The sequence below is a fragment of the Citrobacter sp. Cm046 genome (genome assembly GCF_030333065.1).
GTDB lineage: Bacteria > Pseudomonadota > Gammaproteobacteria > Enterobacterales > Enterobacteriaceae > Citrobacter > Citrobacter murliniae.
Window position 1 is genome coordinate 1 of sequence record NZ_JAOWGP010000038.1, and the last position, 57,671, is coordinate 57,671.

At 49.4% G+C, this 57,671-nt stretch carries 52 protein-coding genes and 1 pseudogene (1 of these 53 running past the window's edge); 30 read left to right on the plus strand and 23 right to left on the minus strand.

The features are described from left to right. A partial coding sequence (locus tag OGX98_RS10700; protein WP_286595263.1) for an autotransporter outer membrane beta-barrel domain-containing protein occupies positions 1-3,101 on the minus strand: 3,101 nt, incomplete at its 3' end. Positions 3,102-4,232: 1,131 nt separating this feature from the next. Between OGX98_RS10700 and OGX98_RS10705 the strand changes: the two genes are divergently transcribed. Further along, a complete protein-coding gene (locus tag OGX98_RS10705; RefSeq protein WP_045442694.1) occupies positions 4,233-4,766 on the plus strand; it encodes a response regulator transcription factor in 534 nt (177 codons plus the stop codon). Positions 4,767-5,051: 285 nt separating this feature from the next. Here the strand turns inward: OGX98_RS10705 and dcp are convergent, their stop codons facing one another. Then, positions 5,052-7,094: a peptidyl-dipeptidase Dcp gene (gene dcp / locus OGX98_RS10710; RefSeq protein ID WP_286595290.1), complete on the minus strand. Its 2,043-nt coding sequence runs from the start codon at positions 7,092-7,094 to the stop codon at positions 5,052-5,054. A 140-nt stretch (positions 7,095-7,234) separates the two neighbouring features. Here dcp and ydfG point away from each other — a divergent pair, with 140 nt between their 5' ends. The 3 genes from ydfG (at position 7,235) to ydfZ (ending at position 9,148) form a co-directional block, all read left to right on the plus strand. Continuing rightward, complete coding sequence (ydfG, locus tag OGX98_RS10715; RefSeq protein WP_286595264.1) at positions 7,235-7,981, plus strand: bifunctional NADP-dependent 3-hydroxy acid dehydrogenase/3-hydroxypropionate dehydrogenase YdfG; 747 nt, start codon at positions 7,235-7,237, stop codon at positions 7,979-7,981. A gap of 86 nt (positions 7,982-8,067) precedes the next feature. Further along, positions 8,068-8,754: a DNA-binding transcriptional regulator rspR gene (gene rspR, locus OGX98_RS10720; RefSeq protein ID WP_045442691.1), complete on the plus strand. Its 687-nt coding sequence runs from the start codon at positions 8,068-8,070 to the stop codon at positions 8,752-8,754. Between the two features lie 190 nt (positions 8,755-8,944). After that, entirely contained in the window at positions 8,945-9,148 is a 204-nt protein-coding gene (ydfZ, locus tag OGX98_RS10725) for a putative selenium delivery protein YdfZ (RefSeq protein ID WP_045442690.1), read from the plus strand. A 76-nt stretch (positions 9,149-9,224) separates the two neighbouring features. Here the strand turns inward: ydfZ and OGX98_RS10730 are convergent, their stop codons facing one another. From OGX98_RS10730 to OGX98_RS10745, 4 genes are all read right to left on the minus strand, one after another. Beyond that, positions 9,225-10,691: a mannitol dehydrogenase family protein gene (locus OGX98_RS10730; RefSeq protein WP_286595265.1), complete on the minus strand. Its 1,467-nt coding sequence runs from the start codon at positions 10,689-10,691 to the stop codon at positions 9,225-9,227. A 161-nt stretch (positions 10,692-10,852) separates the two neighbouring features. Then, on the minus strand, positions 10,853-12,187 hold the full coding sequence (locus OGX98_RS10735; protein ID WP_286595266.1) for an MFS transporter: 1,335 nt from the start codon (positions 12,185-12,187) through the stop codon (positions 10,853-10,855). Between the two features lie 60 nt (positions 12,188-12,247). Continuing rightward, positions 12,248-13,462, minus strand: coding sequence for a starvation-sensing protein RspA (gene rspA, locus OGX98_RS10740; RefSeq protein ID WP_048221489.1), 1,215 nt, complete (start codon positions 13,460-13,462; stop codon positions 12,248-12,250). 107 nt (positions 13,463-13,569) lie between these two features. Then, positions 13,570-13,896 carry a YnfA family protein gene (locus tag OGX98_RS10745; protein WP_200013001.1) on the minus strand — a complete coding sequence of 109 codons (327 nt, stop codon included), beginning with the start codon at positions 13,894-13,896 and terminating at the stop codon, positions 13,570-13,572. A gap of 141 nt (positions 13,897-14,037) precedes the next feature. Here OGX98_RS10745 and OGX98_RS10750 point away from each other — a divergent pair, with 141 nt between their 5' ends. Then, complete coding sequence (locus OGX98_RS10750; RefSeq protein WP_045442681.1) at positions 14,038-14,379, plus strand: DUF1283 family protein; 342 nt, start codon at positions 14,038-14,040, stop codon at positions 14,377-14,379. Between the two features lie 36 nt (positions 14,380-14,415). Next, positions 14,416-14,976: a spermidine N1-acetyltransferase gene (speG, locus tag OGX98_RS10755; RefSeq protein ID WP_045442679.1), complete on the plus strand. Its 561-nt coding sequence runs from the start codon at positions 14,416-14,418 to the stop codon at positions 14,974-14,976. 6 nt (positions 14,977-14,982) lie between these two features. On the opposite strand, the gene OGX98_RS10760 is transcribed toward speG, so the two are convergent. Continuing rightward, positions 14,983-15,693: a YnfC family lipoprotein gene (locus tag OGX98_RS10760; RefSeq protein WP_081918235.1), complete on the minus strand. Its 711-nt coding sequence runs from the start codon at positions 15,691-15,693 to the stop codon at positions 14,983-14,985. A 106-nt stretch (positions 15,694-15,799) separates the two neighbouring features. Here OGX98_RS10760 and OGX98_RS10765 point away from each other — a divergent pair, with 106 nt between their 5' ends. The 6 genes and pseudogenes from OGX98_RS10765 to clcB all read left to right on the plus strand — a co-directional run bounded on the left by OGX98_RS10765 (position 15,800) and on the right by clcB (position 21,862). Next, complete coding sequence (locus OGX98_RS10765) at positions 15,800-16,105, plus strand: DUF1161 domain-containing protein (protein WP_045442674.1); 306 nt, start codon at positions 15,800-15,802, stop codon at positions 16,103-16,105. A 149-nt stretch (positions 16,106-16,254) separates the two neighbouring features. Further along, positions 16,255-18,693 (plus strand): annotated as a pseudogene (ynfE, locus tag OGX98_RS10770) (selenate/tellurate reductase subunit YnfE). Between the two features lie 10 nt (positions 18,694-18,703). Beyond that, positions 18,704-19,321: a DMSO/selenate family reductase complex B subunit gene (locus OGX98_RS10775; protein WP_045442670.1), complete on the plus strand. Its 618-nt coding sequence runs from the start codon at positions 18,704-18,706 to the stop codon at positions 19,319-19,321. Between the two features lies 1 nt (position 19,322). Then, on the plus strand, positions 19,323-20,177 hold the full coding sequence (locus OGX98_RS10780) for a dimethyl sulfoxide reductase anchor subunit family protein (protein ID WP_286595267.1): 855 nt from the start codon (positions 19,323-19,325) through the stop codon (positions 20,175-20,177). 42 nt (positions 20,178-20,219) lie between these two features. Next, positions 20,220-20,834, plus strand: a complete 615-nt coding sequence (gene dmsD, locus OGX98_RS10785; RefSeq protein ID WP_045442664.1) for a Tat proofreading chaperone DmsD — start codon at positions 20,220-20,222, stop codon at positions 20,832-20,834. Between the two features lie 119 nt (positions 20,835-20,953). Then, complete coding sequence (gene clcB, locus OGX98_RS10790) at positions 20,954-21,862, plus strand: voltage-gated ClC-type chloride channel ClcB (protein ID WP_286595268.1); 909 nt, start codon at positions 20,954-20,956, stop codon at positions 21,860-21,862. On the opposite strand, the gene bioD is transcribed toward clcB, so the two are convergent. The 3 genes from bioD to ynfL all read right to left on the minus strand — a co-directional run bounded on the left by bioD (position 21,818) and on the right by ynfL (position 24,886). Beyond that, a complete protein-coding gene (gene bioD, locus OGX98_RS10795; RefSeq protein ID WP_045442660.1) occupies positions 21,818-22,513 on the minus strand; it encodes a dethiobiotin synthase in 696 nt (231 codons plus the stop codon). The genes clcB and bioD overlap by 45 nt on opposite strands. Before the next feature lie 124 nt (positions 22,514-22,637). After that, entirely contained in the window at positions 22,638-23,858 is a 1,221-nt protein-coding gene (gene mlc, locus OGX98_RS10800; protein WP_045442657.1) for a sugar metabolism global transcriptional regulator Mlc, read from the minus strand. A 128-nt stretch (positions 23,859-23,986) separates the two neighbouring features. Then, positions 23,987-24,886: a multidrug efflux transcriptional activator YnfL/SxtR(Kp) gene (gene ynfL / locus OGX98_RS10805; RefSeq protein WP_048221494.1), complete on the minus strand. Its 900-nt coding sequence runs from the start codon at positions 24,884-24,886 to the stop codon at positions 23,987-23,989. Between the two features lie 106 nt (positions 24,887-24,992). On the opposite strand from ynfL, the gene ynfM reads away from it, so the two are divergent. Further along, positions 24,993-26,246: a multidrug efflux MFS transporter YnfM/SxtP(Kp) gene (gene ynfM / locus OGX98_RS10810; protein ID WP_286595270.1), complete on the plus strand. Its 1,254-nt coding sequence runs from the start codon at positions 24,993-24,995 to the stop codon at positions 26,244-26,246. A gap of 47 nt (positions 26,247-26,293) precedes the next feature. On the opposite strand, the gene OGX98_RS10815 is transcribed toward ynfM, so the two are convergent. Beyond that, a complete protein-coding gene (locus tag OGX98_RS10815) occupies positions 26,294-26,920 on the minus strand; it encodes a CPBP family intramembrane glutamic endopeptidase (protein WP_502873563.1) in 627 nt (208 codons plus the stop codon). Positions 26,921-27,159: 239 nt separating this feature from the next. Here OGX98_RS10815 and OGX98_RS10820 point away from each other — a divergent pair, with 239 nt between their 5' ends. From OGX98_RS10820 to OGX98_RS10830, 4 genes are all read left to right on the plus strand, one after another. Further along, positions 27,160-28,647 (plus strand): carboxypeptidase M32, encoded by a 1,488-nt coding sequence (locus OGX98_RS10820; RefSeq protein WP_225760892.1) that lies wholly within the window; start codon positions 27,160-27,162, stop codon positions 28,645-28,647. 137 nt (positions 28,648-28,784) lie between these two features. Further along, on the plus strand, positions 28,785-29,180 hold the full coding sequence (gene asr / locus OGX98_RS10825; protein WP_284097233.1) for an acid resistance repetitive basic protein Asr: 396 nt from the start codon (positions 28,785-28,787) through the stop codon (positions 29,178-29,180). Between the two features lie 86 nt (positions 29,181-29,266). Then, positions 29,267-29,350 carry a small membrane protein YdgU gene (gene ydgU, locus OGX98_RS24065; RefSeq protein WP_502873564.1) on the plus strand — a complete coding sequence of 28 codons (84 nt, stop codon included), beginning with the start codon at positions 29,267-29,269 and terminating at the stop codon, positions 29,348-29,350. Between the two features lie 100 nt (positions 29,351-29,450). Continuing rightward, positions 29,451-30,272 (plus strand): trypsin-like serine peptidase, encoded by an 822-nt coding sequence (locus OGX98_RS10830; RefSeq protein ID WP_048221497.1) that lies wholly within the window; start codon positions 29,451-29,453, stop codon positions 30,270-30,272. Between the two features lie 35 nt (positions 30,273-30,307). On the opposite strand, the gene mdtI is transcribed toward OGX98_RS10830, so the two are convergent. The 3 genes from mdtI to OGX98_RS24070 all read right to left on the minus strand — a co-directional run bounded on the left by mdtI (position 30,308) and on the right by OGX98_RS24070 (position 31,267). Continuing rightward, positions 30,308-30,637, minus strand: a complete 330-nt coding sequence (gene mdtI / locus OGX98_RS10835; RefSeq protein WP_045442642.1) for a multidrug/spermidine efflux SMR transporter subunit MdtI — start codon at positions 30,635-30,637, stop codon at positions 30,308-30,310. Continuing rightward, on the minus strand, positions 30,624-30,989 hold the full coding sequence (gene mdtJ, locus OGX98_RS10840) for a multidrug/spermidine efflux SMR transporter subunit MdtJ (RefSeq protein WP_190284577.1): 366 nt from the start codon (positions 30,987-30,989) through the stop codon (positions 30,624-30,626). Before mdtJ ends, mdtI begins: the two co-directional genes overlap by 14 nt. 107 nt (positions 30,990-31,096) lie before the next feature. After that, positions 31,097-31,267 (minus strand): protein YdgV, encoded by a 171-nt coding sequence (locus OGX98_RS24070; protein ID WP_136345589.1) that lies wholly within the window; start codon positions 31,265-31,267, stop codon positions 31,097-31,099. Between the two features lie 144 nt (positions 31,268-31,411). Between OGX98_RS24070 and OGX98_RS10845 the strand changes: the two genes are divergently transcribed. Then, positions 31,412-32,446 carry an AI-2E family transporter gene (locus tag OGX98_RS10845; RefSeq protein WP_045442636.1) on the plus strand — a complete coding sequence of 345 codons (1,035 nt, stop codon included), beginning with the start codon at positions 31,412-31,414 and terminating at the stop codon, positions 32,444-32,446. Positions 32,447-32,627: 181 nt separating this feature from the next. On the opposite strand, the gene pntB is transcribed toward OGX98_RS10845, so the two are convergent. Further along, positions 32,628-34,016 carry a Re/Si-specific NAD(P)(+) transhydrogenase subunit beta gene (gene pntB, locus OGX98_RS10850; RefSeq protein WP_048221498.1) on the minus strand — a complete coding sequence of 463 codons (1,389 nt, stop codon included), beginning with the start codon at positions 34,014-34,016 and terminating at the stop codon, positions 32,628-32,630. A 10-nt stretch (positions 34,017-34,026) separates the two neighbouring features. After that, a complete protein-coding gene (gene pntA / locus OGX98_RS10855; RefSeq protein WP_045449599.1) occupies positions 34,027-35,556 on the minus strand; it encodes a Re/Si-specific NAD(P)(+) transhydrogenase subunit alpha in 1,530 nt (509 codons plus the stop codon). Positions 35,557-36,081: 525 nt separating this feature from the next. Between pntA and ydgH the strand changes: the two genes are divergently transcribed. The 3 genes from ydgH (at position 36,082) to folM (ending at position 39,424) form a co-directional block, all read left to right on the plus strand. Further along, complete coding sequence (gene ydgH, locus OGX98_RS10860) at positions 36,082-37,026, plus strand: DUF1471 family protein YdgH (RefSeq protein ID WP_045442630.1); 945 nt, start codon at positions 36,082-36,084, stop codon at positions 37,024-37,026. Between the two features lie 255 nt (positions 37,027-37,281). Continuing rightward, positions 37,282-38,664: an amino acid permease gene (locus tag OGX98_RS10865; protein ID WP_045442628.1), complete on the plus strand. Its 1,383-nt coding sequence runs from the start codon at positions 37,282-37,284 to the stop codon at positions 38,662-38,664. Positions 38,665-38,701: 37 nt separating this feature from the next. After that, positions 38,702-39,424, plus strand: a complete 723-nt coding sequence (gene folM / locus OGX98_RS10870; protein WP_286595272.1) for a dihydromonapterin reductase — start codon at positions 38,702-38,704, stop codon at positions 39,422-39,424. On the opposite strand, the gene OGX98_RS10875 is transcribed toward folM, so the two are convergent. Then, positions 39,421-39,756, minus strand: a complete 336-nt coding sequence (locus tag OGX98_RS10875) for a GlpM family protein (RefSeq protein WP_045442622.1) — start codon at positions 39,754-39,756, stop codon at positions 39,421-39,423. The two genes, folM and OGX98_RS10875, sit on opposite strands and share 4 nt — an antisense overlap. A 126-nt stretch (positions 39,757-39,882) precedes the next feature. Between OGX98_RS10875 and rstA the strand changes: the two genes are divergently transcribed. Together rstA and OGX98_RS10885 are read left to right on the plus strand one after the other, a co-directional pair. Continuing rightward, positions 39,883-40,617, plus strand: coding sequence for a two-component system response regulator RstA (gene rstA / locus OGX98_RS10880; protein ID WP_167493968.1), 735 nt, complete (start codon positions 39,883-39,885; stop codon positions 40,615-40,617). 289 nt (positions 40,618-40,906) lie between these two features. Further along, positions 40,907-42,253 (plus strand): cation:dicarboxylate symporter family transporter, encoded by a 1,347-nt coding sequence (locus tag OGX98_RS10885; RefSeq protein ID WP_286595273.1) that lies wholly within the window; start codon positions 40,907-40,909, stop codon positions 42,251-42,253. 70 nt (positions 42,254-42,323) lie between these two features. Here OGX98_RS10885 and OGX98_RS10890 read toward each other — a convergent pair whose 3' ends face one another. Both OGX98_RS10890 and OGX98_RS10895 read right to left on the minus strand, forming a co-directional pair. Next, complete coding sequence (locus OGX98_RS10890; protein ID WP_286595274.1) at positions 42,324-43,352, minus strand: HoxN/HupN/NixA family nickel/cobalt transporter; 1,029 nt, start codon at positions 43,350-43,352, stop codon at positions 42,324-42,326. Between the two features lie 132 nt (positions 43,353-43,484). Then, positions 43,485-44,303 carry an aminoglycoside phosphotransferase family protein gene (locus tag OGX98_RS10895; protein WP_286595275.1) on the minus strand — a complete coding sequence of 273 codons (819 nt, stop codon included), beginning with the start codon at positions 44,301-44,303 and terminating at the stop codon, positions 43,485-43,487. A 181-nt stretch (positions 44,304-44,484) separates the two neighbouring features. On the opposite strand from OGX98_RS10895, the gene rstB reads away from it, so the two are divergent. Together rstB and tus are read left to right on the plus strand one after the other, a co-directional pair. Continuing rightward, positions 44,485-45,786: a two-component system sensor histidine kinase RstB gene (gene rstB / locus OGX98_RS10900; protein WP_045442610.1), complete on the plus strand. Its 1,302-nt coding sequence runs from the start codon at positions 44,485-44,487 to the stop codon at positions 45,784-45,786. Between the two features lie 73 nt (positions 45,787-45,859). Further along, complete coding sequence (gene tus, locus OGX98_RS10905) at positions 45,860-46,789, plus strand: DNA replication terminus site-binding protein (protein WP_045442608.1); 930 nt, start codon at positions 45,860-45,862, stop codon at positions 46,787-46,789. Here the strand turns inward: tus and fumC are convergent. Both fumC and fumB read right to left on the minus strand, forming a co-directional pair. After that, a complete protein-coding gene (gene fumC / locus OGX98_RS10910) occupies positions 46,786-48,189 on the minus strand; it encodes a class II fumarate hydratase (RefSeq protein WP_048221503.1) in 1,404 nt (467 codons plus the stop codon). The two genes, tus and fumC, sit on opposite strands and share 4 nt — an antisense overlap. Positions 48,190-48,331: 142 nt before the next feature. Next, entirely contained in the window at positions 48,332-49,978 is a 1,647-nt protein-coding gene (gene fumB, locus OGX98_RS10915; protein ID WP_286595276.1) for a class I fumarate hydratase, read from the minus strand. 264 nt (positions 49,979-50,242) lie between these two features. On the opposite strand from fumB, the gene manA reads away from it, so the two are divergent. After that, entirely contained in the window at positions 50,243-51,418 is a 1,176-nt protein-coding gene (gene manA / locus OGX98_RS10920; protein ID WP_045442602.1) for a mannose-6-phosphate isomerase, read from the plus strand. A gap of 107 nt (positions 51,419-51,525) precedes the next feature. Further along, entirely contained in the window at positions 51,526-53,034 is a 1,509-nt protein-coding gene (locus OGX98_RS10925) for a YdgA family protein (RefSeq protein WP_286595291.1), read from the plus strand. Positions 53,035-53,090: 56 nt separating this feature from the next. Here OGX98_RS10925 and OGX98_RS10930 read toward each other — a convergent pair whose 3' ends face one another. Continuing rightward, positions 53,091-54,116 (minus strand): Mal regulon transcriptional regulator MalI, encoded by a 1,026-nt coding sequence (locus tag OGX98_RS10930; RefSeq protein ID WP_045442599.1) that lies wholly within the window; start codon positions 54,114-54,116, stop codon positions 53,091-53,093. Positions 54,117-54,286: 170 nt separating this feature from the next. Here OGX98_RS10930 and malX point away from each other — a divergent pair, with 170 nt between their 5' ends. The 3 genes from malX to OGX98_RS10945 all read left to right on the plus strand — a co-directional run bounded on the left by malX (position 54,287) and on the right by OGX98_RS10945 (position 57,397). Then, the gene (gene malX, locus OGX98_RS10935) at positions 54,287-55,879 is read left to right on the plus strand and encodes a maltose/glucose-specific PTS transporter subunit IIBC (protein ID WP_045442589.1); all 1,593 of its coding nucleotides are present in this window, start codon (positions 54,287-54,289) and stop codon (positions 55,877-55,879) included. A gap of 10 nt (positions 55,880-55,889) precedes the next feature. Then, the gene (locus OGX98_RS10940) at positions 55,890-57,062 is read left to right on the plus strand and encodes a MalY/PatB family protein (protein WP_286595277.1); all 1,173 of its coding nucleotides are present in this window, start codon (positions 55,890-55,892) and stop codon (positions 57,060-57,062) included. 164 nt (positions 57,063-57,226) lie between these two features. Next, positions 57,227-57,397 (plus strand): YnfU family zinc-binding protein, encoded by a 171-nt coding sequence (locus OGX98_RS10945; protein WP_223306988.1) that lies wholly within the window; start codon positions 57,227-57,229, stop codon positions 57,395-57,397. Positions 57,398-57,591: 194 nt separating this feature from the next. Here the strand turns inward: OGX98_RS10945 and cspG are convergent, their stop codons facing one another. Next, positions 57,592-57,671, minus strand: partial view of a cold shock protein CspG gene (gene cspG / locus OGX98_RS10950; RefSeq protein ID WP_045442583.1) — the final stretch only. It continues 136 nt past the right edge of the window; 80 of the gene's 216 nt are visible here — the last part of the coding sequence; its start codon lies off the right edge, out of view — the gene reads right to left on this strand; the stop codon is at positions 57,592-57,594.

Consider the following 57,671-nt stretch of genomic DNA (forward strand, 5'->3'; position numbering starts at 1 on the left):
CCCATCTGAGCGCCGACATTGCCCCACAGATTGACCCGAGGGTTAATCTGTCCTTCAACACCCACTTTGACTTCGCCAATGTTGCGGGCGCCAGCCTGGTTGATGTGGACATTATCCATGTTCACGTTATAACTGCGCGTATTATGCAACCAGTTGGCTTCAATGAACGGCTCGAAAGTACGGTCTTTGTTGTCATCCATCGCATGATGGCTCTTCAGGTACGTACGAAGGCCCAGACGGGTTTGTACGTTACCGTCGCCACCGCTGCTAACGCGGGTTCCATTGGCTTCACGATGGTTGTCTGCTTTCACACCCATCCAGGTGGCCTGGGCTTGTGGCTGGATAAACCATTCATTAAGCGTCCCTTTGCTGCCAGCAAACTCGCCCAGTTTCTGGGTGTAACCCGTCTCCAGCGAGGCCGTAAAGCCTTTAGACTTGTAGGATTCGCTGGCCAGTTGCTGCCCGTTAACCTGGTTGTTGAACCAGCTGTACTGGAGCCAGCTGTCCACATACAACCCTGCTTTATCCGCATCGCTGGCAAACCAGGTGCCGTAAGCGCCAACGCTGTAACCGTTTATCGAACCTTTTGAACCATAACCCGTGACGGAAGAACGGGTAGAACTGTGGTTATTACCGTAACCCGCCATCAGACCCAGGTGGCCTCTGTTCAGACCATCGGTTGACCACTGCGCAACATCGCCACCCAACTGTGCGACATAACTGTTGCTCTGTGTTTTCAACTGACCACTGCCATCACGCCAGTTATTATGACTACCGACCTGGCGTAGCCACAGACTGGTAACTTTCTTCTCACCAGTCAGAGCATCAACGTACTGCGTTTCCCCCAGACGGTCGTGCAGACGGGTGTTGAATAACGTGTTCGCAGCCGCAATGTTTGCAAGATAGCTACCTGCTTCAGGGCGGTTAACATGTGTTTCATCAGAGGGGTCAACCGGCGGTGTTACAGGATCAACGGGAGGGTCGACAGGGTCCACTGGCGGCTCTACGGGATCGACAGGTGGATCCACGGGGTCAACGGGAGGATCAACAGGGTCAACCGGTGGCATTGTGTTGGTTAAATACCAGTTGCTGCTATTGTCGCCGGTACCGCGGACCAGTGAATAGTCATAAGCCCCGGCCACAATACGGCCCTTCTGAGTAAAGATACCGTCAGATTTACCGCCTACGCTGATAATCTCGATGCCATTTAGCGTGTAGTCACCATTACCCCCGGCATTGGTGACGCTAACATCGGTATTACCCGAGGTATTGCCAGTAACCACTAACTTATCAGTTACTGAACTGTCATTGCCCAGCACGGTATTAAGCAGCAGGTGCCCGCCATTTCCCGTGTAGTTGCCATTCACAGTCAGCGTGGTGCCTGCCACCGGTTTATATGCGGCGTCACGGTAACCTATCGTCACCGTACCGCTGTTGTTCATGGAGCCGGTATGATAGTCGGTGACAGCTGCATTAACGCCATCCTGGCCGAGTGTGATCCAACCACGGTTATCAACGTCGCCGCTGCCCAGGCCATCAGCAGATAACAACGTAATATTCCCGGAGTCATTGGTGGTGTTGGCGGTCATTCCCGCGCCACTACCGCTAATAATCACACGGGCACCTTTAGTCAGTATCAGTTGCCCATCACCCGTCAAATCACCAGCAATGGTTCTGCCCCCCCAACCGTCTGTCATGGTCAGGGTGCCCTGGTTAAAGTCCAGTACACTGCCGGCTTCTGTCACTATGTTTCGCAAGGACTGAGCATGGCCGTTCATGTCGAACTTGCTGCCGCTGTGAACGGTCAGCAAGTGAGTATCCCCCAGTACATTATCGTTGCCCATTTTCAGGGTACCGGCGACCACATCAGTATTACCTGTGTAGCTGTTAGCATTGTTAGATAAGCTCACGTCGGTGTCGGTGTCGATACGCAAATCCCCGGTACCGGTGATTTTAGCACTGAGATCGGCGGCGTTGCCGGTGTTGCCTTCCGCATTCAGCGTCAGCGAATTGTCGCCCCTATTCACCAGTTCAAGCTCGACTAAGCCATAGTTAACATACAAGCCATCGCTATTATCGCCACTGGTCAGACGGTAATCGTAGATAGCTTCAGCCGCGATATATCCGTTTCTTACAACAGTTGTGGTCACCTTATTTGAGATGACTTTACCGTCCTGGTCGATAAGGGTGAGATTGCCGCCATTCCCGATGACCTTCCCGTTAGCGCCGATCAGCTCAACCATTGTCCCTGTATTATCCTGCTGAAGCAGCGGTGCAACGGAGTTTGGCGTTTGCGGCTGGTTATCAAAGAATCCATCGTTGGTGATTTTGACCGTCCCACTACCGGTCAAATCGAGTTCATTATTGGTCTCAATAACACGATCGCTGGTGGTAGTACCCGGTGAAACATCGCCAAATACCAGAGTACCGCCTTCAAAAACTAGCCCGCCAATATTTTGTGTTCCGGTACCAACGGTGGTGATATTCCCACTTCCGATATGCAGCGTCGCATTGGTGAGCGCGGTGGTATTGGTACTTTCCAGGGCGAAGTGGTCGTTTTTGAGAGTCACATCCCCGGCAAATTGATCGCCCGCCGCTGCGGTAAAGTTGAAATTTCCATTGTTGTTGTCGGCGATAAGAGCACCATCACCAACCAGTTTGTTATCAAAATCAAATTTGCCTGTGGTTTGCGCGATCAGGGTGGCGCCGTTCGTAATATTGATTTCATCCGTACCGAAATCGTCGTGAGTTGACGATGCGTTTTTATCCGTCGTCACCGTACCGGTGATATTCCCGTTACTCCCCGCGTAGGGCTGGTTCGCACCCAGGATACGCGCTTTACCGGAAACGATAGCGTGCTCATCGCCTGAAAGTGAATTTGAGAAAGACGAACCGTCGGTATAGACAATACCACTTACGTCATGGGCGCTTACCCCGCCAGCAATAATCAGTAACGCCGGGGCAATAATTAATGTACTTTTAATTCCGTTATAACTGGTTCCTTTAGAGGAAGAGCTTTTTACCTTCCCTTTTCCTAATTCTGAAACAACAGTCCACGCCATAAGTGAATGGTTCCAGACAATATTATAAATAGTATTCATAAATTTCAGCCATACCCTTCAGGTAGTTAAGATTTTGGTATGAGATTTTTCCCAAACCTATATAAGGTCAAGCTCCGTAGATGATATCGCCTGCATATGTGCTTAGTTGCATAATGAAAAAGGTAGCGCAGCCACCTTATAGGTAATACTTTCATTTTTTACATTTACAGGAGGGATACCTTCATAGGTCAGAATTAGAAGTGAATCAGTTAAGCATGCTCATTCCTGCATAGACAGCGGCACATGTTCAGAATGAATAGATTTTTAATCTCCCCCCGCAATAATAACCAAGGGGTAGTAACTCAGAACTCTGATATATTTCACACAGAACATTCTTAAATGAAAGTCATTAAACTACAGATAACACTTTCACAACATACAAATGAATATCCTTACATTCTAATTCACGAAAAGTTAGCTAAACACAGGCACAAGTGCAGATTATGGCAAGCCATTTCTTGATTTATCGAATAATAACGCCGCTCCATAATTATTCAAAGTTTAATCGGGATGATAATGACAATTTAGGATCTTTCCATGCAAATGAAGCTTGACTCCTAAAATCACCATTAGCGCGTGGCGTTTTACAAATTAATAATATCCTACCTCTTGCACGCCAATTCAGACAGCGTTTTAACGGGCTATCAGTAATCAATACTTTTGAATCAATAGAATCAAACTATTAATAACTTTCGGATATTCAGCACAGCCAACCTTCAAATGAAACATTTAGTATTACTTTAGTTTTGATATTTGTTTTTTACATTAAAATCAAATAGATATCACAGTATGATTTGTGACACATTAATTTGTTCAAATTGCAATCAACACAATATAACCAATTAAAAATCATAAGGTTATGCAACACTGCTTTTGAAATTAAAACTATTCAATCGTTGTTTTTATGATATTAATTTGCATTATGTGTTTTTTTTGTTTTTTATATGCAGCGAAATTAACGAGAAGCGTGTCATTGTTACGCCCTGCTCAACACTTATTGTTTCATTAGTTATTGTTTGGTAGCAAACCATTTGCAAGAGATATGTGGTGAACTACTTAGCTCTTAAGGAACTCACAAAGTGATACAGTAATTTGGGGGGACTTAGGTAATTTACGACTGTGAGTGCTGTTATGCGCATCATTACTGAAAATTTATATCTTCATATAGGACTATCTTCGTTAGTTAAGAATGCATTCGATGAGAGCAAAACCAAGAGGCTTGTCTTTATAGATATCACATATCTGTCAGAGCTATCGGCTGCTGATTTTGACGGGTTTATTGTTTATATTACACCAAAAAAATATAACATTGGATGGAAGGAGTTGTTTTCAACTGAGGTTAAACAGGGAGAAACCATAGATATGACAATGTCAGTAAAAGACATCAGGAAAAAGATTAATGCCTTAACTTGTGGCAGTAATGATGTTATTAACAGCGTTCAACATCGATATAGGTTATCAGAAAAGGAAGTCGCCACCATTCATGCTCTTGCCTGCGGCATCACTCCCGACACCTGCAGTCTACTTACTGGCAATAGCATTAAAACCATTAGCTCCCATAAAAGGAGTGCAATGACAAAGCTTGGGCTAAAAACCCAACAGGATCTTATTAACACCTTAAATTTATTAATCAAATATATGAAAATCATCCATACGATTGAATAACCAGGCTTATCAGCACCAGGCAACGAACCTCAAATCCGCCCTGTTTATGCCTTCCCGTTCCTTTATCGCCTGATTTGTGCGGCAAACTCTGATGGCCATGTTTTCCTGATGGTCGATTTTGGCTGTTTTATATTCAGTCCCTGCGAGGGACTGAGTAATAAACTGGATGATGCGGCTCGCTAGTACGAATAACGACCGCTCTGTGAATCAGGTGAAGCTTTTGGGAACGAAATCCAGGACAAAACCGGGTTTTACACCCGGTTCTTCACTCTATTTGAACAAGCCTTACGCGCTTAACCCACGATGGGCCAGCATAGGCTCCATACGCGGATCACGACCACACCACTGACGATAAAGTTCAGCGAGATCAGAACTGTTACCACGCGATAAAATCGCCTCACGGAATTTTTGCCCATTCTCGCGGTTTAATCCCCCCTGCTCCACAAACCACTGATAACCATCGTCAGCCAGCATTTGCGTCCACAGATAGGCGTAATAGCCTGCGGCATAACCACCGCCGAAGATATGGGCAAAATAACTGCTGCGATAGCGTGGCGGAACAGCCTCGAGGTTTAACGCCTCCTCTTCAAGCGCCTGTTGCTCAAACTCGTCTACTGATGAAGATGATACGTTCCCGTCCAGACTGTGCCAGTGCATATCCAACAACGCTGCACTCAGCAGCTCAGTCATATCGTAACCCTTGTTAAACAGGCTGGCTCGTCGCATCTTGTCCTGCAACGTCTGGGGCATAGTTTCCCCCGTTTCAACATGGCGAGCAAAACGGGCAAAAACCTGCGGATGACTCGCCCAGTGCTCATTAATTTGCGATGGAAACTCAACGAAATCGCGTGGAGTATTGGTTCCTGACAGCGTTGCATATCGTTGTGTAGCGAACAATCCATGCAGGGTATGCCCAAACTCATGAAACAGTGTGATGACATCATCCCACAACAGCAACGCCGGCTGACCGTTCGCGGGTTTCTGATAGTTGCACACGTTGTAAATCACGGGTCTGGTTTCGTTAAGCACCGATTGCTCAACAAAATTCCCCATCCAGGCACCACCGCTTTTCGTTTCCCGTGCAAAGAAATCACCATAGAACAGTGCCAACCCCACACCGTCGTGATCGAAAATTTCCCACACTCGCACATCAGGGTGATAAACAGGAATGTCAAAACGCTCAATAAATTTAATGCCAAAGAGCTGATTTGCCGTCCAGAACACACCGTCACTGAGCACTGTCTCTAAAGCAAAATAGGGCTTGAGTTGAGCCTCATCAAGCGCATATTTTTCACGGCGTACCTGTTCGGCATAAAAGGCCCAGTCCCAGGCCTGGGCACTAAATCCAGCCTGTTCTTGATTAATCGCTTTCTGAATTTCGTTTTGTTCAGCTAACGCTCGCTGACGCGCTGCCGGAACGATAGCCCGCATAAAAGAAAGCGCCGCCTCCGGAGTTTTTGCCATCTGATCCGCAATTTTCCACGCAGCATAATTCGCGAAGCCGAGTAATCTGGCTTGCTGGGCACGGATTTCCACCAGCCGACGAATAATTGCGCGGGTATCATTTGCATCGTTTTTTTCAGCTCGAGTCCAGCCGTTGGTAAACAGATTTTCGCGAGTCTGACGATCGCGTAACACAGCAAGCGCAGGTTGTTGGGTGGTATTCAGTAATGGAATAACCCAGTGGGCAGTTAGCCCCCTCTCCTTTGCTGCCTGAGCGGCAATAACCAACTCATCCGCGCTTAAGCCATCCAGCAGTCGGACATCATCTACCACCAGACCGCCTGATTTATTTGCCGCGAGCAATCGCTGATTAAACTGGCTGGTTAAGGTGGCCGATTCTGTATTGAGTGCTTTCAGGCGAGTTTTATCGGCCTCATTAAGCTGCGCGCCTGCCAGAACAAAACGCTGGTGAACCACTTCCAACAAACGTAATGATTCGCTGTCCAGCTTCAGTGATCCACGTTGTTGCCAGACGGCATCTACACGCGCAAAAAGTGCGCTATCGAGATAAATATCATTCGCCAGCGCTGCAAGCTCGGCGGAAAATTCCTCATCAAGCCGCTGTAGTTCATCGTTCGTGTGCGCCGCGGTCATCGCAAAGAAAACACTGGTAACACGCGTTAACAATGCCCCGCTTTGTTCAAGCGCCAGCAGCGTATTCGCAAAATCAGGAACCTGTGGATTTTGCGCAATTGCAGCGATTTCAGCTCGTTTTTGCCGCACACCTTCATCAAAAGCGGGACGATAATGACACTCTTTAATTTGATCAAATTGTGGGGCCTGATAAGGCAAGGTGCTGCATTGCAAAAAAGGGTTCGTTAACAACATCTTTCACTCCTGAAAACGATTTGTTTATTAGAGTATGCCTCGCGGGAATCGACCGCAATCTCGTTAAGCAGCAATAGCCCTGAACAGAAATGACGTGCTATGGTAATAGCACATAAAAAGCGTTGAGGAACAGTGAGATGATCGTTTTAGTAACCGGAGCAACCGCAGGTTTTGGTGAGTGCATTACGCGTCGTTTTATTGAGAATGGGCATAAAGTTATTGCCACCGGACGCCGTCTGGAGCGCCTGCAGGAGCTGAAAGATGAGTTGGGCGACAACATCTACACCGCACAACTTGATGTCCGTAATCGCGCGGCTATTGAAGAGATGCTGGCATCCCTCCCTGCACAATGGCGCAACATTGACATTCTGGTCAACAATGCGGGCCTGGCGTTGGGTCTCGAACCTGCCCATAAGGCCAACGTCGATGACTGGGAAACGATGATAGATACCAACAACAAAGGTCTGATTTATATGACCCGTGCCGTCCTGCCCGGCATGGTCGAACGCAATCGCGGTCATATTATCAATATCGGCTCTACCGCCGGTAGCTGGCCGTATGCTGGTGGTAACGTGTATGGCGCGACAAAGGCATTTGTTCGCCAGTTCAGTCTGAATTTACGTACGGACTTACATGGAACAGCGGTGCGCGTTACCGATATTGAGCCGGGCCTGGTTGGAGGGACGGAGTTCTCTAATGTGCGTTTCAAAGGTGATGATGATAAAGCCGGAAAAACCTACGAAAACACCACAGCACTGACACCGGAAGATGTTACCGAGGCAGTTTGGTGGGTTGCTTCGTTACCTGCCCATGTCAACATTAACACCCTTGAAATGATGCCAGTCACACAGTCTTTTGCAGGTCTTAGCGTCCATCGGCGTTAATTTTTATACCCGGCCTCGTGCCGGGTATAGATAGCATCAAATAAGTGATAAAGTAGACAGGTTAACTCTCTAAAAAGTAAGAATGAATGACCGTAGAAACGCAGCTCAACCCTACACAGCCAGTAAATCAGCAGATTTACCGTATTCTTCGTCGCGACATCGTGCATTGCCTGATTGCACCTGGCACACCGCTTTCAGAGAAAGAGGTTTCCGTACGCTTTAATGTGTCACGCCAACCCGTTCGCGAAGCATTCATTAAACTGGCGGAGAACGGTCTGATTCAGATCCGTCCGCAGCGCGGCAGTTACGTTAATAAAATCTCAATGACCCAAGTACGCAACGGCAGTTTTATCCGCCAGGCCATTGAGTGTGCTGTGGCGCGTCGGGCTGCATCGATGATCACTGAAAGCCAGTGCTACCAACTGGAGCAAAATCTTCATCAGCAACGCATTGCCATTGAGCGCAAGCAACTTGATGACTTTTTTGAGCTTGATGATAACTTCCATCAACTTCTTACCGAGATTGCCGACTGTCAGTTAGCGTGGGACACCATTGAAAACCTGAAAGCAACCGTTGACCGGGTGCGCTATATGAGTTTTGACCATGTTTCACCACCGGAAATGTTGTTGCGCCAGCATATGAATATTTTTTCTGCACTACAAAAACACGATGGCGACGCAGTAGAACGCGCCATGACGTTGCATTTGCAAGAGATCAGCGAATCCGTGCAACAAATCCGCCAGGAAAATAGCGACTGGTTCAGCGAAGAATAACCCTTGTCTCACCTCGTACAGAGGTGAGCTTCCCCGTACTTTATCCCTGTCTGCATATCCACATAAAAAAAGCTGTGATTTTGATCGAAAACAAAAAAAATCCTTAACGATAAGCGTATTTATATTGCGCCCGTTACGTGGGAGTAAAAGCCCACGGGCTTTAACGGTAAGTTGGAAAGGAGAAAACACCATGAAAACATACGATCGTAACCGTAACGCAATTACTACTGGCAGCCGTGTCATGATTAGCGACACCGGAATCACTGGTCGAATCAAAACAATTGACACCGATGGTCTGACCGCTGAACAAATTCGTCGCGGTAAAACAGTGGAAATTGAAGGTTGTGAAGGCAAATATGCCCCCCTCGAACTGATTCGTCTGGGAATGAACTAATTGGTGTGAATGCCAGAAAATAACGCGCCATCTGGCTGTAGTAAAAGCCGGATGGCGACATATAAGTTTTACTGTGTTACTTCAATTTCGCGGCATACTTCGCAACCGTTGCCTTCGCTCCATTAGCCAGCAAAGCAAGATACGCTTCTGTGACTTTGGTTTTGAACCGTTCAACCTGAGGCAGTTCGCGGCCAAAAATCGCATCGATAGCCAGTAAAGCCTGCACACGATCTTCACCTTCATTACTGTTCTGCACCACATTCTGGATAATCGGTAATAGCGGATCGTTAACGTCAATCGCTTGTCCCTGTTCATCAACACCGCCGACATAGCGCATCCAGCCCGCTACGCCCAGTGCCAGCAGATCGAAACGACTGTCGTGCACAAGATGCCAACGGACGGAATCGAGCATACGCTGAGGCAGTTTTTGGCTACCGTCCATCGCAATTTGCCAGGTACGGTGACGCAATGCCGGGTTACTGTAACGGGCGATCAGGCGATCGGCATATCCTTGCAAATCCACGCCCTGCACTTTCAGAGTCGGTGCCTGTTCCTGCAACATTAGCTCACGCGCTGCCCGGAGGTAATTTTCATCTTCCATACAGTCATTGATATGCTGATAACCAGCCAGATACCCCAGATATGCGAGGAATGAATGGCTGCCGTTCAACATACGCAGTTTCATCTCTTCATAAGGAAGCACATTGCTGACCAGTTCAGCACCCGCTTTTTCCCATTCCGGGCGTCCGGCGACAAAGCTATCTTCTATGACCCATTGACGGAACGGCTCACAGGCTACGCCAGCCGGATCGCGCACACCAGTAAGTTGTTCAATTTTATCAAGCGTGTCGGCCGTCACCGCCGGTACAATACGGTCAACCATGGTCGAAGGGAAAGTGACGTTTTCAACAATCCATTTCTCCAGCTCGACATCAATTGCATGAGCATAACAAGTGACAACGTCACGAATAACTTGACCGTTTTCTGGCATGTTATCGCAAGACATCACAGTAAACGCTGGTAAGCCTGCGGCTTTACGGCGTGCCAGTGCCTCAATGATAACCCCCACTGCTGTTTTGGGCTGATGAGGATTTTGCAGGTCGGCGGCTATCATCGGACTTTCCAGCATCAGTTGCCCGGTTGCTGGAGAGTGGCAATATCCTTTCTCGGTAATGGTGAGGGAGACAATAGCCACCTGAGGTTCGCACAAAGCGGAAAAAACGGCCTCAAGACCATCAACCTGCGCATGCAGCGCGTTTTTAACTACGCCAACTACTCTCGCTGTCCAGGCACCTGCCGACATTTCCGCGACGGTATACAGATTATCCTGCTGTTTCAGATCGGCAATTTGTTGCTCACCACCAATCAAGTTAACTTCATAATAACCCCAGTCACTGCTGTGCTCAGCGGCCAGGATATCAGCGTAAACACCCTGATGCGCGCGGTGAAACGCACCAAATCCCAGATGAACAATACGCGGTACCAATTTGGAACGATCGTAGTCAGGAATTGCTGCCCTGGCTGCTAAGAGTTTGTTTTGCATGGTATGACCTACTTATCAATGAAATCAGGACCGTCTCAGAGTAACGCCTGTATGGTTGTATGTTTTGATATGCATTAAGCTTTTTAGTATTGGTATGACATCATTTGAAGATATATACCAAACTAGATGAGAGGGGGCGGCATTGAAGCCGCCAGCTCGTATTAGTGCTTTTGCCACTGCTGATATTCACGTTTAAGCCGCTGTGGTGCAGTTTCCGGCATCATCAGTAAACCTATTATGGAGATAACCCCCAAGACAATAACGTAAGTTGCAAGCCCATAATAATGCCCACCAGTGACCTGCAGAATCTTCACCGCGACTAAGCCAAGTATTCCACTACCAATCAGCGATCCCATCTGCCAAATCAAAGCGATACCGCTACAGCGAATATGCGTTGGAAACAGTTCTGGGAAATAAGAGGCCTGAGGTGCATAACACATGCTATGACCGACACTCAAAACCAGAATCATCACTAATTGAGTAAGCCAGAAACTATCCTGATTTATCGCAAGGAAGAATGGAATAATCATGATGACCTGAAGAAGTGCGCCAATAATATACACTGGCTTGCGCCCGATCCTGTCACACAACGATCCCATCATGGGTATTGCAATAATTTCTATTATTACTGCAACAATCATTGTCTCCATCAAAATATTAGCATCAAGATTGTTTGCCTTACCGTAGGCTAAAACAATCACTGTAAACATCGCAAATGTGCAAGCTTCAATCAGTTTTGCGCATACTCCCTTGACGACAATCCCAGGAAAATCGCGAACAACCTCAACTAATGGACGGGACTCTTCAGCTTTAGTCTCTCTAATTTGAGCAAACACTGGAGATTCATCTATTTTTAAGCGGATAAACAGACCAACAATAACCAATAATAAGCTAAGCAAGAATGGTATGCGCCATCCGTAGTCCATCATCGCCTTAGGCGAGAGCGTGGCATTCAAAAAGGCAAAAAGTGCTAATGGCAACAGGAAGCCAACAGGTGCACCGATTTGAACCCAGCTAGAGAAGAAACCACGGTGTTTGGGTTCAGAATATTCAGCAGTCATCAACACTGCGCCAGCCTGCTCTCCCCCAACCCCAAACCCTTGCAATACGCGAATGAATATAAGCAGGGTTGGAGCCCAAATACCAATTTTTTCATAGGTCGGTAGCAACCCAATACAAAACGTCCCTAAGCCAACAATTAAGATGGTAATGACCAGTGCTTTTTTACGTCCCACCTTATCGCCAATATGACCGAATACAATTCCGCCTAATGGCCTTGCCAAAAAACCGACTGCATAGGTTGCAAAAGCAGCAAGCGTACTAATTAATGGGTCGTCACTCGGGAAAAATAGATGACCAAAAAAGAGTACGGCTGCTGTTCCGTACGCAAAAAAATCATAGTATTCAGCAGCAGTACCAATTGCTGATGCAGAGGCAACTCGACGAATAATAGGTTTATTACCTGCGCCATTTTTAATATCGACTGAACTAACCATAGGTTTTACCTTTTATAGGGTATTGGGCTAATCAACATCTTTTGTACGTGAAATTTATATTTACCAGTTCCACAATGTGCCATCTTCCAGGCGTGCGACGGGCAGATAAGCCGGATCGTACGGATATTTCGCCGCGAGTTTTTCGTCGAACTCAATACCCAGACCCGGCTTGTCGCCTGGGTGCATGTAGCCGTTATCGAATGTCCAGTTATGCGGGAAGACTTCCAGCATCTGCTCGGAGTAACCCATATATTCCTGAACACCGAAGTTCGGAACCCACAAATCAAAATGCAGTGCGGCGGCCATACATACCGGAGACAGATCTGAAGGACCGTGAGAGCCGGTACGGACCTGGTATAAAGAGGCAAAATCAGCAATGCGACGCATACCAGTGATGCCACCGGCATGGGTAATGGTGGTACGAATGTAGTCGATCAGCTGTTCTTCAATCAGCTGTTTGCAATCCCAGATGCTGTTAAAGACTTCCCCTACCGCAATGGGTGTGACCGTATGCTGGCGTATCAGACGGAAGCACTCCTGGTTTTCAGCAGGTGTCGGATCTTCCATCCAGAACAGGCGGTATTGTTCAATGCTTTTGCCAAAACGAGCGGCCTCAATCGGCGTCAGACGATGGTGCATGTCGTGCAGAAGATGTTCGTTAAAACCAAATTTATTGCGTACGGCTTCAAACAGCTTAGGCGTGAAATCGAGGTATTTTTCCGTCGACCACAGTTGCTCTTCCGGCCACTGGCCTTTGGTAGCAGGTTCGTAGGCCAGACCTTTACCTTTAGACATCCCGTAGGTCGTTTTCATACCCGGTACGCCACACTGCACGCGAATCGCTTTGAAGCCCATCTCTTTATGACGGGCGTAATCTTCCAGCACGTCATCAACGGTATGGCCTGTTGTGTGGCAGTAAACCATCACGCCTTCGCGGGATGCGCCCCCGAGCAACTGATACAGCGGCATGTTCGCGGCCTTCGCTTTGATGTCCCACAGCGCCATATCGACAGCAGAAATTGCTGACATGGTTACCGGACCACGACGCCAGTAAGCGCCTTTGTAAAAGAATTGCCAGATGTCTTCAATGCGGTGCGCGTCACGCCCAATGAGCTGCGGACACACGTGATCTTTAAGGTAGGATGCAACGGATAACTCTCGTCCGTTCAGCGTGGCATCCCCCAGCCCGGTGATCCCGTCCTCCGTCGTGATTTTCAGTGTGACAAAATTACGTCCCGGACAGGTGACAAAAACTTCAGCCCCTACAATCTTCATTCTTTATTCCTTACATCTCTTCTTGTGATGCAGGAAATTTACTCAACTGAGCTACTACCATACAAGTATGATGATCAAAAAAACGCTAACCGGTCACAAAAAAGGCGCTATGCGCGCCCCCATCCCGCTACGATGATCAACATTCCGCATAGTGCGATCAGCGCACCAGACCAGTCATACAGACTGAGTTTTACGCCATCAACAATGCGAAGCCACAGAAGCGCAGTAACGACATAAACGCCACCATAAGCGGCATATACCCGCCCGCTCGCTGCCGGATGCAACGTCAGCAGCCAGACAAATGCGGCCAACGACACGCCAGCCGGGATCAGCAACCATGCTGTCGCACCGCGCTTTAGCCATAGCCAGGGCAAAAAACAGCCCATTATTTCGCACAACGCTGTTATGAAAAAAAGTAGTGTAGTCTTAAGCATTGAAGTTATTCAGTTACATTAGGTTTAAGCATGATACGACAGAATACTGATATCCGCCGACCGGGTATGCCCTACAGCCGGAATAGTGTAGAATTTAGCCCTGTTTTATCGTTTTTCTCGTTCTCATAAAAGGAATTCGCCATGAATAATACACTGAGCAAACGCCTGTGTCTGACGGCAATGCTGACGCTGGCGGCAGTTGTCTACACCTCTTCCTCATTTGCTGAAACCAGCAAACTGATCATTGAGTCCGGGGACAGTGCACAAAGCCGTCAACAAGCTGCAATGGAAAAGGAGCAATGGAACGATACGCGCAATTTGCGTCATAAGGTCAACACGCGTGTAGAGAAAGAGTGGGACAAAGCCGACGCGGCATTTGACAGCCGCGATAAGTGCGAACAGAGCGCTAATATCAATGCGTACTGGGAACCTAATACTCTGCGCTGCTTAGACCGCCGCACTGGCCGTACCGTTGCACCATAATAGTTGTACTCACCAAAGGAATTGTAAGGATACGATATGACAAGCGCCCTCAGTGTTAAGCTGCGCCCGCTGGAGCGTGAAGATTTGCGATTTGTTCATCAGCTTGATAATAACGCCAGCGTCATGCGTTACTGGTTCGAAGAACCATACGAAGCGTTCGTTGAGCTGTCAGATCTCTATGATAAGCACATCCACGACCAAAGCGAACGACGCTTTGTCGTCGAGTGTGACGGTGAAAAAGCAGGACTGGTGGAGCTGGTTGAAATAAACCATGTACACCGTCGGGCTGAATTTCAGATCATTATTTCCCCGGATTTCCAGGGCAAAGGCCTGGCCACGCGAGCAGCAAAACTGGCGATGGATTATGGCTTCACCGTACTTAATTTATACAAGCTGTATCTGATCGTTGATAAGGAAAACGAAAAGGCCATTCATATCTACCGCAAACTTGGATTTATGGTAGAAGGTGAATTGATCCATGAATTCTTTATCAATGGCCAATACCGTAACACCATCCGTATGTGTATCTTCCAGCATCAATATCTGGCGGAACACAAAGCACCAGGCTCCAACCTGTTACAACCTACTGCGCAGTAAGAGCGGTTAGTAGTAGTCAATGGTGTTTTTAATTGAGTAACGATGTTCAACTGCCGGCTTCACGCTCTCGTCTACAATCACAAGCTGGCAGTTGACCGGATTCGCATAATCATCATATTCACACGTCTGTTTGACGTTACCTACAGGGTGATCGTTCAGCAAACTCACAGCGGTATAATCCAGTTTTTTCAACGGATCGGCAGATGGACTGGCCTTCACCTGCAACGTGTTATCCTTGCTGATAGTTGTTTTTCCCAGCGGATACCCTTCAGCATCATACCGGTACTGTACTTTCATTTCTTTCCCGGTTGCGGAGACAACAAAGCCATTATCGTCTGTATCCCACACCACTCCCGCAGACGGCAATTCCGCCAACTGACATTTACCCTGTAGCCGGATCCTTTTTTCCATCGTTTCAGCATCACGGTAGTAGTTGGCGTCCAGCACTAACGCCATTCCGGTATTGTTTTCCACATCGTGCAGTTCCAGCGTGTCAAAACACCCTTCCTGTGAGAGCGCACCGTTAACACGTTTCGTAACTTCACCTTTATCATTAAGCAGCGTCTGACTGAAATCCTTCACCGGACCACGCAGCGGATCGAAATCGAATTCATTGGAGAAACTGGCCATCTCCGGCGTAAAGGAAACCAGTCCTTTGGCGTTGTCACAGCCTACCAGCACCACACACAGGAAACCTAACAGCGTCTGTTTCTTCACATTTTTCACCGGGATAAAGAGATAATTCTCAATCATATTAGCAAATACAGTTATTTACACCAGAAATGCTAATCTTAGTTAATGTCTGTCATGAAAGGAGTTGATGATGAAATTCACCACAGGAATTGCCGCGAGCTTGCTGATAATCGCTTCTCCGCAGGTTCTGGCTGCGCCAGCCTCATGCGAGAGAGTTAAAAGTGATATTGAGCAACGCATCATTAATAATGGTGTTGCGGAATCGAGCTTTACGCTGAATATCGTGCCCAACGACCAGGCCGATCAACCGGATTCCCAGGTTGTCGGGCACTGTGCGAACGATACACATAAGATCCTCTATATCCGTACCAACAGCGGAAATACCTCCACTAATAATAGCGCTGCCCAGGATGGGCACGCAGCCGAACCGCAATAAATCCCCCCCTCCGTTCGCGGAGGGTTACCCCTGGTTTGATATGCATTAATACGGCGTACCCATAAGTAGGTAAAATAACCCTATCATTAGCATGCTATTTATTTCGTTGTAAAATCAAATATATAGCGATAACTAAAATGGGGTGAATGATGTCTGAAGTAAAGCAATATGGAGGTATTAGTCGTAGAGAGTTAGTTAAATCCTCAGCGATAGGATCGCTAGCGCTTGCAGCTGGGGGTATCTCGCTCCCCTTTGGAATGCGTACCGCAGCCGCTGCGGTGCAACAGGCGATACAACCAGCTAAAGAAAAAGTGGTTTGGGGGGCTTGTTCCGTCAACTGCGGCAGCCGGTGTGCTCTGCAACTCCACGTTAAAGATGACGAGGTGGTGTGGGTTGAATCTGATAACACAGGGGATGATATCTATGGTCATCACCAGGTTCGTGCCTGCCTGAGAGGCCGTTCGATTCGTCGGAGAATTAACCATCCGGACCGGCTTAATTACCCCATGAAACGCGTTGGCAAACGTGGCGAGGGTAAATTTGAGCGTATTAGCTGGCAGGAAGCACTAGATACCATCAGCACCAGCTTGAAAAATACAGTGCAGAAGTACGGTAACGAGGCGGTGTATATCAACTACACCTCAGGCATTGTGGGCGGCAATATTACACGCTCCTCCCCTTACGCCTCGCTGGTTGCTCGTATGATGAACTGCTATGGCGGTTTCCTTAGTCATTATGGTACTTACAGTACCGCGCAAATCGCTGCCGCAATGCCCTACACCTACGGCTCAAACTTAGGTAACAGCACCTCTGATATCGAAAACACAAAACTGGTGGTGATGTTCGGCAATAACCCCGCTGAAACGCGCATGAGCGGAGGCGGTATCACGTACTTCCTGGAACAAGCCCGGGAACGTTCAAATGCCCGAATGATTGTCATCGATCCGCGTTATACCGACACCGCAGCCGGTCGTGAAGACGAGTGGATCCCTATCCGCCCAGGCACAGACGCTGCACTGGTAGCGGGAATCGCATGGGTGCTCATTAATGAGGCGCTTGTCGATCAGGAATTTCTCGACAAATACTGCGTCGGCTATGACGAGAAAACGCTTCCGGCAGACGCGCCAGCCAACGGACATTACAAGGCCTATATCCTGGGCAACGGCCATGACGGTATCGCTAAAACACCACAGTGGGCATCTCATATCACCGGGATCCCAGCCGACCGTATTATTAAACTGGCGAGAGAAATCGGCAGTACAAAACCGGCTTACATTTGTCAGGGCTGGGGGCCACAGCGCCAGGCTAACGGGGAACTTGCCTCACGCGCTATTGCGATGCTACCTATTCTTACCGGCAATGTCGGCATTAACGGCGGCAACAGTGGTGCACGTGAGTCAACCTACACCATTACGATTGAACGCATGCCGATACCGGAAAACCCGGTCAAAACGCAGATTTCCGTCTTTACCTGGACAGACGCTATCACCCGTGGCCCGGAAATGACCGCCCTCCGGGATGGTGTGCGTGGTAAAGATAAACTCGACGTACCGATTAAATTTATCTGGAACTACGCAGGTAACACCATCACTAACCAGCATTCAGATATCAATAAAACGCACGAGATCCTCCAGGATGACACGAAATGCGAAATGATCGTGGTCATTTAGAATTTTATGACGTCCTCGGCCAAATATGCCGATATCCTGCTACCTGATTTGATGACCGTCGAACAGGAAGACATCATTCCTAACGATTACGCTGGCAACATGGGATATCTCATTTTCATTCAACCGGCAACATCTCCAAAGTTTGAACGTAAGCCGATCTACTGGATTATGAGCGAAGTCGCGAAACGTCTTGGCGACGACGTATATCAAAAGTTTACTGAAGGACGCACTCAGGGGCAGTGGTTACAGTATTTGTACGCAAAAATGCTGGCAAAAGACCCTGCACTCCCTTCGTATGATGAACTGAAGAAAATGGGGATCTATAAACGAAAAGATCCTAACGGACACTTTGTCGCTTACAAAAAATTCCGTGAAGATCCTGAGGGAAATCCGCTTAAAACACCTTCGGGCAAGATTGAAATCTATTCCAGCCGGCTGGCAAAAATTGCCAGTACCTGGGAACTGCAAAAAGATGAAGTCATTAGCCCACTTCCTGTCTATGCGTCAACATTTGAAGGCTGGGACGATCCCAAACGCAACACATTCCCGCTCCAACTGTTTGGTTTTCATTACAAATCTCGTACGCACTCAAGCTACGGCAATATTGACGTCTTGCAGGCATCATGTCGCCAGGAAGTCTGGATAAACCCTGTGGATGCGCAGAAACGTGGGATTGCCAATGGCGATATGGTGCGGGTATTTAACGACCGTGGCGAGGTACGAATTCCCGCAAAAGTGACGCCACGCATTCTCCCAGGAGTCAGCGCAATGGGCCAGGGTGCCTGGCACGACGCCGATATGTCTGGCGGCAAAATTGACCATGGCGCATGTGTGAACACACTTACGACCCAACGTCCGTCACCGTTAGCCAAAGGCAACCCACAGCATACAAACCTGGTCGAGATTGAGAAGGTTTAAGGATTAGCTTATGAATGCGCAATACGGATTTTTTATTGATTCCGCCCGTTGCACGGGTTGTAAGACCTGCGAACTGGCCTGTAAAGACTATAAAGATTTAACTCCGGATGTTAGTTTCCGCCGTATTTACGAATACGCAGGTGGCGACTGGCAGGAAGATAACGGTGTCTGGCATCAGAATGTCTTTGCTTATTACCTCTCCATCGCGTGTAACCACTGCGAAGATCCGGCCTGTACAAAGGTCTGCCCGAGCGGCGCAATGCACAAGCGCGAAGATGGCTTTGTTGTCGTAGATGAGGACGTATGTATTGGCTGTCGCTATTGTCATATGGCCTGCCCTTACGGCGCGCCGCAGTACAATGCCGCCAAAGGGCATATGACCAAATGCGACGGCTGCCACGATCGTGTTGCCGAAGGGAAAAAACCAATCTGCGTTGAATCCTGCCCGCTACGTGCGCTGGATTTCGGCCCGATTGATGAACTGCGTAAAAAGCACGGAGAGCTGGCTGCCGTTGCGCCACTTCCCGGTGCACACTTCACTAAACCGAATATCGTGATCAAACCTAACACCAATAGCCGTCCAACCGGGGATACCTCCGGTTATCTGGCAAACCCGAGGGAGGTGTAAAATGGGAAATGGATGGCATGAATGGCCGCTGGTACTGTTTACAGTTCTCGGTCAATGCGTGGCTGGCGCGCTTATTGTTAGCGGACTGTGTTGGTTTACTGCCAAAGACGATGACGCAAGAAAACATATCGTTCGCAGCATGTTCTTTCTGTGGGTAGTAATGGGAGTCGGGTTTCTTGCCTCGGTAATGCACCTGGGTTCACCACTTCGTGCGCTTAACTCACTAAACAGAGTTGGCGCATCAGCGCTGAGTAATGAAATCGCCAGTGGATCGCTTTTTTTTGCGGTTGGTGGATTCTGGTGGCTGGTGGCTTTTCTCGATAAAATGCCGGCCACATTAGGTAAAATCTGGCTACTGGTGAGCATGATCCTCGGCGTAGTGTTTGTCTGGGCAATGACGAACGTTTATCAGATAGATACGGTGCCAACCTGGTATAATGGATATACCACCACGGCATTTTTCATGACCGTGCTGCTGACTGGCCCACTATTCGCCGCGCTCCTGTTGCGTGTCGTTGGCGTCTCATTTAACGCCGCCACATTCGCTACTATTAGTGTGCTGGGTTTGCTAATTTGCGTGGCCGTCATTGTTCTACAGGGCATGTCACTTGGCGCTATCCACAGTTCAGTACAACAGGCAAATGCACTGGTTCCTGACTATGGAATTCTGCAGGTTTGGCGCATCATGCTGCTGACCGCGGGTCTGGGTTGCTGGATTTGCCCTCTGATCCGTCGCAAAGACCCGCACATTGCAGGGCTGGCGTTGGGTTTAATTTTAGTGCTTGCCGGTGAACTCATCGGACGTGGCTTGTTTTATGGTTTGCATATGACAGTCGGTATGGCTGTTGCAGGTTAACTTTCGAGTGCGGGGAGACCCGCACTTTTCAGGATTGTTTGCATGACCCATTTTTCACAACGTGACAACTTTTCTACCGCGGCGCGCGTGCTGGGAGCGCTGTTTTACTTTGCGCCAGACAGCGATGAAGCGGCTCCGTTAGTCTCATCATTAACCGCCGATGGCTGGCAGGCCCAGTGGCCGCTGTCAGAGAATATCCTCTCCCCGCTGGTTGTACAGTTTCAGACCGAAGTCGATGAAACGCTCCCAGAGGCCTGGCAGCGTTTGTTTATCGGTCCTTATACGCTTCCCTCTCCGCCCTGGGGCTCAGTCTGGCTGGATCGTGAGAACGTTCTATTTGGCGACTCAACGCTGGCATTACGTCAGTGGATGCGTGACAACGGCATCCAGTTTGAAATGCAGCAGAATGAACCGGAAGATCACTTTGGCTCCCTGTTGTTACTGACTGCCTGGCTTGCCGAAAACGAACGTCACACCGAGTGCGAACAATTGCTGGCCTGGCATCTGTTACCGTGGTCCGCACGTTTCCTTGAGGTCTTTACCGAAAAAGCGGATCATCCGTTTTATCAGGCTCTGGGAGAACTGGCTCGCCTGACGCTGGCAGAATGGCAGTCGCAGTTATTGATCCCCGTAGCCATTAAGCCGCTATTTCGTTAATTTCTTCCGTGGCAGGGTTTTGCCCTGCCGTTTTGTCCGGCGTTTCGCACGCGGTGCTTTTGCTTCCGGCAACAATTCCCCGCAAAATAGATCGTCTGAATTTTCCTGTCTGGCAAACCATGCATCATTTACATGCTTATCCTGACCTGCGCACCATTTTTCGCCGCCTGCTGTTTGCCGCACTGACTGGCATTCTGGCCGCGTTAGCCGTCGCAGGGTTTCGCCACGCCATGCTACTCCTTGAATGGCTTTTCCTGAGCAACGATACGGGCAGTTTGTTTATTGCCGAAGTTCTGTTTGGCACATTGATTCTGGCATCGTTGGGACCGGTGGTCGTATCTGCCGTCGTTGCACTGTTGACCACGGATGTGCTCAGCGACAGCAACGCCCTGCTATATACCGTGCACTTATCGCGGGAGCTGCATGCGCTTGAGTATGTGATGATTGTCTGCACCGGTCTGGTTGCTGGGGTTTGCGGGCCACTCTTCATATGGCTTATGACCACCAGCCACAACGTATTTTTACGTCTGAAGCTTTCACCTCCGTGGCAACTGGCATTGGGAGGACTTATTGTTGGCCTGCTCTCGTTACTGACACCGACTGTCTGGGGAAATGGTTACAGCGTAGTGCAGTCGTTTTTACTCTCCCCACCGCTGTTGACGATTGTCAGTGGGATTTTTATCTGCAAATTACTCGCTGTGCTCGCCAGCAGTGGGTCAGGCGCGCCTGGGGGCGTGTTTACGCCAACTCTGTTTGTCGGACTGTCAATTGGTATGCTGTTTGGTCGCGTGTGGGGACTCTGGCTTCCCGGTACGGATGAGATTGCAGTTCTGCTTGGATTAGCGGGGATGGCCACACTGTTGGCGGCAACAACGCATGCGCCAATCATGTCGACATTGATGGTTTGCGAGATGACCGGGGAGTATCGCCTGCTCCCCGGCTTATTGATTGCTTGTGTCGTTGCTTCAGTGCTGTCCCGAACGTTACACCAGGACTCTGTCTACCGACAACACATTACCCAGCATTGACAGGCGGATGTACTGGGCCAACTCGCGCTGCTCAGCGCGAGGCAGGTAAGGCAATTCGCCAATCAGCGGTGCCGGTAACTTTTTGCTGAGCACATCAATGATTTCCGCATAATGCGCCAGCCCCGGATTGATTCGGTTCGCTACCCAGCCAATTAGCGGCAGTCCATCGCTGGCGATAGCCTGCGCCGTCAGAATGGCATGATTAATACAGCCTTCCTGAATACCCACCACCATCAACACGGGCAGTTGTTCCTGCACCACCCACTCCGATAAAGGACGCAGATCGTTCATCAGACTGCGCCAGCCACCGGTACCTTCGACGACAACGTGATCAACCTTCTCGCTCAGACTCGCAAGCCCGTTTGACAACAAGGTGTAATTGACAGGCCCGCTATGTGCCACGCTACTTTCGTCTTCGCTCAGAGCAATAGGGTTGATTGCCTCGTAAGGCAATTCAATTGAAGAAACACTTTGCAGCACCAGCGCATCTTTATTGCGCATACCTTCAGGTGTTTCTTTGCTTCCTTTGGCCACAGGTTTATAACCCGCAACACTTTTACCACCTGACGCTAACGCTTGTAGTAATGCGCGGGAAACCACTGTCTTCCCAACAGAAGTGTCTGTACCTGTAATAAAGAAACGCTTCAGCATCACTAACTCCACCGTTATGCTTCGAAATATAAGCCAGGAAAATAAAACAGTGGAGAAAGTCTAAGGTATGAGAGCCAGGACCAGCTTGAGATAGCGCAATTTTTCGTACGACAGTTAAAAAATGTTAACCCTGTAATAGACGAATCAACAAAGAACCGTTATACATCGCGTCCTTCACGAGCGCGGCCCCCGCCATTGTCCCTTGATTAGTAAATTGCGTACTCTCTACAACAATGTGTCGACTGTATGCCGGAAGCGCCTGCTGACGAATGCAGTCAGCAATAGTCGGGAACAATATATCTGCTGCTTTACTGAGCGGAGATCCAATAAGAATCTTTTGCGGATTGAACAAGTTCACCATAATGGCCAGAATTCGACCAACATGGGTGCCGACGCCGCTAATGATATCTTTCGCTAATAAATCGCCTTGCATGGCTGCCAGACACAGTGAGTCCACCGTCAGCGGTTGTCCGTGCAGTGAGGAACTCATCGACTGCTTAAGTCGTACCTGCGCCAGCTCAAGAACACTGTCAACACTGGCAATCGTTTCCAGACAACCATGGTTTCCGCAATAACACCGTTTCCCGTAAGGGTCGACCTGCGTATGGCCAATTTCGACCAGACTGCTACTCCCGGCATGCAGCAAATGACCGTCGGTGATCACCCCTGCACCCACATTGTGGTCAATCACCACCTGAATAACATCGCGGGCACCGCGCGAAGCGCCAAAAAGTGCCTCAGCCATGGTCCAGGCGCTGATATCGTGCTGAATGTACACTGGCACACCGGTGTGCTGCTCGAGGGCTTCGCCCAGCGGCATCTCTTTAACATCTTCGTAAAACGGCATGCGATGAACGATGCCATTTTCTGTATCGATGATTCCTGGTAAGGTGATAGCGATAGAGGTTAATCGCTCAAGCTTTTGCTGATGGCGGATAAAAAACTGATCGACCTGTGTAATAACACGAGTCAGCAGAGGAATCTCGGAGACAAGCGGCATTTCAAGGCAATCTTCAACCACCAGCTTGCTGCTGAGGTCGCGTAACGCAAGAAAAATCTCGCCACGACTGATACGAATCGATAAGTAGTGCCACGCTTCCGTTTCGACCACCAGACCAACGGCCGGACGCCCGCGACTCCCTGCTTCTTTTATTTCCAGTTCTTGCACCAGATGTGCTTCAAGCATTTCCCGAACAATTTTTGTAATACTGGCAGGCGCCAATTGTGCCAGGCGAGAGAGATCAATACGCGACACCGGTCCTAACTGATCAATCAGGCGATAAACTGCACCCGCATTGGTCTGTTTAATTTGATCGATATGCCCAGGCTGACTATCAGCAACCACCACTTACTCCCTTTATTTTCGCGCTCCGAAATAATCTGTAGGCTATGGTGAAGCACTTCAATGGCTCCCGTCAACTTTTTACTTAGCCGTGTGATTTACTGCACATTTTCACCCATTTTTAAACTAAATTAACCGCACTGAACGGCCGCTAAAAGCTGCTGGCGAAAGCGTTGCGCAGCGTAACTCTGCTCACGGTGTTTGGGCCACACCAGCCACATTTCAGACACGGCATCTTCTTCCGCAATGGGGATCCAACACATTTCATACAACTGCACGCGTTTAAATGAGGCTGGCAGAATGGAAACCCCTAATCCTGCGGCCACCAGTCCGATAATGGTCATGGCTTCCCCAACCTCCTGAGCGATGGTCGGCGTGAGGCCATAGCGACGCATCAGGCCAAGAATATCATCATACAGGCCGGTCCCCACATGCGGGTCAAAAAAGACAAACGGTTCATTCGCCAGTTCAGCCAGTGTGACAACCGGCTTTTGCGCCAAAGGATGTACACGAGGGATCATTGCCATCAGTGGTTCATGCAGGATGACCTCCCAGCTTAGCGTGTCAGGGAGTTGCGTATTACGCAGGAGTCCCAGATCCAGCGTCCCCTCATTGAGCGGAGCAATTTGCTCACGCGTATTCATTTCACGGGTTTGCATATGCACCGCGGGGTAGCACTGGCGAAAGAGAGACAGCGTATCTGAAACTGCTTTAATAAATGGTGCTGACGAGGTAAAGCCAATTCGCAGTTCCCCTGCTTCTCCCAGATGCAAACGCTCCGCTCTTGCCGCCGCCTCATTCACTAACCCCAGGATCTGTCGGCTGTCTGCCAGAAACTGCTTGCCTGCGGCTGTCAGGGCCACGCTACGATTTGTACGCGCCAGAAGACGTGCCCCAACTTGCTGTTCGAGGATTTGGATCTGTTGACTCAACGGAGGTTGTGAAATATTCAGCCTTGCCGCCGCACGGCCAAAATGAAGTTCTTCTGCAACCGCCACAAAGTAGCGCAGGTGACGCAATTCAATATTCATATTTTTAAAATATTATTTGAGATTATTAATATATTAGACAGAATATTGGGATTTTCATACCCTTAAGGCTGGTACTGTAGACGTAATGATTGAGCAAGGATTTCAAGTGAGTCGTACAACTATTGTCGATACCGCACCGGCAAGCGATATTGATAAACAAATTATCACCCCGCCGGATGGTTATATAAAACGCGGTACCTCCTCTTTTATGCGCGTCACACTGGCGCTCTTTTCTGCCGGACTGGCGACATTTGCTCTCCTCTATTGCGTGCAGCCCATACTGCCAGTGCTGTCGCATGAATTTGGGGTATCTCCAGCCAGTAGTAGTATTTCACTTTCTATCTCAACCGCGATGCTCGCTATTGGTTTACTGTTTACCGGTCCTCTTTCCGATGCAATTGGCCGCAAGCCGGTGATGGTGACCGCGCTGCTGTTAGCATCCTGCTGTACCCTGCTTTCGACAATGATGACCAGCTGGCACGGAATTTTAATCATGCGCGCGCTGATTGGTCTGTCACTAAGTGGCGTCGCAGCAGTAGGAATGACGTATCTCAGTGAGGAGATTCATCCCAGCTTTGTGGCCTTCTCGATGGGCTTATATATCAGTGGTAACTCGATTGGTGGCATGAGCGGTCGTTTGATCAGTGGCGTATTTACCGACTTTTTTAACTGGCGAATCGCGCTGGCAGCTATCGGTTGTTTTGCCCTGGCTTCCGCGCTGATGTTCTGGAAAATATTACCGGAATCCCGTCACTTCAGGCCCACATCGTTGCGACCTAAGACGCTGTTTATCAACTTCCGTTTGCACTGGCGTGACAGAGGTTTACCGCTGCTTTTCGCGGAAGGTTTCTTGTTGATGGGCTCATTCGTCACGCTGTTTAACTACATCGGCTATCGCCTGATGCTGTCTCCCTGGGAACTCAGCCAGGCGATTGTTGGGTTGCTGTCCGTCGCTTACCTGACCGGAACCTGGAGTTCGCCAAAAGCGGGTTCAATGACCACGCGTTATGGTCGTGGTCCGGTGATGTTGTTCTCAACAGGGGTGATGCTGTTTGGTCTGCTGATGACGTTATTCACGTCGCTATGGTTAATATTTGCCGGAATGTTGCTCTTTTCTGCGGGTTTCTTTGCGGCACATTCCGTGGCCAGCAGTTGGATCGGCCCACGGACTAAACGTGCTAAAGGCCAGGCCTCTTCACTGTATCTGTTCTCTTATTACCTGGGGTCGAGCATTGCAGGTACGCTGGGGGGTGTGTTCTGGCATAACTACGGCTGGAACGGCGTGGGCGGATTTATTGCGCTGATGCTGATCCTCGCCCTGCTCGTTGGCTCCTGCTTGCACCACCGATTACATGCATAAAATATGTTGCCCTGGGATGCAAAACATTACCAGGGCAGCAATATGGACTACGATGATGCCAGCATCGCCTGGGCTCCAATTTGCAGGCCAATAACCGTACCATTCATCAGAATATGCAGCACTATCGGCATCAGAATTCCGTTGCTTTTTATTCTGGCAATGATCAACACCAGCGAAACAATAAACAGCAGCAGTAGCGTTCTCATGTCCATATACTGCGTATGCATCAGCGCAAATATCGCCGAAACCACTAGCGACGTCAGCCATGTTTTATCATTGAACCAGTACTGAAAGGCGTTGAACAGGCAACCTCTGAACACCATTTCTTCATAAATCGGCGCAATAAATATCAGGGTCAGACTCGATAACCAGAGCGCGTAACTGCTCAGTGACACCTGAGTTGTAACCCATTCTTCATTCTGTCTGATACCCAGCACCCATGGCATGACGAACTGCATCACCAAAAGCGCCGTGAACAAAATAGCAAACCATCTTATGTTGAAGCTCCCTTTCCCTAATCCTTTTCTTTGACGAAAGAAGAAATAATACAGTGGTACCAGCACGACGAACTCCGCGATAAACAGCAGCGGAAAAAGTAAACCCTTCGCCTGTAATGTCTGGCTTTCAGAAAAGAATAGCGGGATGAACGTGATGCCAAACATCAACAAAAACATCGAAAAGCAGCCAGATACCGCCTTTGTCCTGGCAATATAATCGTTACTTACTTCCTGTCGCACACCCTCTCCTTGACAAAATGTTATGTCAGTCGTTCTAAAGATAATTTTTGTTTATGATAAAAAGTATCATTATCATTTACAACCTACCAAAATTACATCGCATCCGTGATGAATGGGTAAATGCCTAAAATCACGTTAGACTCTCAAGTCTGGTCCATCAGAACGAGAACTAAAAAATGAGTAACACTGCTAATTATCAACAGCTCACCCGCACCTTCCAGCGGCTCTCTCGCTTCTCCCATCTCTCGGCTATCGCCAGTTGGGATATGTTTACCATGATGCCTTCCGGCGGCAGCAAAGCCCGGGGTGAAGCTCTGGCAGAACTGAGCGTACTTGAGCATCAACTTTTAACCGATCCTAATGTGGCAAAATGGATTGCCGCCGCCGAGCAGGAGGATCTTAGCGATATAGAGCAGGCGAATCTGCGCGAGATGTCGCGGTTGCATCATCAGGCTGCGCTGCTGCCGGAATCGCTGGTAGAAGCAAAATCGCTGGCGGGTAGCCGCTGTGAACATGCCTGGCGCAGTCAACGTCCGGCAAATGACTGGGAAGGTTTTGCTGAGAATCTGAAAGACGTTGTTAAATATAGCCGTGAAGAAGCCAAACTGCGGGCCGAGGCCAAAGGATGTACGCCTTACGATGCGTTGCTGGATGTATTTGAACCAGAAATGACCAGCGCGCGGCTGGACGGACTTTTCACAGACCTAAAAAGCTGGCTTCCGGATCTGTTAAATAAGGTAGTGGCGAAACAGTCTCAACAGCCACTCATCGCGCCGGTTGGCCCCTTCCCAACAGCAATCCAGCGCGAGTTAGGCCTTGAAACGATGACTCGGCTGGGATTCGACTTTACCGCCGGTCGACTGGACATTAGTGCGCATCCATTCTGCGGCGGCGTACCGGAAGATGTTCGTATTACCACGCGTTATGATGAAAACGAATTGCTCAGCGCACTTTTTGGCGTCATCCATGAAACCGGTCACGCCCGATATGAACAAAATCTGCCGCGCAACTGGGCCGGACAACCTATCGCACTGGCTCGTTCAACCGCAATTCATGAATCCCAAAGTCTGTTCTTTGAAATGCAACTTGGCCGCAGTCAGGCATTTCTGAAGGGACTAATTCCAGCGGTTAAAAAGCATTTTGGCGATCAGCCTGCGTTTGAACAACAAAACTTCATCGCCTGGAACCAGCAAGTGAAGCCTGGCTTTATCCGCGTGGATGCTGATGAGGTCAGCTATCCCGCTCATGTTATTCTGCGCTATGAAATTGAGCGTGCGTTAATTAACGGCGACATTGAAGTTGATGATATCCCGGCGTTGTGGAATGAGAAAATGCAGGCATGGCTCGGACTTTCAACAATCGGCAATTATCGCAATGGTTGTATGCAGGATATCCACTGGACCGACGGTGGGTTTGGCTATTTCCCTTCTTACACGCTGGGCGCCATGTATGCAGCACAGTTGTTTAGTGCGGCAAACCGCGCATTGCCTGATTTAGAAAGTGCCATTGCGCAAGGCGAATTTGGCACCCTGTTTGACTGGCTGCATCAGAATGTCTGGCAACATGGCAGCCGTTATACCACCGAACAGCTTATTATCCAGGCCACCGGCGAACCTCTCAGCAGTCGCTATTTCCGCGCCCATCTGGAAGCCCGTTATCTGTAATCGCTTACCGTGAGTCATTGTACATATCGTTACATGCCGATACCAATGACTCACGGAAGCCTTGAGATTACAGCGATATAGTTATTTCAACGGCCCCGCAGTGGGGTTGAATGAAAAACCAAATCGAGGGTATGAGAATGAAAAAAGTATTAGCTCTGGTTGTTGCCGCTGCTATGGGTCTGTCTTCTGCTGCTTTTGCTGCTGAAACAACTGCTACCACCGCTCCGGCTGCTGCTGCGACCACAAAAGCAGCCCCGGCAAAAACAACGCATCATAAAAAACAGCATAAAGCCGCTGAGCAGAAAGCTCAGGCCGCTAAAAAACACACTAAAAAATCTGCAACCAAACCTGCTGTAGAACAAAAAGCACCAGAGCAGAAAGCTCAGGCTGCGAAAAAACATACCAAAAAAGCGGCAACTAAACCTGCTGTAGAACAAAAAGCACCAGAGCAGAAAGCTCAGGCTGCGAAAAAACACAGCAAAAAAGCAGTAAAACACGAAGCCGCTAAACCTGCTGCTCAACCGGCCGCATAAGACATCAGTAATAACAATGGCGTCCCCCACGCCATCGCATACGGCGCTAAGTCTTCCTGATTTAGCGCCGCCTTTCGGAGGGTAAAATGGTGTCACATTACCGCTTTGAGTTAATTCTTATTACACTGATAATTTGCGCCCTAATTGCTACGCACTTTTATCTTTCCTGAGTGTAGTTATCTGATTTTACTCCCACTTTCCCACCGTCCCGTCTATAGTATTAACTGAGGGTTTGCTGTTAATAATCATAATTCCCCACCAGAGTGTGATATGCATAAAACCATTGCGGTATTACTGGGTTCAATTTGTTTTTTTCCTGTCGTTGCGCATGCGGATCAGCCCACAACGACCAGCAAAGATGCTGACGATATAAAAACGCTATTTTTTGGGCATGACGATCGCGTACAGATTACTGACCCGACACAGTCCCCCTGGGACGCTATAGGACAACTGGAAACCGCCAGCGGTAACCTGTGTACAGCAACGCTCATCTCACCTCATCTGGCCCTGACTGCCGGACATTGTTTATTGACCCCACCCAAAGGCAGACCAGATAAAGCTGTCGCGCTGCGCTTCGTATCGAAAAAAGGCGTCTGGCGCTATGAAATCCACGGTATTGAGGGTCGGGTTGATGCTTCACTTGGCAAGCGTTTAAAAGCGGATGGCGACGGCTGGATAGTGCCACCTTCCGCGGCTCCCTGGGATTTTGGTCTGGTGGTGTTGCGTTATCCTCCCAGCGGAATCACACCACTTCCCTTATTTGAAGGCGATAAAGCTGAGTTAACTGCGGCGTTGAAAGCCGCCGATCGCAAAGTGACTCAGTCAGGCTACCCCGAAGATCACCTGGATGACCTGTATGCGCATCAGGACTGCGTTGTTACCGGCTGGGCGCAAAATACCGTGTTGTCACATCAATGCGATACGCTCCCGGGAGACAGCGGTTCTCCACTGATGTTGAAAACCGATTCCGGCTGGCAATTGATTGGCGTGCAAAGCTCTGCTCCGGCGGCAAAAGATCGCTGGCGGGCCGATAATCGTGCCATTTCCGTTACCGGATTTCGCGATAAGCTGAACGCTTTGATGAAGGATTAACATTGTGCTGCCCGCGTTTGCAGGCAGCACTAACATCAGGCAAGTTTTATCATAATCATTCCGGCCAGGAGTAATGCCAGGCCAATCCAGCCTTTATTATTCAGGCGCTGCCCAAAAAGCACCCATCCTGCAGCCAGCGTTGCGGCAATCCCAAATCCGCCCCACAAAGCGTAGGCAACTGAAAGATCGATGCCCTTTACCGCCTGAGAGAGTGCACTAAAGGCAGCCAATACGGCAACCAATGACAGTACGCCATACGCCTTGCGACGAAAACCATCAGAAAATTTCAAAAATACGTTAGCGACGATTTCCAGAACAATGGCCATACCCAACCATGCACCGTGAACCCACTCAAACTGCTGCATGGGTCACCTCCCTCCTCGCTTTAGACGGCTTACGCGTACCCGACTTGATCAGGACAATGCCTAACACCAGCGAGACCAGACCGGCAACCTTCATCGTGGATAAGGTTTCATCAAATAACAGCACGCTAAACAACGTAATAAATAAAATGCCAATGCCTTCCCACAAAGCATAGGCCACGCCGAGTGCTATTTTTTTAACGGCAAAACTGAGAAAAATATACGATAAGGCGATCATTACCAGCATTAAAATAAAGCCTGTATTGCCATGGCCTACGCTTGCCCATTTCATCGACAGCGTTCCGGTAATTTCAGCCGCAATGGCCAGACCTAATAAAATCCAGTAAAACATGATGCTTCTCCTGCTTGAGAATATAGTCCTTTGGGCCTACTGCATGCAGCAAACCAAAAAATAGAATCAGATAGCTCAGCGCATAACGCCAGCTCAGGCAGAAGAAGGGACTAAAGCGCGTTGCGCCAGTGTTGCTCACCCGCAAGCAGGAAAGTAGAGGAGGTACGAAGAAGTGTAGGTAAACGCAAAAAAAGCCTGAACATATTGTCCATAATATTACAATTATCCGCAGTGTTGCTTCTCGTCATCGCGGATGATAATTGTCCTCGGTAGTTAAACACAGATGATTTGTATCATAGGTTCATTACGAACTCAAAACCTTTTCACTTCTTTACCCGGTTCGTTTGCTTTTTGTTAGGACGGCTCGACACAAGTCACATTATTATTTCAGGTACAGTTTCAAAAATAAAAAATCAGGAATAAACATGGCGAAACCGATCATCACGCTTAACGGTCTAAAATTAGTCATCATGCTGGGCATGTTGGTTATCATTCTTACCGGCATTCGCTTCGCCGCCGATATCATCGTGCCATTTATCCTGGCGTTATTTATCGCGGTGGTACTTAATCCGATGGTACGGCGCATGGTAAAACTTCGCATACCTCGAGTAGTAGCAGTGTCATTGCTGATTGTTATTATTGTCATGCTAATGGTGCTGCTTTTGGCTTATTTAGGTACATCCTTAAATGAACTGGCACGCACGCTTCCACAATACCGTTCATCGTTGGTTATCCCGCTGAAAAATATCGAGCCGTGGCTACAGCGCGCTGGGATCGGCGTCTCCGTGGACGAGCTTGTCAAATATATCGATCCCAACGCTGCAATGACGCTGGTCACCAATTTACTGACACAACTTTCCAATGCTATGTCATCGATTTTTTTGCTGCTGTTGACGGTTGTTTTTATGCTGCTGGAAGTACCGCAACTGCCCTGTAAACTGCAACAGATGATGAGCCGACCACTTGAAGGAATGGCGGCAATTCAACGAGCGATCGACAGCGTCTCTCACTACCTGGTACTAAAAACGGCTATCAGTATCGTCACCGGACTGGTTGCCTGGGGCATGCTTGCAGCGCTGGATGTACGCTTCGCCTTTGTCTGGGGCTTACTGGCCTTCGCGCTCAACTATATTCCTAATATCGGTTCAGTACTGGCGGCCATTCCACCTATTGCTCAGGTGCTGGTATTTAGTGGTTTTTATGATGCGCTGGTGGTACTGGCGGGTTATCTGGTGATTAATCTGGTATTCGGCAATATCCTCGAACCCCGCATTATGGGACGCGGGCTGGGACTCTCCACACTGGTAGTGTTTCTGTCGTTAATCTTTTGGGGTTGGTTGCTCGGACCGGTGGGTATGCTACTTTCCGTGCCGCTGACCATCATCGTTAAAATTGCGCTTGAGCAAACTGAAGGCGGTCAAAGCATTGCCGTCCTGCTTAGCGACCTCAACAAAACATAAATCGCAGTTGTGCTAAAGAGCGCTATAGAGATGCTCTGCACGGTTTTGACGTATACAAGATGGCCGGTACCAGAGTGTTTTTTCGCATCGGATCAGGCATCGGAAGAATGGCATACCCAATGCACGGGATCTTTATACAAAAACGGCCTCCGAAGAGGCCGTCGTATTTTTTGCTAATGTATTACAGCGCTTTCAGAATAGCGTCCACGCTGGCTTTGGCATCACCAAACAGCATATGGGTGTTATCTTTAAAGAACAGCGGGTTCTGCACACCAGCATAACCGGTATTCATTGAACGTTTGAACACGATAACGTTTTGCGCTTTCCACACTTCCAGCACCGGCATACCGGCAATTGGACTGCGCGGATCGTCCTGCGCCGCCGGGTTCACCGTGTCGTTCGCACCGATAACCAGCACGGTATCGGTATCGGCGAAATCATCATTGATCTCATCCATTTCCAGCACGATGTCATACGGCACTTTGGCTTCCGCCAACAGAACGTTCATATGACCAGGCAGGCGACCCGCTACCGGGTGAATACCAAAACGCACCTTAATGCCGCGCGCACGCAGTTTCTCGGTGATTTCAGCGACCGGATATTGAGCCTGAGCCACTGCCATACCGTAGCCTGGGGTAATGATCACCGAATGCGAGTTTTTCAGCATTTCCGCCGTGTCTTCCGCATTAATTTCACGATGTTCGCCTGCTTCCTCGGCATCACCAGCGGAAGAGCCATCGGTACCAAAACCACCGGCAATAACACTGATGAACGAGCGGTTCATCGCCTTACACATAATGTAAGACAGGATCGCACCCGAAGAACCAACCAGCGCGCCGGTTACAATCAACAGGTCGTTGCTTAACATAAAGCCTGCTGCCGCTGCCGCCCATCCTGAATAGGAGTTCAGCATTGAAACCACAACCGGCATATCTGCCCCACCGATAGACGCCACCAGATGCCAGCCGAAAGCCAGCGCAATAATGGTCATCACCAGCAGAGCCAGAACCTGCAGCCCTACGCTTTCGGTACGAACAAATACCACCAACAGCAGGAACGAAACAACCAGCGCTGCAAGGTTCAGTTTATGACGGTTCGGCAGCATCAGCGGCTTAGAAGAGATCTTGCCGCGCAGTTTGCCAAATGCCACGATGGAACCTGTGAAGGTCACCGCACCGATGAAGATGCCAAGGAACACTTCGGTCAGGTGAATATTCACCAGAATCGGTTCCAGACCGGTATCGTGATACAGGTAGCTGTTAAAGCCTACCAGCACCGCTGCCAGGCCTACGAAGCTGTGCAGAATCGCAACCAGCTCCGGCATCTCGGTCATCTCAACTTTCTTCGCCAGACGAATACCAATCGCGCCGCCGATGATCATCGCCACCAGGATCCATGCAACGTTGCCGGTATCCGGGCCAAAAATCGTCGCAATCAACGCAATCGCCATCCCGGCGATACCAAAGTTATTCCCCTGTTGGGATGTTTCGTGTTTTGAAAGTCCCGCCAGGCTGAAAATAAACAGGATCGCGGCAACAATGTATGCAGCTGTAACTAATCCTCCAGACATGTGTTACCCCTTAGTTTTTCCGGAACATTTTCAGCATGCGCTGAGTCACGGTGAAGCCACCGAAAATATTAATGCTGGCAATAAGCACCGCGATAAAGCTCAGGAAACTCACCCAGCCACCCTGGCCAATTTGCAATAATGCGCCCACAACGATGATCCCTGAAATGGCGTTAGTCACAGACATCAGCGGTGTATGCAGCGCATGCGACACATTCCACACCACGTAGTAACCAACCACGCAGGAAAGCGCAAACACCGTAAAGTGCCCCAGGAACTCTTTTGGCGCCACATCGGCAAGCCAGCCAAACAGAATAACTACCAGTGCCATCAATGCATACTTACGCCACGGCGATACCGGTTTCTTCTCTTCTACTGGTGCAGGCGCTGCTTTTGGCGCAGCCTGCGGCTGAGCGGAAACCTGGATTGGCGGTGCAGGCCATGTTATTTCACCCTCGCGAACTACCGTCACACCACGCACGACCACATCATCGAAATCAACGGTGATATTGCCGTCTTTCTCTTTGCATAGCAGTTTAAGCAGGTTAACGAGGTTAGTACCGTACAACTGGGAGGACTGGGTTGGTAAACGGCCCGGAAGATCGGTATAACCAATGACCTTCACACCGTTCTCGGTAGTGGTCACCTGATTGGCAACGGTGTACTCACAGTTACCGCCGTTTTGCGCGGCCAGATCGACAATAACGCTGCCCGCTTTCATGGAGTCAACCATTTCACGGGTGATCAGTTTCGGTGCCGGTTTGCCCGGGATCAGCGCGGTTGTTACGATAATGTCAACGTCTTTCGCCTGAGCGGCAAACAGCTCCATCTCGGCTTTAATAAACGCTTCGGACATTACTTTGGCATAACCATCGCCGCTGCCTGCTTCCTCTTTGAAATCCAGTTCGAGGAACTCAGCGCCCATACTCTGAACTTGTTCTTTAACTTCCGGACGTGTATCAAAAGCGCGAACAATCGCCCCCAGGCTATTTGCCGCACCAATGGCTGCAAGACCTGCAACACCGGCACCGATAACCATCACCTTCGCAGGAGGAACCTTACCTGCAGCGGTGATTTGCCCGGTAAAGAACCGACCGAATTCATGCGCAGCTTCAACAATGGCGCGATATCCGGCAATATTAGCCATTGAACTTAGGGCATCAAGCGACTGCGCGCGCGAAATTCGCGGCACGGAGTCCATTGCCATTACCGTTACATTCCGCTCAGCGAGCTTTTGCAATAACTCAGGATTTTGTGCAGGCCACAGAAAGCTGACCAGCGTAGTTCCCGGATTCAGCAACGGAATTTCGAATTCTTCCGGTGCATTGACCTTCAGGATAATCTCTGACTGCCAGACAGCATCCCCGTCAACAATTTCTGCGCCCGCTTGCACAAACGCCTTGTCGTCAAAACTAGCCAGTTGACCCGCGCCGCTTTCAACCGCGACGCTAAAACCCAGCTTCAGTAACTGCTCAACCGTCTTCGGCGTTGCTGCAACACGGGTTTCATTGGTTAACCGTTCTCTTGGTATGCCAATTCGCATAATGTTCCCTTCCATCTGTATTTTTGATGATGGTTTATCAATGTTCGCAAGAGGCATCTGCGCACTCACGTAAGAGGTAAGCGTTACCTCAACAAAATAAAACAGTAACAAACTCTGTATAACCTACTGAAATTAGCGCTTGTGATCTAGCGCCAAAAAACAGTATTTATTATGAAATTCGCAAAACAGGGATGAATTTCCCCTCAGACAGGGATAATGCCCTTGAAATAGCCCACAAAGGCCGATAATTCGCTCAAGCGAAGCGGCAAAACATGATTAAGCGCCACCATAAAACAATTGATTAACATTAAATTAACTTATGAAATTCAACTGCTTCATTAGTTTTAGCGCTCAAACGTCGAATTTTTGGACATATCACAAAATGTTATCGCCGTTGTTACTTTGCGTGGCACGATGAGTGAAAAATGACGCAGACACTGACACAATTTAAATGCAATAATCAGCCACGTTTCTAGTCAATAACAATACCAGTACCTGGTTTGCGCAAGGCGAAGGATTATTTTTATGAAGCTTAAGAACACTCTCCTGGCGTCCGCACTCCTTTCTGCGACTGCTTTTTCTGTAAATGCAGCGACAGAATTGACGCCGGAGCAAGCGGCTGCCCTGAAACCCTATGACCGCATTGTGGTTACCGGCCGTTTTAATGCTATTGGCGATGCGGTTACCGCCGTGTCCCGCCGTGCAGATAAAGACGGTGCAGCCTCCTTTTACGTTGTTGATACCTCAGATTTTGGCAGTGGTGGTAACTGGCGCGTTGTAGCCGACGTCTATAAAGCTGACGCGGAAAAAGCGGAAGTCTCCAAAAATCGCGTGATCAATGGCGTTATAGAATTACCGAAAGATCAGGCCGTTCTGTTGGAACCTTTTGATACCGTTACGGTACAGGGTTTCTACCGCAGCCAACCTGAAGTAAACGACGCCATCACCAAAGCGGCGAAAGAAAAAGGGGCTTACTCTTTCTATATCGTTCGTCAGGTCGATGCCAACCAGGGCGGCAACCAGCGTATTACTGCGTTTATCTATAAAGCCGATGCTAAAAAACGTATTGTCCAAAGCCCTGATGCAATCCCTGCGGATTCTGATGCTGGTCGTGCAGCGTTAGCTGCAGGTGGCGAGGCAGCGAAGAAAGTTGAGATCCCAGGCGTAGCAACAACCGCTTCTCCGAGTGCTGAAGTGGGCCGCTTCTTCGAAACCCAGTCAACCAAAGGCGGACGTTACACTGTCACTCTGCCGGATGGAACCAAAGTCGAAGAATTGAACAAAGCAACCGCCGCAATGATGGTGCCATTCGACAGCATCAAGTTCACCGGTAACTACGGCAATATGACTGAAGTGTCGTATCAGGTCGCTAAACGTGCCGCGAAGAAAGGTGCTAAGTACTACCACATTACCCGCCAGTGGCAGGAACGTGGTAACAACATGACCATCAGCGCCGATCTGTATAAATAATGTCGATGACGTTATAAATGTCTTATCTGGCCTACAGCTCTGTAGGCCAGATTATTCACAGCCAGAATGCCATCAGGCCAGACTCAAACATCACGATTAAGTCGACTTTTCACACTATCAGTCACAAATCTCTCTAACCCCATTGCATGCGCTCTCTTCTCTCCGTAAAATCCCGCGCCTTAGTGGCTTTCACCATTTTTATGCGGTTTGCCAAAATAATTATTCTCTCACTCTCGTTTTTGTAACTGGATACAAATGGAAAAGAAATTGGGTCTGAGCGCACTGACAGCGCTGGTTTTAAGCTCAATGCTTGGCGCTGGTGTTTTCAGTCTGCCACAAAACATGGCGGCAGTAGCCAGCCCGGCGGCATTACTGATTGGTTGGGCGATCACCGGTGCGGGGATCCTCCTGCTCGCTTTCGCTATGCTAATTCTGACGCGTATTCGCCCGGACCTGGATGGCGGTATTTTTACCTATGCGCGTGAAGGCTTCGGTGAGCTGATTGGCTTCTGCTCTGCGTGGGGATACTGGCTGTGCGCCGTTATCGCTAACGTTTCCTATCTGGTTATCGTTTTTTCTGCGCTCAGCTTCTTCACTGATACTCCTGAATGGCGTCTGTTCGGCGACGGCAATACCTGGCAATCTATCGTTGGGGCATCGGTGCTGCTGTGGGTAGTCCATTTTCTGGTTCTGCGTGGAGTACAAACGGCAGCCAGCATCAATCTGGTTGCTACGCTGGCGAAATTACTGCCGCTGGGATTGTTTATCGTATTGGCATTTATGCTGTTTAAGCTCGATACCTTTACTCTTGATTTTACCGGCGTGAAGCTTGGTGTCCCCGTCTGGGAGCAGGTCAAAAATACCATGCTCATCACGCTATGGGTGTTCATTGGCGTGGAAGGTGCAGTGGTGGTTTCTGCGCGTGCGCGCAATAAACGCGATGTTGGTCGCGCTACGCTGCTGGCGGTCCTCGCCGCATTGGGTGTTTACCTGTTAGTTACCCTGCTATCTCTTGGCGTTGTTGCCCGTCCTGAACTGGCCGAGATCCGCAACCCGTCGATGGCCGGTTTGATGGTCAAAATGATGGGACCGTGGGGCGAAATTATCATTGCCGCCGGTCTGATTGTCTCCGTCTGCGGTGCTTATTTAAGCTGGACGATTATGGCTGCAGAAGTGCCTTTCCTGGCATCCACGCACAAAGCCTTCCCGCGTATATTTGCCCGACAAAATGCGCAGGGTGCACCATCAGCATCCCTGTGGCTGACCAACATCTGCGTACAGGTTTGTCTGGTTCTGATCTGGCTCACAGGTTCTGACTACAATACGCTGCTGACTATTGCCTCAGAGATGATTCTGGTGCCCTATTTCCTGGTCGGCGCATTCCTGCTGAAAATCGCCACCCGTCCGATTCATCAGGCTGTCGGTATCGGTGCATGTATTTATGGCTTATGGTTATTGTATGCGTCAGGCCCAATGCACCTGTTGCTGTCTGTTGTGCTGTATGCGCCAGGGTTACTTGTTTTTCTTTACGCCCGCAAAACGCTCACGCACGATAACGTATTAAAACGCCAGGAAATAGCATTGATCGGTCTGCTACTCGTAGCCGCCGTTCCGGCAACCTGGATGTTGATGGGGTAAGCGTCAGTCCCATCGTTTGATGCAAATGGAGATTACGATGGGTAATAAGCCCCCTTTACCAATTCTTATCACCGGCGGAGGTCGTCGCATCGGCCTCGCTATCGCATGGCATTTTCTGAATCAAAAACAGCCAGTAATCGTCAGCTATCGAACGCATTATCCGGCCATTGATGGCCTACGCGATGCTGGCGCATTGTGTATCCAGGCTGATTTCTCAACCGATGCAGGTGCACTGACTTTTGCAGACGAGGTCAAAACACGCACAAATGGGTTACGCGCTATCGTGCATAACGCCAGCGCCTGGATAGCAGAAAAACCAGGCACCCCGCTGTCTGAAGTGTTGTCCAGCATGATGCAGATCCACGTCAATACCCCCTACCTGCTTAACCACGCGCTGGAAGGTTGCCTTCGCGGTCACGGACACGCAGCCAGCGACATTATCCACTTTACGGATTACGTCGTGGAGCGTGGCAGCGACAAGCATATTGCCTATGCAGCCAGTAAGGCTGCACTGGACAATATGACCCGTTCATTCGCCCGAAAACTGGCACCAGAGGTAAAAGTTAACGCTATCGCCCCCTCACTGATCCTGTTTAACGAGGGTGATGATGCCGAGTATCGCCAACAGGCGCTGAACAAATCGCTGATGAAAACAGCCCCCGGTGAAAAAGAGGTCATTGATTTAATAGACTATCTGTTAACCAGCTGTTTTGTCACGGGCCGTAGCTTTGCCGTTGATGGCGGTCGCCATCTGCGTTAGTGCAGTTTTATCCAACAGAAAATCAGTAACCACGCGCTCAGGCTCCAGCATACAACTGCCCCGCCGAGCGCAACGGGTAAGCGCATAAAACCGGTGAAGTACCAAAGCGAAATGAGATAGACAAAATAGGGAATAATCGACCACATGCTGAACACAATGGTGGTACGTAACGCTTCAATTCCACGCTCACTGGCCACAATATAATGAGCGATCAGCGCAAATGTCGGGAACAAAGGAATTAATCCCGCGATATAGTAATTCTTTGTTTTAGCCAGCAAACCAATCAACACCACGACCAGCGCACCCAGCGCCGCTTTTATAACGAGCCCCATCACTTAGCCTTAACACATTGACAACATCAGCCTCTAGCATAACGGAAGCGTTCTCGTTTAGAAAAGATTAATGGAAGGAAAAACGGGGGCGGTGTATGTTGGCGTTTTATATTCAAAATGAATGATATGAACACCATCGTATTTGTTGAAGATGATCCCGAGGTAGGCTCGCTGATTGCCGCCTATCTGGCCCGGCATGACATTGAGGTTATTGTTGAGCCTCGTGGTGATCTGGCCGAAGAGAAGATCCTGCACGTTCAACCCGATTTGGTGTTGTTAGATATTATGCTTCCGGGTAAAGACGGAATGACTATCTGCCGCGATTTACGCAGCCGTTGGCAAGGTCCAATAGTCCTTCTGACATCGCTGGACAGCGACATGAACCATATTCTTGCGCTTGAAATGGGCGCCTGCGACTACATACTGAAAACGACGCCTCCGGCAGTGCTACTGGCTCGCCTGCGTCTACATTTACGTCAGAATGAACATTCAGCACAATCAAAAGGAATTCAGGCAGCCACGATTACGCCGCATACCACACTGCGCTTTGGCACACTAACTATCGACCCTACCAACCGCTCCGTACTGCTCGCTGGAGAACAAGTCGCCCTCTCGACCGCTGATTTCGAGTTACTCTGGGAACTGGCTACACACGCGGGACAAATTATGGATCGCGATGCGTTATTGAAGAATCTGCGCGGCGTGAGTTATGACGGACTTGACCGTAGTGTGGATGTGGCGATTTCCCGGCTGCGTAAAAAGTTGCTCGATAACGCCACGGAACCGTACCGTATCAAAACCATCCGCAATAAAGGTTACCTGTTCGCCCCGCATGCCTGGGATGACGAACAGCGCAAATAAACTGTTCTCGCCAGGCTGGTTGATTCAACCGGTCTGGTGGATTCCCCCCTGCTTTCAGACATATTATTGTCTTTAATACAGCCCCTCAAAGTGACACTGTCACACAAATTGTATGCTGGATAAGCATAAGAACCACACCTGAGTCAGAACCACACTTTTTGTGTGGCCCCAGGCATTCTCTCTCCCTATAATCCGTCCCGGTCCTGAACCCTTAGGGTTTGTAGGTTTATTTCAGAAATCAAAACTCTTTCCGGCATTTCAGGTGCTGAATGAGGCAAGAGGCTACAATATGTTCGTTACACTCGCGTATATCGCGTTTTTTTTGGTTTGTTCATGGGCAATATTCAGAATCAATCAAAAAAGTAATTCCCTGTCAAAAAGTGTTTTCATTGCCATTTTTTTGGGTGCCATTATCGGCTTGTCCCTTCATCTTATAACTCCTGACCGCAGTAAAACGGTTATCGACTGGTATAATATCATCGGCAACGGTTACGTAAATTTACTGAAACTGGTTGCGGTCCCTCTGATATTTATCTCCATTCTCTCTGCTATTAACAAGCTCGAAAACAGTGCTGGCATTGGCAAAATGTCGCTAACTATCGTCGGATGCATGTTATGTCTGGTGATGATTGCCGGGTTTATTGGGCTACTGACGGCGCATGTTTTAGGTCTGGATGCCAGTGCTTTCGGTCATATGCAGTCTACGCTGACGGATGCCGATGTGAGTAAAACAGCGGCCATTTCGCTGCCTAAACTGGTCACTTCTTTAATTCCCACCAATATTTTTCTCGACCTTACGGGGGCCAGAAGTGTTTCAGTTATTGGTATTGTTATCTTCACTCTCCTCGCCGGCGTAGCATTATTAAAAGTCAAACAGGACGCGCCAGAAGAAGGTGAAAAATTAAGCGCAGGAATCAATGCCATCCAGATTTGGGTCATGAAAATGGTGCGGATAGTTATTGCGCTGACCCCATATGGCGTGATGGCATTAATGGCCGGAGTCTTCTCCGCTTACCGCTTAGAGCAATTTGCCAGTCTGCTGGGATTTATTGGTGCCTGTTACATCGCGATACTGATGATGTTTATCGTTCACGCACTGATACTGGTACTGGTACTGAGTGGTAACAATCCCATTCGCTATTTTAAAACTGTCTGGCCGGTATTAACCTTTGCGTTTGTTTCGCGCAGCAGCGCGGCATCGATTCCGCTGGCTATTACAGCGCAGGAAAAGTTTGGCGTTCAAAATACCATTGCCAATATCGCTGCTTCATTTGGCTCCAGTATGGGGCAAAATGGCTGCGCCGGGATCTACCCCGCGATTATGGTAGCAATGATTGCCCCGACGATGGGCATCGATCCGCTTTCAATTCACTTTCTCCTTGCCATGCTACCGGCGATTGCGCTGGGATCGATTGGGGTTGCTGGTGTCGGTGGCGGTGGCACATTTGCCGCACTGATCGTCCTTTCAACACTCAATTTTCCGGTCGCACTGGTGGGTATTTTCATTGCCATTGAACCCATTGTCGATATGGCAAGGACGGCATTAAACGTTAATGGCTCGATGATGTCTGGGGTACTGGCAAACCGTATTTTGAATAAGGAGTCGCCTGCACAGCAACGGGTCAATGCGAATTAATCGTCCTCAATAAACCCGTTGATTGCTCTGCAGACAAAAGCCTTTCTGTCCACAGAAAGGCTTTAATATTTCAACTGAACGTCAACCCGTCGTATTTTTTCCAGCGATAATTCAATGCAGAGATAATCCAACAGGTAATAAATACGCCGATAATAACGAACCCAACATTCCCCATATGTTCACTCAGGCGGCCAACTGTGTCCCATAAACCGCCCTGCAGTGAAAATACCTCTGACAACAGACCCAGAGCTTCCAGCCCACCGATAAATACAGCAACAATTACTGATGTCCCGGTGATGGTCATATTGTAATAGAGTTTTCGTTGCGGCTTATTAAACGCCCAGCCATAGGCTTCGACCATCAATATACTGTCAAGGCAATCAATCAACGCCATTCCGCAGGTAAAGAGCGCAGGAAATATCAGGATTAACCAGATGGACATACCACTCGAAGCGCTTGAAGCAGAAATACCTAACAGCGAAATTTCCGTAGCAGTATCAAAACCCAGACCAAATAAAAAACCGACAAAGTACATATGCCAGTCTTTGCCCACCAGTCTGAATGCCGGGCGGAAGATCCAGCTCAGCGGACCAGCAACGGTGACATCTTCAGTGGAACCAGCATAGATACCCGTCTTTTTCAGGTGACGAAATGCCTTCCATACCTGACAAAAAATGATGAGATTGATGGTAGCCAGAATAAGCAAAAATGCGGCAGAAACTGCGGTCCCTATAACTCCCCCGACATTTTGCAACCATAGCATATGCTGTTTAAATGCACTGGTAGTCAGGGCGATACCAATGCTGGCCAGCACCACAATGGTGGAATGCCCCAATGAAAACCAAGCCCCGGTGGTCAGCGCGCGTTTTTTCTGCTGAATAAGTTTTCGTGTCGCACTGTCGATGGCGGCAATGTGATCGGCGTCAACAGCGTGGCGCAGCCCATAACACCATGCGATAAGACATAGCGCCAGTAGTGAAGTGTTATTGCTAAACGCAGTGAACGCCCAGAGCCAGGCCACAACATTTGCACCGACCAGAAGAGTCACCAGCAGAATAATGTGTGGGCGTTTTTTAAGTAAGGAAAACAACAAATTCACTATTTCCGCCAAATTAATTTTGTAATCAAAGACACAACTGAACCGCTGTTCTCTGGTTGATTAATAAAACATTTACCAGCCTAATGATAACGTTTAAAAATTACCAACCAGTGCTGTAGATCAAAGTTGATGCTAGCCATGCTCAAGTTCAGCTATGGCTAACTCAGCCACCCGCAGGGTTATAGCCGCATTATCACCCTCTTCCAGAAACCATGCGGAAGACAGTCCGCACCATGCCGCTATCCACATCAGGAGTCGTTCACGTTCAAGTTCGGCGACCTCAGAGACAACGTCTACGCGTTGTACGAATGTTTCAGGTTCAATAGCAACTGACATTGTGGTATCCGCAAGATCGGGATTAGTGAAAATATTGGCATAATCAAACCCACGCTCACCGATTAATCCTTTGGGATCAATTGCCAGCCATCCTGAAACACCAAAATCAAGAACATTGTTGTGGTGCAAATCACCGTGAAGAACTACAACCTCGCGAGGACTGGAGAACAATGATTTTGCCAACTCTGCGCAACGCATCATGATACCGCCATGAATTTGTGCAGCAGGCGCAAGATCATGAAACCAGTGATGCAGTGGAATTAGCGTTGGCAAAGATTCATTTGGCGGTACATGGAGCTGCCTTGCCGTGTGGCAGATTATGCGACATGCTTGATCATCCTGTCCTGTGATCGACAGGGTAGATAAAGAGCCAGCCCCTGTCGCCCGCTCTAAGAGTATTGCCCCATCCTCATGAGCCAACACGTTCGCTGCTCCCCGCCCGTTCCACCAGGCCATTAGCTCGCAACCTCGACGCTCACTATCATCATTCGTGAGTTTTAGAATCGCTTTCTGGTGATCTTTACGCATCATTACCGGTAAAAGCTGCGACGTATGAGTTATGACAGGAACGCCATCAGGAATAAGTCCCCAGCGACTGAGATAGTTACTGAACATGTGTTATTTCCAACATTTTTGGTTGCCGGGTAAGAACGTTTAGCGAGTTTCTTTTGCAGCAGTATAACTGTACTCTGCCAGGATAAGTGCGCGTGATGGTAAACGGAGAGCAGTTCTGAACCGAAAAACGCCTCCATAGCTAAAACGCATCGCTACCATGTTAAGTATCCGGTGAATTTTTATGAAGAAGCTGTTTGTGCAGTTTTACCTCTTGCTGTTCGTCTGCTTTCTGGTCATGACCTTATTGGTCGGGCTGGTGTACAAATTTACCGCAGAGCGCGCTGGCAGACAGTCACTTGATGATTTGATGAAAAGCTCGTTGTATCTGATGCGCAGCGAATTACGTGAAATTCCCCCACGCGACTGGGGGAAAACGCTGAAGGAGATGGATTTGAACCTCTCGTTTGATCTCCGCGTTGAGCCACTGAATAAATACCATCTGGATGCTCCGACCATGCAGCGGCTGCGCGAAGGCGATATCGTTGCACTCGACGATCAGTACACGTTTATTCAGCGTATTCCCCGCAGCCATTACGTGTTGGCCGTAGGTCCGGTTCCCTATCTCTATTTTCTGCATCAAATGCGCTTGCTGGATGTCGCGCTAATGGCGTTTATTGCCATCTCCCTCGCCTTCCCGGTGCTAATCTGGATGCGCCCACACTGGCAGGAGATGCTTAGACTGGAAGCCGCCGCGCAGCGTTTTGGAGAAGGACATCTGAGTGAGCGACTGCACTTTGACAGCGGATCCAGTTTTGAACGGCTGGGCGTGGCTTTTAATCAGATGGCGGACAATATCAATGCGCTGATCGCCAGCAAAAAGCAGCTTATCGATGGTATTGCCCATGAACTTCGTACCCCCCTGGTGCGATTACGTTACCGACTGGAGATGAGTGATAACCTCACCGAGCAAGAGTCTCAGGCTCTGAACCGCGATATTGGCCAACTGGAAGCGCTAATTGAAGAATTACTCACTTACGCCAGACTGGATCGCCCGCAGAATGAGCTAAAGCTCAGTGTACCGGACCTGCCCGTTTGGCTGGTAACCCATCTGGAAGATGTACAAAGCGTCACCCCTGAGCGTTCGGTGCGTTTGCGTCATCTTATAACCGGTGATTACGGCGCACTGGATATGCGTCTGATGGAGCGCGTACTGGATAACTTGCTAAATAATGCCCTGCGCTATTGCCAGTCTACGGTACAAGCCAGCCTGCTGCTGCACGGAAATCAGGCAACACTGGTTGTCGAAGATGACGGTCCGGGTATCGAACCCAACGCCCGCGAGCAAATTTTTGAACCGTTTGTTCGCCTTGATCCCAGCCGCGACCGCGCCACCGGTGGCTGCGGGCTGGGTTTAGCTATCGTGCACTCCATCGCGCTGGCAATGGGCGGTACTGTAGTCTGTGACGAAAGCGAGCTGGGCGGAGCCAGATTCACTTTTAGCTGGCCCGTCTGGCATAACATTCCCGAATTTTCCGCTGCCTGACCTATACAGCTCGGTGGTCAGGTGCTAAACATTGTGCTATAAAAAAGTATGTTGTAACTAAAATGGTAACCCTATGACTCGTTACGATCTCGTCGAACGACTGAACGGCACCTTTCGCCAGATGGAACAGGAACTGGCGCAACTGACTCAAAATTTGCAGCAGCGAACGCTGCTGATTGCGCGCGTGTTTTCTCTGCCAGAAGTGGCAAAAGAGGCAGAACATGCCCCGCTGGAGAGCATTGATGTTAAGCAGCATTTAGGCAAAGAGGCTGAAATGCTGGCGCTACGCCACTTCCGCCACCTGTTTATTCAGCAGCAATCTGAGAACCGCAGCAGCAAAGCGGCCGTTCGCCTGCCTGGCGTGTTGTGCTACCAGGTCAATAACAGCGTACAGACCGCACTTGAAGAGCAAATACAACGCATTAACCAGTTGAAAACAACGTTTGAACGCATTGTGACAGTGGATTCCGGGCTGGCTCCGGCAGCACGTTTCGAATGGGTACATCGACACTTACCCGGCCTGATTACGCTAAACGCTTATCGCACGCTAACCGTTGTCAGGGAACCGGCTACCCTGCGATTTGGCTGGGCGAACAAACACATCATTAAAAACCTGAAACGTGATGAGGTGCTGGAACAACTGGAAAAGAGCCTAAACTCACCACGCAGCGTGCATCCCTGGACGCGTGAAGAATGGCAGGCCAGACTGGAGCGTGAATATCAGGATATCGCTGCACTGCCACAGCAGGCCAAACTGAAGATCAAAAGACCGGTAAAAGTCCAGCCCATTGCCCGCGTTTGGTACAAAGGACAGCAAAAACAGGTGCAATATGCTTGCCCGACTCCGCTGATTGCACTGATTAATAGCGACAATGGTATGAGTGTGCCTGATATCGGTGAACTGCTGAATTACGATGCTGAAAACGTGCAGCACCGCTTTAAACCTCAGGCACAGCCGTTAAGACTCATTATCCCCCGGCTGCACCTGTATGTTGCGGATTAACGTCCTGGTCGCATGCTACCGACCATCAGTTCCGGACGTACCCAACTGTCAAACTCGGCTTCGGTAAGATACCCCAGCGCCAGGGCGGACGCTTTTAAGGTCAGTCCTTCTTTGTGGGCCTTCTTGGCAATCTCTGCGGCTTTATCGTAACCAATATGAGTATTGAGCGCGGTAACCAGCATGAGCGATTCATTGAGTAACTGATCAATTCGCTCGCGATTCGGTTCAATCCCGGTAGCACAGTGCTCGTTGAAACTTTCCATACCATCTGCCAGCAGGCGAACTGATTGCAGGAAGTTATGAATAACCATCGGACGATAGACATTCAGCTCAAAATTACCTGACGCACCACCAATATTAACCGCGACATCATTACCCATTACCTGACAACACAGCATAGTCAGCGCTTCACACTGAGTCGGATTAACTTTACCCGGCATAATAGAACTACCCGGCTCATTTTCAGGAATTGATATCTCGCCAATACCACAGCGTGGGCCGGATGCCAGCCAGCGCACATCATTAGCGATTTTCATCAGCGACGCAGCCAGTCCTTTTAGCGCCCCATGAGCATGTACCAGCGCATCGCAAGTAGCTAACGCCTCGAATTTATTCGGCGCGGTAACAAACGGTGCGGAGGTTAGCGCCGCCAGTTCATCCGCGACACGCACGGCATATTCAGGATGGGTATTCAGCCCGGTGCCGACCGCAGTACCACCCAACGCCAGTTCAGCAACGTGCGGTAAGCTGTATTCGATATGCCTCAGGTTATGTTCTAACATCGCGACCCAGCCTGAGATCTCCTGGCCCAGCGTCAGCGGCGTGGCATCCTGCAGATGGGTTCGTCCGATTTTTACGATATCAGCAAAAGCATGCGATTTTTCTCGCAGCGTGGTGGTTAACACATTCAGTTGCGGGATAAGGTGCTCACGCAGAGCCAGCAGCGCGGCAACGTGCATCGCCGTGGGAAAGACGTCGTTAGAACTTTGGCTTTTATTCACGTCGTCATTTGGATGTATTTTACGCTCCATACCCCGTACGCCGCCCAGCAATTCACTGGCCCTATTTGCCAGCACTTCGTTCATGTTCATATTGCTTTGCGTACCGGAACCGGTCTGCCAGATAGCCAGCGGAAACTCATCACGATGCTTATCCGCTAACACCTCATCCGCCGCCTGCATGATGGCGTTCGCTTTGTCTGCCGCCAACAGTCCCAAATCCTGATTAACCTTCGCAGCGGCGCGTTTAGTCAGCGCCAGTGCATGGATCAGCGAGACCGGCATTTTCTCCGTTGAGATGCGAAAATGTTCCAGCGATCGTTGGGTTTGCGCCCCCCAGAGTTTATCAGCCGGAACATCTATCGCACCCATTGAATCATTTTCGCGGCGTACCGTTACCATTACCTGCTCCTTATATTATCTATTGATTAGGTTATGTTTCGACATTGCCCACTTGCCATTGGTCTTATGAGTATTAACGAGGATAAAGCTGTCGTTTAGTTGTTCGTGCGGTAAAAAAAACCGCCCCGAAGGGCGGCTGACGTTACTTAACGCAGCGTGCGCACTGCGACGTCTGAATCTGCTGGAAGAAATCATTACCTTTGTCATCCACAAGGATAAACGCCGGGAAATCCTCCACTTCAATTTTCCAGATGGCTTCCATCCCCAGTTCCGGATATTCCACACATTCCAGACTTTTGATACTGCCCTGTGCCAGCACCGCTGCGGGACCGCCAATACTGCCCAAGTAGAAGCCGCCATGTTTATGACAGGCATCTGTGACCTGCTGACTACGGTTTCCTTTTGCCAGCATAATCATACTCCCGCCTTCGGACTGAAGCTGGTCAACATATGAGTCCATACGACCAGCAGTGGTTGGACCCAGCGAGCCTGAAGCATAACCTTCCGGCGTTTTGGCCGGGCCAGCGTAATAGATAGGGTGATCTTTTACATACTGCGGCAAACTCTCGCCGTTATCCATACGTTCTTTCAGTTTTGCATGCGCAATATCACGCCCGACAATGATCGTACCATTGAGCGACAGACGGGTGGAAACAGGATACTGCGACAACTGGGCCAGGATCTCTTTCATCGGGCGGTTAAGGTCGACACGTACGGCTTCACCCTCGCCTGCCTGACGCAGCTCCTCCGGGATGTATTTGCCTGGGTTGTTTTCCAGCTTCTCGATCCAGATACCTTCACGGTTGATCTTGGCTTTAATATTACGATCAGCCGAACAGGAGACGCCCATTCCAACCGGACACGATGCACCGTGACGCGGCAGACGGATCACGCGGATATCATGGGCGAAATATTTCCCGCCAAACTGCGCGCCTAACCCCAGATTCTGCGCCTCAATCAGCAACTCTTTTTCCAGTTCAACGTCGCGGAAGGCCTGTCCATGCTCGTTACCTTCAGTAGGCAACTCGTCATAATATTTCGCAGAAGCCAGCTTGACGGTTTTCAAAGTGGCTTCTGCGGAAGTTCCGCCAATCACAAACGCAATGTGGTACGGTGGACATGCTGCGGTTCCCAGCGTACGCATCTTGTCCACCAGGTAATTTTTCAATTTCCCCGGCGTTAAAAGCGCTTTGGTTTCCTGATACAGATAGGTCTTATTCGCCGAGCCACCGCCTTTGGCAATGCACAGGAATTTATACTCATCACCATCCACACTATACAGATCGATTTGCGCAGGAAGGTTAGTCCCGGTATTCACCTCGTTGTACATATCCAGCGCAGCATTTTGTGAATAGCGCAGGTTGTCTTCGATATAGGTGTTATAGACACCTCGCGCCAGCGCAGCCTCATCGCCACCTCCGGTCCAGACACGCTGACCTTTTTTACCAACGATAATGGCCGTCCCGGTGTCCTGACAGGTCGGCAAAACACCTTTTGCCGCAATATCTGAGTTGCGCAGGAATTGCAGGGCAACATATTTGTCGTTTTCGCTGGCATCCGGGTCGCACAGAATATCAGCGACTTGCTGCTGATGCGCAGGCCGCAGCATAAACGACGCATCATGAAATGCCTGACGCGCGAGGAGAGTTAACGCTTCAGGCGCAACTTTTACGATTTCCTGCCCTTCAAATTCGGCAACGGAAACATGGTCGCTGGTCAGCAGATAGTATTCGGTATCATCCTTGTTGAGGGGAAAAGGATGTTGATAATGAAAGGGTTTGTTTGACATTGTGCTCTCACTTACAGCTCGGTCTGGTTATTCTCTGGGCAGATGTTCCGTTGCCCTGCTTCCCTGTCGCAGCTCGGGTTGTAGAAGGCGTGGCTTTTCTGCAACCGGAATTGCTCAGGGTATTAAAAGCGAGTCACCATATCCTACACAATTTTTTAACAAAAACTGAGACAAAGACGACTTTTTACATGTGCAGGTTACTTCCCCCCGGTTTTCTTGGTTTAATGGACAGAGAAATTTCAACATTGAAACAGGGCATTGATAATGCAAAAACTCATCAACTCAGTGCAGAACTACGCCTGGGGAAGTAAAACGGCGTTAACCGAACTTTATGGCATTGCCAATCCGTCAAACCAGCCGATGGCTGAACTGTGGATGGGCGCCCATCCGAAAAGCAGCTCTCAGGTTCAGAGCGCTGAGGGTCAGTTAATTTCTCTGCGTGATGCTATCGAACACGATAAATCTGCTGTGTTAGGTGATGCCGTGGCGAAGCGCTTTGGTGAATTGCCCTTCCTGTTTAAAGTGCTCTGTGCCGCACAACCTCTTTCTATTCAGGTACACCCTAACAAACGCAACTCTGAAATTGGATTTGCTAAAGAAAACGCCGCAGGGATCCCGATGGACGCCGCGGAGCGTAATTACAAAGATCCTAACCACAAGCCTGAGCTGGTTTTTGCCCTGACGCCCTTCCTGGCCATGAATGCGTTCCGCGAGTTCTCTGACATTGTGGCATTGTTACAACCTGTCGCTGGTGCGCATCCTGCCATTGCACATTTCCTGCAGGAACCAGGCGCAGAGCGTCTGAGCCATCTTTTCGCCAGCTTGCTGAATATGCAGGGCGAAGAGAAATCCCGCGCACTGGCAGTCCTGAAATCTGCGCTTAACAGCCAACAGGGTGAACCATGGCAAACTATTCGCCTAATCGCTGACTTCTACCCTGACGATAGCGGTCTCTTCTCTCCTCTTCTACTCAACGTGGTTAAGCTGAATCCTGGCGAAGCTATGTTTCTGTTTGCTGAAACGCCCCATGCCTACCTGCAGGGTGTTGCGCTCGAGGTGATGGCTAACTCCGATAACGTTCTGCGCGCCGGACTCACGCCAAAATATATTGATATTCCTGAACTGGTCGCCAACGTTAAATTTGAAGCTAAACCGGCAAACCAACTGCTAACGACCCCAAATAAAACAGGTGGAGAGCTGGACTTCCCGATCCCGGTTGATGACTTCGCTTTCTCCCTGCATGAACTGTCAGCCGGAGAAGCGGCAATTAGCCAACAAAGCGCCGCCATCCTGTTCTGTATCGAGGGAGAGGCCGTGCTACATAAAGGCGAGCAGCGACTGGTACTGAAACCGGGTGAATCGGCATTTATTAGTGCAAACGAATCACCGATTAATGTCAGCGGCGTCGGCCGTTTAGCTCGGGTTTACAACAAGCTCTAGCAAGATACTGATATTTTTAGCAACTCTTGCTAAGCTAATAGTGAGTCAAAGACATGTCACTCCTCCAGGCGCTTTCAAACGCCTGGATTTATTTTATGGATATCGAAATGAAAAAATCGCTGGTAGCTGCGGGTGTGGTAGTTGCGTTGGGTATCGTCTGGACAGGCGGCGCCTGGTACACCGGAAAGAAACTTGAAACGCATCTCGCCGAGATGGTGACGCAGGCAAATGATCAGATCAAACGCTACTCACCTGAGTCCGGTATTGAACTGAGTTATCAGAACTACCAGCGCGGCGTGTTTAACAGCCAGTTGCAACTGGTGGTGAAACCTATTGCCGGTCAGGAAAATACCTGGCTGAAACCTGGGCAAACTATCGTTCTGAATGAATCTGTTGATCACGGCCCCTTCCCGCTGGCGCAGCTTAAATCATTGAATCTTATGCCAGCCATGGCGGCAGTGAAAACAACGCTGGTGAATAACGACGTTACAAAGCCGCTATTTGACATCGCTAAAGGGGAATCTCCTTTCACCATTAATTCCCGTATTGGCTATAGCGGCGACACCCGTTCCGATCTTTCTCTCAAACCACTGAACTACGAAAAAGGCGACGAAAAAGTGGCCTTTAGCGGCGGAGAATTCCAGTTCACGGCAGACAAAGACGGGAACGCAGTCTCTGTGACAGGAGAAGCACAGAGCGGTGTGGTGAATGCAGTCAATGAGTACAACCAGAAAGTACAAGTTACCTTTAATAACCTGACAACCGAAGGCTCCAGCAGCGTCGCCAGTTTTGGCGAACGCATTGGCGATCAAAAATTGTCTCTCGACAAGCTGTCGATTTCGGTCGAAGGTAAAGAGCTGGCCGTCCTTGAAGGCATGGGCATCGATGGTAAATCCGATCTGGTTAACGATGGTAAAACCGTCAACAGTCAGCTGGATTACACACTGAACAGCCTTAAATTGCAGGGTCAGGATTTAGGTAGCGGCAAGCTGACGCTGAAAGTGGCCCAGATTGATGGTGAGGCGTTACATCAGTTCAGTCAGCAGTATACCGCGCAAACCAAGGCGCTGATGGCGCAGATCGATGTGGTACAGAATCCTGAACTTTATCAACAAAAAGTGACAGAAGCGTTCTTTAGCGCCCTGCCAGTGCTGATGAAAGGCGAACCGGTTATCACCATTGCCCCACTAAGCTGGAAGAATGCCAAAGGTGAGACGGCCTTTAATCTGTCACTGTTCCTGAAAGATCCATCGACAAATCAGGACGAGCCGCAAACGCTGGCGCAGGAAGTTGATCGTTCAGTCAAATCACTAGACGCTAAGCTTGCTATCCCCGTAGATATGGCAACTGAGTTCATGACACAGATTGCCAAACTGGAAGGATACCAGCAGGAAGAAGCGGCAGGGCTTGCCAGGCAGCAAGTCAATGGTCTGGCGGCAATGGGTCAAATGTTCCGTGTAACTACGATGCAGGACAACACCATCGGCTCCAGTCTGCAGTATGCAAATGGTCAGGTAACTCTCAACGGCCAAAAAATGTCGCTGGATGAATTTGTTGGCATGTTTGGTATGCCGACGCTTTCAGAGCCGGATGCACCGGCGACCCCACAGCAGTAATCCTTATCTGCTATCAGCGTATGCCCGGTAACTTTGTTTATCGGGCTTTTTTATGCTTAGCACGTTACCAGTCGGGCGGAAAGCGTCATATTGCGCGAGTGACTTTCATCATGTCCAATTCGTTGCAGCACGCGTTCAGCAAGGGTGTAACCCATCTCACGCGCGGGCGTACAGGCCCAGGTAATAGGGAGATCGTCCAGCGCGTTTTCCGCCACATCGGCAAAAGCGGCCAGTGAGACCTGTTGCTCAAAGTAACGATCGACACCGATTTCGCCGCTCTGACGCCCTGCTTTCATCAGGCCAAACCATGCACCAGCCGCAATGGTTTCGTTGTAACATACCACCGCGCTGATGGTCGGATTATGGCGTAAAAGCGCCGTAACGGTCTCAGCGGCCTGCTTCTGACTGGAAGAACACTCCAGAACCCAATCGCTATGAAATGGCAGACCAAATTTTAGCAGCGTTGCACAATACCCTCCCACGCGTTCAGCTCGGGTCAACGATGAGCTTTGTCCCCCCAACCAGGCTATCCGTTGATGCCCATGATGGATGAGATGTTCAACCAGCAGTTGTGCTGCCTGCATATTGTCAGGTCTGACGGTGTCTGCATCATCCAGGTAGCTGGCGCGGGAAGCAAATACAACGGGGATCCCTTTATCATTGGCCAGGTATCGAAGCGCATCGCTACTGCCTGCAGCACCGGCGATCACCACACCATCAACGCCTTGATTAAGTAACATTGCAAAGCGCTGCGCCAGTTGCTCACCATCCTTACCGCCATGCAATAAAAACACCATACGTCCCTGAGCTTCTAACGCTTCGGTCAACCCTGCGGTAAGTTCAGCATAAAAAGGGGTGGAGAGATCGCGAACAATCAAACCAATAACACCGCTCTGCCCACCGCGAAGTGCTGATGCTTGCCGGTTGCGTACAAAACCCAGTTGCTCTATGGCCGCATTTACCCGTTCGCCGGTTGCAGATGAGATACGCCCCTTTCCACTGAGTACCAATGAGACTGTGCTGACCGAAACCCCCGCAGCCAGTGCAACATCATGGATGGTGATTTTTTTGGCTATAGCCATAAAAACGGAAAACCCCCTGATAACGTGACAGATAAAACGTTTTATCAATCGGTTATATTTATACGCCCTATTATCATTCGATAATGTGATTTATACCGCACTAAAATTAGGTAAAACGTTTTATCTTCTCGCCATCATTAGTCACCGAGCTTTACATGAGGAGTCGTTAGATGACGACGAGAACCACACCAAAAATAACGTTATGGGAATTTTTCCAACAGTTGGGCAAAACCTTTATGCTGCCCGTAGCTCTGCTCTCCTTTTGCGGGATCATGTTGGGGATCGGCAGCTCGTTAAGCAGTCATGATGTCTTAACGTTGATCCCGGCATTGGGTAATCCAGTACTACAGGCTATTTTTACCTGGATGAGTAAAGTCGGCTCTTTCGCTTTTAGCTTCCTGCCAGTGATGTTTTGTATCGCCATCCCCCTCGGTCTGGCTCGTGAAAATAAAGGCGTGGCCGCATTTGCGGGATTTGTCGGCTATGCGGTAATGAATCTCGCCGTCAACTTTTGGTTAACGGCCAAAGGGATTTTACCCACGACTGATGCGGCGATCCTGAAAGCCAACAACGTACAAAATATTCTTGGGATCCAGTCGATTGATACCGGGATCCTGGGGGCGGTAATTGCCGGGATCATCGTGTGGATGCTGCATGAACGCTTCCACAATATCCGTCTTCCTGATGCGCTGGCATTCTTTGGTGGCACCCGTTTTGTTCCTATCATCTCCTCGGTCGTGATGGGACTGGTTGGGTTGGTAATTCCACTGATATGGCCTGTTTTTGCCATGGGTATTACCGGGCTAGGCCACATCATCAATAGCGCGGGTGAATTTGGTCCGATGCTGTTTGGTACCGGTGAACGTCTGCTGTTGCCTTTTGGTCTGCATCATATTCTGGTGGCACTCATTCGTTTCACCGAAGCAGGTGGTACACAGGAAGTGTGTGGTCATAGCGTAAGTGGCGCGCTGACGATTTTCCAGGCGCAGCTGAGCTGCCCGACAACGCAGGGCTTCTCTGAAAGCGCAACTCGCTTCCTGTCGCAGGGTAAAATGCCGGCGTTCCTTGGTGGATTACCAGGAGCTGCATTAGCGATGTACCATTGCGCACGACCTGAAAATCGTCATAAAATTAAAGGGTTATTAATTTCCGGCCTCATCGCCTGCGTCATCGGTGGTACCACCGAACCTCTGGAGTTCCTGTTCCTGTTCGTAGCGCCAGTCCTGTATGTTATTCACGCTCTGTTGACCGGCCTTGGCTTCACCGTAATGGCAATTCTCGGCGTAACCATCGGCAATACTGACGGCAACCTGATTGACTTTGTGGTGTTCGGTATCCTGCACGGGCTGTCCACCAAATGGTATCTGGTCCCTGTTGTGGCGGCCATCTGGTTCGCGGTGTACTACATTATCTTCCGCTTTGCGATCACGCGATTTAATCTGAAAACACCGGGTCGTGACGTTGAAATTGCCAGCAATATCGAAAAAGTCATGGCGGGAACACCGGGTAAATCTGGCTACAACGTACCAGCTATTCTGGCAGCGCTGGGCGGTGCGGAAAATATCGTCAGTCTGGATAACTGTATTACGCGGTTGCGTTTATCAGTAAAAGATATGTCGCTTGTTAACGTCCAGGCACTGAAGGACAATCGTGCGATTGGCGTAGTACAACTTAATCAGCATAACCTTCAGGTCGTCATTGGTCCGCAGGTCCAGTCAGTCAAAGACGAAATCGCGGTTCTGATGAATACCGTACAGGCTTAAGGACAACGAAATGTTTGATTTTTCAAAGGTTGTGGACAGGCATGGCACATGGTGTACCCAGTGGGATTATGTCGCCGATCGTTTTGGCTCTGCGGATCTGCTGCCATTCACAATCTCTGACATGGATTTTACCACCGCCCCCTGCATCCTGGAGGCGCTGACAAAGCGCCTTTCACACGGAGTGCTGGGCTACAGTCGCTGGAAAAATGATGAGTTTTTAGCGGCGATCAGCCACTGGTTTTTTACCCGCCACGATACCAGGATTGACCCTCAGTCTTTGGTTTACGGCCCCTCCGTCATCTATATGGTGTCAGAGCTGATCCGCCAGTGGTCGTCTGCCGGTGATGCCGTGGTTATTCATACTCCGGCTTACGATGCGTTTTATAAGGCGATTGAAGGAAACCAGCGTGCGGTACTTCCTGTTGCGCTGGAGAAATGCGCAAATGGTTGGTATTGCGACATGGCAAAACTGGAGGCCGTCCTCGCGCGGGCTGAGAGCAAAATTCTTCTGCTCTGTAGTCCACAAAACCCAACGGGAAAAGTCTGGACCCGCGATGAACTGGAAACCATGGCAGAACTGTGCCAGCGCCACGATGTAAAAGTTATTTCCGACGAGATTCATATGGATATGGTATGGGGAGAACAACCGCACATTCCATGGAGTAACGTGGCGCGAGGAAACTGGGCACTGCTCACCTCCGGCTCGAAGAGTTTTAATATTCCGGCATTAACCGGCGCTTATGGACTTATCGAGGACGCCCAAAGTCGCAATGAGTACCTCAGTGCACTGAAAGGCCGTGACGGACTTTCTTCACCTGCAGTACTGGCGCTTACTGCACATATTGCCGCCTATCAGGACGGTGCAAGCTGGCTCGACGCACTGCGGGATTATCTTGCCTGCAATCTGCGCTACATCGCCCGGGAACTCAATGCCGCCTTCCCTGAACTGAACTGGCAGATACCACAATCCACGTATCTGGCCTGGATTGACCTGCGCCCACTCAACATTGATGACCAGGCGTTGCAGAATGCACTTATCCAGCAGGAAAAAGTGGCGATCATGCCGGGATATACCTACGGAGAAGAAGGTCGCGGTTTTGTTCGCCTGAATGCCGGATGTCCACGTTCAAAACTTGAAAAAGGCGTTAAGGGGTTGATTAACGCAATCCGTTCAGTACGTTGATATGTTTGCGCAATGAGCCATTCATTGCGCAAACTCTTAATTTGGGCGCCGGTTTCCCGCTTTTAATTACTGTCTAATTTTTATCTATAGGGTTCTGTGAGTAAAAAGGGCTATTTATCATCTGATCGTGTATAGTGGCCCTCCACTCAAATCAGGAAGAGCCTATGTCAGATCGTAAAAATAATAAATCCCGCCGTAATTTTCTTGTCAAATGTCTTTGTCCAAACTGCACCGCACAATCAGAACACAGTCACTCTCGGGTACAAAAAGGTGCAATGTTAATTTGCCCCCATTGCAATAAATTATTCCAGTCCGACGCTAAACTCGTCGCGTAAATTGCTATTAAGATAACTGCTGCTCAAAATTATAATGATGAAAAGCGGTTATCCATTCTATCTGCAATCCAAATAGCAAAAAACCCGCTATCAGCGGGTTTATAATTAAGTATGTATAATTCCAGTGCTTCTGCCAGTTTGTCTACTCAGGACAAAGCCGTCTTCGTTGTCGCAAAAGGCATAAGCAGGAATTATTACTCTGCCACTACGACATTAGCAGCAGCCGGGCCTTTTGCGCCATTCTCAACAGAGAACTCGACCTTCTGCCCTTCAA

Excerpts from the sequence above, each read along its gene's own strand:
- rspR (WP_045442691.1), top strand. The coding sequence starts at position 8,068 with ATGACCGTAGAAACGCAGCTCAACCCTACACAGCCAGTAAATCAGCAG.
- OGX98_RS10925 (WP_286595291.1), top strand. The coding sequence starts at position 51,526 with ATGAAAAAATCGCTGGTAGCTGCGGGTGTGGTAGTTGCGTTGGGTATC.
- rstA (WP_167493968.1), top strand. The coding sequence starts at position 39,883 with ATGAACACCATCGTATTTGTTGAAGATGATCCCGAGGTAGGCTCGCTG.
- dmsD (WP_045442664.1), top strand. The coding sequence starts at position 20,220 with ATGACCCATTTTTCACAACGTGACAACTTTTCTACCGCGGCGCGCGTG.
- OGX98_RS10735 (WP_286595266.1), bottom strand. The coding sequence starts at position 12,187 with ATGGTTAGTTCAGTCGATATTAAAAATGGCGCAGGTAATAAACCTATT.
- rstB (WP_045442610.1), top strand. The coding sequence starts at position 44,485 with ATGAAGAAGCTGTTTGTGCAGTTTTACCTCTTGCTGTTCGTCTGCTTT.
- ydgU (WP_502873564.1), top strand. The coding sequence starts at position 29,267 with ATGGTGTCACATTACCGCTTTGAGTTAATTCTTATTACACTGATAATT.
- ynfL (WP_048221494.1), bottom strand. The coding sequence starts at position 24,886 with ATGAATATTGAATTGCGTCACCTGCGCTACTTTGTGGCGGTTGCAGAA.
- OGX98_RS10845 (WP_045442636.1), top strand. The coding sequence starts at position 31,412 with ATGGCGAAACCGATCATCACGCTTAACGGTCTAAAATTAGTCATCATG.
- OGX98_RS10830 (WP_048221497.1), top strand. The coding sequence starts at position 29,451 with ATGCATAAAACCATTGCGGTATTACTGGGTTCAATTTGTTTTTTTCCT.
- tus (WP_045442608.1), top strand. The coding sequence starts at position 45,860 with ATGACTCGTTACGATCTCGTCGAACGACTGAACGGCACCTTTCGCCAG.
- pntB (WP_048221498.1), bottom strand. The coding sequence starts at position 34,016 with ATGTCTGGAGGATTAGTTACAGCTGCATACATTGTTGCCGCGATCCTG.
- speG (WP_045442679.1), top strand. The coding sequence starts at position 14,416 with ATGACAAGCGCCCTCAGTGTTAAGCTGCGCCCGCTGGAGCGTGAAGAT.
- OGX98_RS10885 (WP_286595273.1), top strand. The coding sequence starts at position 40,907 with ATGTTCGTTACACTCGCGTATATCGCGTTTTTTTTGGTTTGTTCATGG.
- malX (WP_045442589.1), top strand. The coding sequence starts at position 54,287 with ATGACGACGAGAACCACACCAAAAATAACGTTATGGGAATTTTTCCAA.
- folM (WP_286595272.1), top strand. The coding sequence starts at position 38,702 with ATGGGTAATAAGCCCCCTTTACCAATTCTTATCACCGGCGGAGGTCGT.
- OGX98_RS10730 (WP_286595265.1), bottom strand. The coding sequence starts at position 10,691 with ATGCAAAACAAACTCTTAGCAGCCAGGGCAGCAATTCCTGACTACGAT.
- asr (WP_284097233.1), top strand. The coding sequence starts at position 28,785 with ATGAAAAAAGTATTAGCTCTGGTTGTTGCCGCTGCTATGGGTCTGTCT.
- fumC (WP_048221503.1), bottom strand. The coding sequence starts at position 48,189 with ATGGTAACGGTACGCCGCGAAAATGATTCAATGGGTGCGATAGATGTT.
- OGX98_RS10780 (WP_286595267.1), top strand. The coding sequence starts at position 19,323 with ATGGGAAATGGATGGCATGAATGGCCGCTGGTACTGTTTACAGTTCTC.
- mdtI (WP_045442642.1), bottom strand. The coding sequence starts at position 30,637 with ATGCAGCAGTTTGAGTGGGTTCACGGTGCATGGTTGGGTATGGCCATT.
- OGX98_RS10930 (WP_045442599.1), bottom strand. The coding sequence starts at position 54,116 with ATGGCTATAGCCAAAAAAATCACCATCCATGATGTTGCACTGGCTGCG.
- bioD (WP_045442660.1), bottom strand. The coding sequence starts at position 22,513 with ATGCTGAAGCGTTTCTTTATTACAGGTACAGACACTTCTGTTGGGAAG.
- OGX98_RS10865 (WP_045442628.1), top strand. The coding sequence starts at position 37,282 with ATGGAAAAGAAATTGGGTCTGAGCGCACTGACAGCGCTGGTTTTAAGC.
- ydfG (WP_286595264.1), top strand. The coding sequence starts at position 7,235 with ATGATCGTTTTAGTAACCGGAGCAACCGCAGGTTTTGGTGAGTGCATT.
- manA (WP_045442602.1), top strand. The coding sequence starts at position 50,243 with ATGCAAAAACTCATCAACTCAGTGCAGAACTACGCCTGGGGAAGTAAA.
- pntA (WP_045449599.1), bottom strand. The coding sequence starts at position 35,556 with ATGCGAATTGGCATACCAAGAGAACGGTTAACCAATGAAACCCGTGTT.
- ydfZ (WP_045442690.1), top strand. The coding sequence starts at position 8,945 with ATGAAAACATACGATCGTAACCGTAACGCAATTACTACTGGCAGCCGT.
- OGX98_RS10750 (WP_045442681.1), top strand. The coding sequence starts at position 14,038 with ATGAATAATACACTGAGCAAACGCCTGTGTCTGACGGCAATGCTGACG.
- ydgH (WP_045442630.1), top strand. The coding sequence starts at position 36,082 with ATGAAGCTTAAGAACACTCTCCTGGCGTCCGCACTCCTTTCTGCGACT.
- rspA (WP_048221489.1), bottom strand. The coding sequence starts at position 13,462 with ATGAAGATTGTAGGGGCTGAAGTTTTTGTCACCTGTCCGGGACGTAAT.
- OGX98_RS10815 (WP_502873563.1), bottom strand. The coding sequence starts at position 26,920 with ATGTTTTTGTTGATGTTTGGCATCACGTTCATCCCGCTATTCTTTTCT.
- OGX98_RS10765 (WP_045442674.1), top strand. The coding sequence starts at position 15,800 with ATGAAATTCACCACAGGAATTGCCGCGAGCTTGCTGATAATCGCTTCT.
- OGX98_RS10820 (WP_225760892.1), top strand. The coding sequence starts at position 27,160 with ATGAGTAACACTGCTAATTATCAACAGCTCACCCGCACCTTCCAGCGG.
- OGX98_RS10940 (WP_286595277.1), top strand. The coding sequence starts at position 55,890 with ATGTTTGATTTTTCAAAGGTTGTGGACAGGCATGGCACATGGTGTACC.
- OGX98_RS10895 (WP_286595275.1), bottom strand. The coding sequence starts at position 44,303 with ATGTTCAGTAACTATCTCAGTCGCTGGGGACTTATTCCTGATGGCGTT.
- OGX98_RS10775 (WP_045442670.1), top strand. The coding sequence starts at position 18,704 with ATGAATGCGCAATACGGATTTTTTATTGATTCCGCCCGTTGCACGGGT.
- OGX98_RS10745 (WP_200013001.1), bottom strand. The coding sequence starts at position 13,896 with ATGCTTAAGACTACACTACTTTTTTTCATAACAGCGTTGTGCGAAATA.
- clcB (WP_286595268.1), top strand. The coding sequence starts at position 20,954 with ATGCATCATTTACATGCTTATCCTGACCTGCGCACCATTTTTCGCCGC.
- OGX98_RS10875 (WP_045442622.1), bottom strand. The coding sequence starts at position 39,756 with ATGGGGCTCGTTATAAAAGCGGCGCTGGGTGCGCTGGTCGTGGTGTTG.
- OGX98_RS10705 (WP_045442694.1), top strand. The coding sequence starts at position 4,233 with ATGCGCATCATTACTGAAAATTTATATCTTCATATAGGACTATCTTCG.
- OGX98_RS10945 (WP_223306988.1), top strand. The coding sequence starts at position 57,227 with ATGTCAGATCGTAAAAATAATAAATCCCGCCGTAATTTTCTTGTCAAA.
- fumB (WP_286595276.1), bottom strand. The coding sequence starts at position 49,978 with ATGTCAAACAAACCCTTTCATTATCAACATCCTTTTCCCCTCAACAAG.